This window comes from Corynebacterium macclintockiae, assembly GCF_027570165.1.
In the GTDB taxonomy this organism is placed as follows: domain Bacteria; phylum Actinomycetota; class Actinomycetes; order Mycobacteriales; family Mycobacteriaceae; genus Corynebacterium; species Corynebacterium macclintockiae.
In genome coordinates, this window is record NZ_JAKMUV010000005.1 from 1 (window position 1) to 57671 (window position 57671).

50 protein-coding genes (1 of these 50 running past the window's edge) are annotated in these 57671 nt (G+C 62.5%); 11 read left to right on the top strand and 39 right to left on the bottom strand.

The features are described from left to right. Positions 1-234: 234 nt before the first annotated feature. The 19 genes from L8U58_RS05630 to L8U58_RS05720 form a co-directional block, all read right to left on the bottom strand. Positions 235-525, bottom strand: coding sequence for a YggT family protein (locus L8U58_RS05630; protein WP_034970099.1), 291 nt, complete (start codon positions 523-525; stop codon positions 235-237). A gap of 69 nt (positions 526-594) precedes the next feature. Then, positions 595-1161 (bottom strand): cell division protein SepF, encoded by a 567-nt coding sequence (locus tag L8U58_RS05635; protein WP_034970100.1) that lies wholly within the window; start codon positions 1159-1161, stop codon positions 595-597. 59 nt (positions 1162-1220) lie between these two features. After that, positions 1221-1967: a YggS family pyridoxal phosphate-dependent enzyme gene (locus L8U58_RS05640; RefSeq protein ID WP_269954885.1), complete on the bottom strand. Its 747-nt coding sequence runs from the start codon at positions 1965-1967 to the stop codon at positions 1221-1223. Next, on the bottom strand, positions 1964-2707 hold the full coding sequence (gene pgeF / locus L8U58_RS05645; protein ID WP_034977335.1) for a peptidoglycan editing factor PgeF: 744 nt from the start codon (positions 2705-2707) through the stop codon (positions 1964-1966). Before pgeF ends, L8U58_RS05640 begins: the two co-directional genes overlap by 4 nt. A 27-nt stretch (positions 2708-2734) precedes the next feature. Continuing rightward, entirely contained in the window at positions 2735-4054 is a 1320-nt protein-coding gene (ftsZ, locus tag L8U58_RS05650) for a cell division protein FtsZ (RefSeq protein ID WP_034977333.1), read from the bottom strand. A gap of 158 nt (positions 4055-4212) precedes the next feature. Further along, on the bottom strand, positions 4213-4941 hold the full coding sequence (locus L8U58_RS05655) for a cell division protein FtsQ/DivIB (protein WP_034980661.1): 729 nt from the start codon (positions 4939-4941) through the stop codon (positions 4213-4215). Next, entirely contained in the window at positions 4938-6434 is a 1497-nt protein-coding gene (gene murC, locus L8U58_RS05660; RefSeq protein WP_034980659.1) for a UDP-N-acetylmuramate--L-alanine ligase, read from the bottom strand. Before murC ends, L8U58_RS05655 begins: the two co-directional genes overlap by 4 nt. A gap of 122 nt (positions 6435-6556) precedes the next feature. After that, positions 6557-7672 (bottom strand): undecaprenyldiphospho-muramoylpentapeptide beta-N-acetylglucosaminyltransferase, encoded by a 1116-nt coding sequence (murG, locus tag L8U58_RS05665; RefSeq protein ID WP_043012227.1) that lies wholly within the window; start codon positions 7670-7672, stop codon positions 6557-6559. A gap of 3 nt (positions 7673-7675) precedes the next feature. Beyond that, positions 7676-9307 carry a putative lipid II flippase FtsW gene (gene ftsW / locus L8U58_RS05670; RefSeq protein ID WP_269954886.1) on the bottom strand — a complete coding sequence of 544 codons (1632 nt, stop codon included), beginning with the start codon at positions 9305-9307 and terminating at the stop codon, positions 7676-7678. Between the two features lie 26 nt (positions 9308-9333). Next, positions 9334-10845, bottom strand: coding sequence for a UDP-N-acetylmuramoyl-L-alanine--D-glutamate ligase (gene murD / locus L8U58_RS05675; protein ID WP_420839838.1), 1512 nt, complete (start codon positions 10843-10845; stop codon positions 9334-9336). Positions 10846-10933: 88 nt separating this feature from the next. After that, positions 10934-12034 carry a phospho-N-acetylmuramoyl-pentapeptide-transferase gene (gene mraY / locus L8U58_RS05680; RefSeq protein ID WP_034972088.1) on the bottom strand — a complete coding sequence of 367 codons (1101 nt, stop codon included), beginning with the start codon at positions 12032-12034 and terminating at the stop codon, positions 10934-10936. A 7-nt stretch (positions 12035-12041) separates the two neighbouring features. Next, positions 12042-13556, bottom strand: coding sequence for a UDP-N-acetylmuramoyl-tripeptide--D-alanyl-D-alanine ligase (locus L8U58_RS05685; RefSeq protein WP_269954887.1), 1515 nt, complete (start codon positions 13554-13556; stop codon positions 12042-12044). Continuing rightward, positions 13553-15148 carry a UDP-N-acetylmuramoyl-L-alanyl-D-glutamate--2,6-diaminopimelate ligase gene (locus L8U58_RS05690; RefSeq protein ID WP_269954888.1) on the bottom strand — a complete coding sequence of 532 codons (1596 nt, stop codon included), beginning with the start codon at positions 15146-15148 and terminating at the stop codon, positions 13553-13555. Before L8U58_RS05690 ends, L8U58_RS05685 begins: the two co-directional genes overlap by 4 nt. After that, on the bottom strand, positions 15145-17037 hold the full coding sequence (locus L8U58_RS05695) for a peptidoglycan D,D-transpeptidase FtsI family protein (protein ID WP_269954889.1): 1893 nt from the start codon (positions 17035-17037) through the stop codon (positions 15145-15147). The genes L8U58_RS05690 and L8U58_RS05695 overlap by 4 nt, the downstream gene beginning before the upstream one ends. Positions 17038-17161: 124 nt before the next feature. Then, positions 17162-18106: a cell division protein FtsL gene (ftsL, locus tag L8U58_RS05700; RefSeq protein WP_051894313.1), complete on the bottom strand. Its 945-nt coding sequence runs from the start codon at positions 18104-18106 to the stop codon at positions 17162-17164. Between the two features lie 67 nt (positions 18107-18173). Then, positions 18174-19223, bottom strand: a complete 1050-nt coding sequence (rsmH, locus tag L8U58_RS05705) for a 16S rRNA (cytosine(1402)-N(4))-methyltransferase RsmH (RefSeq protein ID WP_269954890.1) — start codon at positions 19221-19223, stop codon at positions 18174-18176. Between the two features lie 256 nt (positions 19224-19479). Continuing rightward, positions 19480-19911: a division/cell wall cluster transcriptional repressor MraZ gene (gene mraZ / locus L8U58_RS05710; RefSeq protein WP_034970161.1), complete on the bottom strand. Its 432-nt coding sequence runs from the start codon at positions 19909-19911 to the stop codon at positions 19480-19482. Between the two features lie 498 nt (positions 19912-20409). After that, positions 20410-20820: a DUF3040 domain-containing protein gene (locus L8U58_RS05715; protein WP_034977315.1), complete on the bottom strand. Its 411-nt coding sequence runs from the start codon at positions 20818-20820 to the stop codon at positions 20410-20412. 154 nt (positions 20821-20974) lie between these two features. Next, positions 20975-21418, bottom strand: coding sequence for an SAV_6107 family HEPN domain-containing protein (locus L8U58_RS05720; protein ID WP_051891408.1), 444 nt, complete (start codon positions 21416-21418; stop codon positions 20975-20977). Positions 21419-21589: 171 nt separating this feature from the next. Here L8U58_RS05720 and L8U58_RS05725 point away from each other — a divergent pair, with 171 nt between their 5' ends. Then, positions 21590-22183 (top strand): GNAT family N-acetyltransferase, encoded by a 594-nt coding sequence (locus L8U58_RS05725; RefSeq protein WP_269954891.1) that lies wholly within the window; start codon positions 21590-21592, stop codon positions 22181-22183. Here L8U58_RS05725 and metF read toward each other — a convergent pair. Next, positions 22180-23148 (bottom strand): methylenetetrahydrofolate reductase [NAD(P)H], encoded by a 969-nt coding sequence (metF, locus tag L8U58_RS05730; protein WP_269954892.1) that lies wholly within the window; start codon positions 23146-23148, stop codon positions 22180-22182. The genes L8U58_RS05725 and metF overlap by 4 nt on opposite strands. Positions 23149-23286: 138 nt before the next feature. On the opposite strand from metF, the gene L8U58_RS05735 reads away from it, so the two are divergent. From L8U58_RS05735 to L8U58_RS05745, 3 genes are read left to right on the top strand one after another with little or no spacing between them, the layout of a single operon-like run. Continuing rightward, positions 23287-24462, top strand: coding sequence for a polyprenyl synthetase family protein (locus L8U58_RS05735; protein ID WP_269954893.1), 1176 nt, complete (start codon positions 23287-23289; stop codon positions 24460-24462). Further along, on the top strand, positions 24463-26217 hold the full coding sequence (crtI, locus tag L8U58_RS05740; protein WP_269954894.1) for a phytoene desaturase family protein: 1755 nt from the start codon (positions 24463-24465) through the stop codon (positions 26215-26217). Then, positions 26217-27845 carry an alpha-(1->6)-mannopyranosyltransferase A gene (locus L8U58_RS05745; protein ID WP_187401676.1) on the top strand — a complete coding sequence of 543 codons (1629 nt, stop codon included), beginning with the start codon at positions 26217-26219 and terminating at the stop codon, positions 27843-27845. The genes crtI and L8U58_RS05745 overlap by 1 nt, the downstream gene beginning before the upstream one ends. Here L8U58_RS05745 and L8U58_RS05750 read toward each other — a convergent pair. Further along, on the bottom strand, positions 27745-28140 hold the full coding sequence (locus L8U58_RS05750; protein ID WP_269954920.1) for an Rv2175c family DNA-binding protein: 396 nt from the start codon (positions 28138-28140) through the stop codon (positions 27745-27747). The genes L8U58_RS05745 and L8U58_RS05750 overlap by 101 nt on opposite strands. Positions 28141-28409: 269 nt before the next feature. Here L8U58_RS05750 and L8U58_RS05755 point away from each other — a divergent pair, with 269 nt between their 5' ends. Continuing rightward, a complete protein-coding gene (locus tag L8U58_RS05755) occupies positions 28410-30476 on the top strand; it encodes a Stk1 family PASTA domain-containing Ser/Thr kinase (protein WP_043012234.1) in 2067 nt (688 codons plus the stop codon). On the opposite strand, the gene L8U58_RS05760 is transcribed toward L8U58_RS05755, so the two are convergent. The 8 genes from L8U58_RS05760 to L8U58_RS05795 all read right to left on the bottom strand — a co-directional run bounded on the left by L8U58_RS05760 (position 30473) and on the right by L8U58_RS05795 (position 38909). Beyond that, positions 30473-31861, bottom strand: coding sequence for a class II 3-deoxy-7-phosphoheptulonate synthase (locus L8U58_RS05760; protein ID WP_034970203.1), 1389 nt, complete (start codon positions 31859-31861; stop codon positions 30473-30475). The genes L8U58_RS05755 and L8U58_RS05760 overlap by 4 nt on opposite strands. 119 nt (positions 31862-31980) lie before the next feature. Beyond that, a complete protein-coding gene (locus L8U58_RS05765; protein WP_034972073.1) occupies positions 31981-32499 on the bottom strand; it encodes a polyadenylate-specific 3'-exoribonuclease AS in 519 nt (172 codons plus the stop codon). Positions 32500-32530: 31 nt separating this feature from the next. Then, the gene (locus tag L8U58_RS05770) at positions 32531-33697 is read right to left on the bottom strand and encodes an acyltransferase family protein (RefSeq protein ID WP_269954895.1); all 1167 of its coding nucleotides are present in this window, start codon (positions 33695-33697) and stop codon (positions 32531-32533) included. 116 nt (positions 33698-33813) lie between these two features. Next, on the bottom strand, positions 33814-34542 hold the full coding sequence (locus L8U58_RS05775) for a lysophospholipid acyltransferase family protein (RefSeq protein ID WP_034972072.1): 729 nt from the start codon (positions 34540-34542) through the stop codon (positions 33814-33816). 33 nt (positions 34543-34575) lie between these two features. Next, positions 34576-35565 carry an ROK family protein gene (locus tag L8U58_RS05780; RefSeq protein WP_269954896.1) on the bottom strand — a complete coding sequence of 330 codons (990 nt, stop codon included), beginning with the start codon at positions 35563-35565 and terminating at the stop codon, positions 34576-34578. An 89-nt stretch (positions 35566-35654) separates the two neighbouring features. Continuing rightward, the gene (locus L8U58_RS05785) at positions 35655-36842 is read right to left on the bottom strand and encodes a glycosyltransferase family 4 protein (protein ID WP_269954897.1); all 1188 of its coding nucleotides are present in this window, start codon (positions 36840-36842) and stop codon (positions 35655-35657) included. A 34-nt stretch (positions 36843-36876) separates the two neighbouring features. Further along, positions 36877-38055 (bottom strand): NlpC/P60 family protein, encoded by a 1179-nt coding sequence (locus L8U58_RS05790; protein ID WP_269954921.1) that lies wholly within the window; start codon positions 38053-38055, stop codon positions 36877-36879. A 233-nt stretch (positions 38056-38288) separates the two neighbouring features. Continuing rightward, the gene (locus L8U58_RS05795; RefSeq protein ID WP_034972070.1) at positions 38289-38909 is read right to left on the bottom strand and encodes a C40 family peptidase; all 621 of its coding nucleotides are present in this window, start codon (positions 38907-38909) and stop codon (positions 38289-38291) included. 481 nt (positions 38910-39390) lie between these two features. On the opposite strand from L8U58_RS05795, the gene L8U58_RS05800 reads away from it, so the two are divergent. Next, entirely contained in the window at positions 39391-40152 is a 762-nt protein-coding gene (locus L8U58_RS05800; RefSeq protein ID WP_237743875.1) for a 3'-5' exonuclease, read from the top strand. 78 nt (positions 40153-40230) lie between these two features. Here L8U58_RS05800 and qcrB read toward each other — a convergent pair whose 3' ends face one another. From qcrB to ctaE, 4 genes are all read right to left on the bottom strand, one after another. Beyond that, positions 40231-41865, bottom strand: coding sequence for a cytochrome bc1 complex cytochrome b subunit (gene qcrB / locus L8U58_RS05805; protein ID WP_269954898.1), 1635 nt, complete (start codon positions 41863-41865; stop codon positions 40231-40233). Next, a complete protein-coding gene (gene qcrA, locus L8U58_RS05810) occupies positions 41862-43067 on the bottom strand; it encodes a cytochrome bc1 complex Rieske iron-sulfur subunit (protein WP_269954899.1) in 1206 nt (401 codons plus the stop codon). Before qcrA ends, qcrB begins: the two co-directional genes overlap by 4 nt. Then, positions 43064-43963: a cytochrome bc1 complex diheme cytochrome c subunit gene (gene qcrC / locus L8U58_RS05815; protein ID WP_269954900.1), complete on the bottom strand. Its 900-nt coding sequence runs from the start codon at positions 43961-43963 to the stop codon at positions 43064-43066. The genes qcrA and qcrC overlap by 4 nt, the downstream gene beginning before the upstream one ends. Positions 43964-44046: 83 nt before the next feature. Next, positions 44047-44658 (bottom strand): aa3-type cytochrome oxidase subunit III, encoded by a 612-nt coding sequence (gene ctaE / locus L8U58_RS05820; RefSeq protein ID WP_034970235.1) that lies wholly within the window; start codon positions 44656-44658, stop codon positions 44047-44049. 356 nt (positions 44659-45014) lie between these two features. Here ctaE and trpD point away from each other — a divergent pair, with 356 nt between their 5' ends. Then, complete coding sequence (gene trpD / locus L8U58_RS05825) at positions 45015-46118, top strand: anthranilate phosphoribosyltransferase (protein WP_034991850.1); 1104 nt, start codon at positions 45015-45017, stop codon at positions 46116-46118. 106 nt (positions 46119-46224) lie between these two features. On the opposite strand, the gene ctaF is transcribed toward trpD, so the two are convergent. From ctaF to L8U58_RS05840, 3 genes are all read right to left on the bottom strand, one after another. After that, positions 46225-46656 carry an aa3-type cytochrome oxidase subunit IV gene (gene ctaF, locus L8U58_RS05830; protein WP_034970243.1) on the bottom strand — a complete coding sequence of 144 codons (432 nt, stop codon included), beginning with the start codon at positions 46654-46656 and terminating at the stop codon, positions 46225-46227. A 41-nt stretch (positions 46657-46697) separates the two neighbouring features. Beyond that, entirely contained in the window at positions 46698-47807 is a 1110-nt protein-coding gene (gene ctaC / locus L8U58_RS05835; protein ID WP_034977274.1) for an aa3-type cytochrome oxidase subunit II, read from the bottom strand. Between the two features lie 286 nt (positions 47808-48093). Further along, the gene (locus L8U58_RS05840; RefSeq protein WP_034970251.1) at positions 48094-49854 is read right to left on the bottom strand and encodes a pyruvate dehydrogenase; all 1761 of its coding nucleotides are present in this window, start codon (positions 49852-49854) and stop codon (positions 48094-48096) included. A 158-nt stretch (positions 49855-50012) separates the two neighbouring features. Between L8U58_RS05840 and asnB the strand changes: the two genes are divergently transcribed. Further along, positions 50013-51950 carry an asparagine synthase (glutamine-hydrolyzing) gene (gene asnB / locus L8U58_RS05845; protein ID WP_034972062.1) on the top strand — a complete coding sequence of 646 codons (1938 nt, stop codon included), beginning with the start codon at positions 50013-50015 and terminating at the stop codon, positions 51948-51950. 94 nt (positions 51951-52044) lie between these two features. Here the strand turns inward: asnB and L8U58_RS05850 are convergent, their stop codons facing one another. Beyond that, positions 52045-52389 carry a HesB/IscA family protein gene (locus L8U58_RS05850; RefSeq protein ID WP_034970256.1) on the bottom strand — a complete coding sequence of 115 codons (345 nt, stop codon included), beginning with the start codon at positions 52387-52389 and terminating at the stop codon, positions 52045-52047. A 159-nt stretch (positions 52390-52548) separates the two neighbouring features. Between L8U58_RS05850 and L8U58_RS05855 the strand changes: the two genes are divergently transcribed. Together L8U58_RS05855 and L8U58_RS05860 are read left to right on the top strand one after the other, a co-directional pair. Further along, on the top strand, positions 52549-53277 hold the full coding sequence (locus tag L8U58_RS05855) for a DUF3043 domain-containing protein (RefSeq protein WP_034977269.1): 729 nt from the start codon (positions 52549-52551) through the stop codon (positions 53275-53277). 10 nt (positions 53278-53287) lie between these two features. Next, the gene (locus L8U58_RS05860) at positions 53288-54292 is read left to right on the top strand and encodes a nicotinate-nucleotide--dimethylbenzimidazole phosphoribosyltransferase (RefSeq protein WP_034980616.1); all 1005 of its coding nucleotides are present in this window, start codon (positions 53288-53290) and stop codon (positions 54290-54292) included. Here the strand turns inward: L8U58_RS05860 and L8U58_RS05865 are convergent. After that, positions 54259-55422 carry a branched-chain amino acid aminotransferase gene (locus L8U58_RS05865; protein ID WP_051879486.1) on the bottom strand — a complete coding sequence of 388 codons (1164 nt, stop codon included), beginning with the start codon at positions 55420-55422 and terminating at the stop codon, positions 54259-54261. The genes L8U58_RS05860 and L8U58_RS05865 overlap by 34 nt on opposite strands. 223 nt (positions 55423-55645) lie before the next feature. Here L8U58_RS05865 and L8U58_RS05870 point away from each other — a divergent pair, with 223 nt between their 5' ends. Next, on the top strand, positions 55646-57376 hold the full coding sequence (locus L8U58_RS05870) for a leucyl aminopeptidase (RefSeq protein WP_269954901.1): 1731 nt from the start codon (positions 55646-55648) through the stop codon (positions 57374-57376). Positions 57377-57379: 3 nt separating this feature from the next. On the opposite strand, the gene L8U58_RS05875 is transcribed toward L8U58_RS05870, so the two are convergent. Continuing rightward, a protein-coding gene (locus L8U58_RS05875; RefSeq protein WP_269954902.1) for an oxidoreductase crosses the window boundary here: on the bottom strand, positions 57380-57671 show its 3' portion. The gene runs 104 nt beyond the window's last position; 292 of the gene's 396 nt are visible here — the last part of the coding sequence; its start codon lies beyond the right edge, outside the window — the gene reads right to left on this strand; it ends in the stop codon at positions 57380-57382.

Sequence of the window (57671 nt, forward strand, 5' to 3'; positions counted from 1 at the left end):
ACCGAAAGGGGAAAGCCGCCGCCAGCCAAGACCCACATTCTCGACCAGCAGCGGCTTTCGTCACTACACACGACATCTCCGCAGCCTCACTCACTTACCGCGAAGATGCCTTTAATGATAAAGATGTGAACGGACATTCACAAGCTTTTGAGCTATGTCCGTTCTTTACCTCCCCCATTCACTACCCCCTACCCTTTTGTTCCCCAAAAGTACCACCCCATAAAAGGTGGCTCACTAGTGAATAAGTGCTGCAAGTACTCTACTGAGAATTTGCAGTCCGAAGAACAGCACCAGCACCGAAACATCCAGTCCCACTCCCCCGAGCTGGATAGGTGGAATCAGCTTCCTTAGCGCCTTGACCGGCGGATCCGTTACGACAAACAGCGGTTCGGCGAGGATGCTGAACCATCGCTGCGGCCGCCAATTGCGGGAAAAGGACTGAATCATTTCGATGATGATGCGCAGAATCAAAATCAGCACATAAAAGCGAATCAGCCACAGCAGAACAATGAGAATTTCGTTCACTTAAGAGGTCTCTCCCCAACAGAGTTCGGATGTCGGTCTAGGGACGCTTGAAGGGTCTCTCGCAAGGGGCTAGAGCGACTCAGCAATCGCATCCAGCTGATCCTGCGCCAGGGTTACGCCCTTTGGCAGCAGAATGAAGTTACGCACGCCCTTCAGCTTCTTCAGCTGTGCGTCCAGACCACGGCTCAGACCAGCAGCGAAGTCCAGCACGCGCTTGGCCTCACCCTTTTCCATGCCGCTCAAGGAGAATACGACAACCTCGCGAGCCTTCAGGTTATCTACCAGCTCACTGGCCTGCGTGTAGGAGCTCAGGGTGAACGATACGAAAGCCGAGGGCGTCTTTTCCTCCGCCGGCGCTTCAGCGTAGGAGTCAGCGGAAGAAGAGTAGCGAGAACCACGCGAAGAGTAACGATCCTCGCGATCAGAGTACTCGGAGCGACGGTAGCGATCCTCACGGTCGGCGCCCAGACGATCCCGGTCGGCGCGGGAGCGGTAGGAAGGCTCGTGTGCGTCACGGTCAGCCTCGCGATCGCGTTCCCGGGAGCTGTAGCCGTCGCTGTAGTAATCCGTTTCGTAGGATTCCACGGAATCAAAACCGAAGAAGCGCTTGGTCTTGTCCATAAAGTTGTCTGCCATTGCTCTAAAGGAACCTTCCGTTGCTTAATTAATTAGTGTAGTTCTGTTGGCTATGTGCTTTAAAGTACTGGTCGCGCGCCCATAATATCCGTACCGACACGCACCAGCGTGGAGCCTTCCGCGATGGCAATCTCCAGGTCACCGCTCATTCCAGCGGAGTAAACCGGCGCACCGAGAACCCGGTCAGAGATGCGCTCGACGAGCTGTCGCCCGCGAGCGAACACGGCTGCCGGATCGGCCCCTAGTGGCGGCACCGTCATGAGCCCTCGCAGCTCCAAGTTAGCGGCTTCCGCGGCGGTATCGGCCAGCTGGTCGATATCGGCTTCCACCGCCCCGCCACGCTGCGGGTCACCGTCGGCGCTGAACTGTAACAGCACCGGCAAGGCACTATCCCGGTCGCCGCGTTCAAGCGCCAACCCAGCACCTCTGTCCAACGCGTTGAGGAGCTTCAGCGAATCCACGGTGTGCACGGCGGCTGCCCACCGCGCCACGGAATTCGCCTTCTTCGTTTGCACTTGCCCCACCATGTGGAACTGCAGTCCTGTCTCCGCCAGTTGCGCGTGTTTGTCGCGCGCTTCTTGTTCGCGGTTCTCGCCGACGGCGGTGACGCCCAGCCGTGTCAAAACCCTAAGGTCCTCGGCAACGTGGAACTTGGTGATCGGCAGCAGGTCTGCTCCCCCAGCTACCGCGATACGCTGACGCACGCGGGCTAGGTTCCGGGCGATCTCCTGGCCACGCGGCCCGAGGTCTGTCGACCCGCCAGGCAGCTCGTCCGGCGCACGGTGCTCGCTCGTCTGCTCAGTCATGGCATCCACACTACGCCAGCCTGGCGACCCGTCGTCCCCTCCCGGCGATAGGAGAAGAAGCGATCGGAGTTCTCCGGCGCAATGGTACAGCGGGGATCCGCGTCGATGCTGCGCACCCCAAGGGAAAGTAGTTGGCGGGTCAGACCAGCACGGATGTCCAACCCTGTGGTGCCCTGAGCGGTGGTGGTAGCCGAGCCGGGGAGTTTAGCCTCCACGTCAGTCGCCATAGCCTGCGGCACCTCGTAGTTCTCGCCGCTGGCGGCGGCGCCGAGCAGTGCGTGAATATTGCTGGGCACTGCCCCCAGCTCCTCCATGCGGGCAACCGTGCGGCGCACAATTCCATTGCGTGCGCCCATGCGGCCAGCGTGTACCGCGGCCACCACGCCCGCATCCTCATCGGACAGCAAAACCGGAACGCAGTCGGCGGTGAGGACGATCAGGGCTGTGCCCCGCATGGTGGTGACGAGGGCGTCAGTAGCCTCAATCACCGCAGATTCGCCAGACGTGAGGTGGTCGGCGGTGACCTCCGTGACGTTCGGCGAGTGGATCTGCTCCATGAACACCAGGCGCTCCACGCCCAACCCCAAAACATCGGCCAGACGCTGGCGGTTATGAGCCACAGCAGCCGGGTCGTCGCCCACATGGTCGCCCAAGTTGAACGACGCATAGGGGCCGGTGGAAGCCCCACCGTTGCGGTCGGTGAATACCTTGCGCACCCGCGGGTGCTGGTCCTGGGTCACGGATAGCTCCTAACTGGCGGAGGGACTTTAATTGAAGTCCGGCAGATCCAGGTCGTCCTCATCCTCCGACAGATCCACACCGGCGTGGGTGGGGTTCTGCGGCTCCTGCGCCGCGGAGGTAAACAGGCCACCGGACTGGGTGGACTGGGTGGACGGAGCCTGCTGCGGGACGGTACCGCGACGCTGCGCGAAGCTGGTCTGCGCACCTGCCTGCGGGGTGGCCGGGTCAATGGTTGCCTGCGGCTCCGGCTGTGCCGGGGAAGCCTGACCAGCCTGCGGAGCCTCCTGGCCGCCGAATAGGTTCGTCGGCTGGGCAGCGCCGGCTGCAGCTCCAGCGGTTGCGTTGGCAGCCTCCGGCGCGCGGTGTGCACCGGCGCGCTCGTTGACGGACGAGGCGGACGGGGAATCATCGAAGCCGGTGGCGATGACGGTCACGCGGACTTCGTCGCCCAACTGATCGTCGATGATGGTGCCGAAGATCAGGTTGACGTCTTCGTCGGCCTTCTCCTCCACCAGATCAGCAGCCTGGGAGACCTCCAACAGGCCCAGGTCGGAGCCGCCGGCGAAGGACAGCAGCACGCCCTTCGCGCCTTCCATAGTGCTTTCCAGCAGCGGGGAGTTGATGGCTGCCTGGGTGGCCTTGACGGCGCGCTGGTCGCCGCGGGCGGTGCCGATACCCATCAGGGCGGAGCCCGCGTCGGTCATAACGGAGCGCACGTCGGCGAAGTCCACGTTGATCACACCGGGGGTAGTGATCAGCTTGGTGATGCCCTCCACACCGCTGAGCAGCACGTCGTCGGCCTTGCGGAAAGCCTCCATCATGGACAGCTGCTCTTCGGACATCTTCAGCAGCGAATCGTTGGGGATAACGATCAGCGTGTCGCACACCTCGCGCAGGGCCTCGATGCCCTCCATGGCCTGCTTGCTACGGCGGCGACCCTCAAAGCCGAAAGGACGGGTAACCACGCCGACGGTCAGAGCATTCTGCTTCTTGGCGATGTTCGCAACGACCGGGGCGGCGCCGGTACCGGTGCCGCCACCCTCGCCAGCGGTGACGAAGACCATGTCAGCGCCGGCCAGGATCTCCTCGATCTGATCCTTGTGATCCTCGGCGGACTTGCGACCCACCTCGGGGTTAGCACCTGCACCCAGGCCACGGGTTTCTTCGCGGCCGATATCCAGCTTGATGTCCGCATCAGTGAGCATCAGTGCCTGCGCGTCGGTGTTGATCGCGATGAACTCCACGCCCTGCAGCTTCTCGTCGATCATGCGGTTGACGGCGTTCACTCCGCCGCCGCCGACGCCGACCACCTTGATCTCGGCGAGGTGGTTTCCAGGATTCGTCATGTGCGTTTTTCCGCCTTCCTAAAGTTTTCGTGCTTTGAGATTTACCGGTTTGCTGTTGCCGTCCATCTTCCTAGCCGTCAAGCATTTAGCGGCGCACATTTTTGGTGGCGTGTCGTATCCTTAAAGTTCAACTTAAAGCTTAAGCTGGGGTTTCGCCCCTATTTCACGGTGGGCATTGCGGGGTTGGAGACGTTCCAATTCCCCTCGCGCCCCAGCACAATACGGGTCGCTTCCGCCTTCTCGTCGGCCCTCTCGGAAGATCCCCAATACACGGCCTGATTAGGGAAAAACAGCTTGATGCTATCCGCCGATTCGGCTTCGATTCCCTCCAGCTTGCCCCGCAGATCATCGGACAGCGCAGTGATCACCTGCGTCACCGATTGAATAGCTCGCGCATCATCAGCCTTAGTTTTCTTGAACTCCAAAGCACCCTCGGGCTTCACACCCGTCAGGAAAATCTGACCATTCTCGTCCACCACGTGTGGCGTGTCCCCGTCCATGACATAGCCGATCGCTTTGTGCTCCGTGACGTCGATGGTCACCGTCGTAGGCCAGGAACGCTTCACCGTCACCTTCTCGACCCACGGCACCTTGGATACGCTCTGCGCCGCACCAGCAATGTCCAGTCGCAGCATGTTATCGCCCGCGTTGATGGTGCTCGCTGTGCGGATGGCCTCCGCATCTGCGTTGGTGGTGCCCTGCACGTCGATCTGCGAAACCCTCAGAATCGGCGCCGCATACACCACCACGCCCAGCAACACGACCAGGGCTACCAGCCCGGCGACCAGCCACTGCAGCCGCTTCCTACGGGGGTTGCGCCCCTTGTCAGCGCTGCGTTTGTTGGTGGTGCTGCGCTTGTTGCTCTTTATTCTTGACGCCCCGCTCATCCGCGGTCACCACTTTCCAGCTGCAACAAGATCTCGTCGGCCAGCATCGTCACGGTCCCCGCGCCGATGGTCAACACCATGTCGCCGGGCTGCGCCAGGTTGGCGACAACCCCGGCCACAGCGGAGAAGTCGGGCTCGAAGACCCACTCGGTAGCACTGTCGATCTTGTTGCCGATAATGCGGGAATCCACGCCCTCGACGGGCTCTTCGCGGGCCCCGAAGATATCCAGCAGAACCACCTGATCGGCCAGCGACAGCGCCTCGGCAAACTCGGCAGCAAAGCTAATCGTGCGGGAGTACAGGTGCGGCTGGAATATGGCGACGATGCGCCCGCCTCGGGCCTGCACGCGCTGGCGTGCTGCGGACAGCACAGCCGCGACCTCGGTCGGGTGGTGGGCGTAGTCGTCGTAGACCTCGACCTCCCGGCGGGTGCCGTGGTACTCGAAGCGTCGACGTACTCCGTCGAAACCGCCAATGCCCTCGATGACCTTTTCCACGTCCGCGCCCAGCAGCACGCTACCTAGCGCCGCGGCCGTGGCGTTAAGCACCATATGCGTACCTGGGATGGCTACGCGCAGGGAATACGTACCGGCACCCTGTCCTACGGCCTGGTTCACGGCCTCAGTCAGGCGCAGGGTGGAAACGGTGCCCTCGGCGGTGACCTCCGTGCTATCGATGATGGCTGCTGGGGGCACGGAAGAGTGGGCGTCACACCCCTCGGCAGTGCCATAACCAACAACGGTGAACGGCTGGGCCTCGCCGCGCGCCGCGGCGGCCACAAGCCCCTCCGCAAGAGCAGCGGAACCCGGATCGTCCAGGCAGGCCACCAGATAACCACCGGGAACGATGCAGTGGGCGAACTTCTCGAAGACCTCTCGGTAGGCCGCCTCCGTCTTGAAGTAATCCAGGTGGTCGGGCTCGATGTTCGTGACCACAGCGACCTCGGGCGAGTAGGACAGGAAGGAGCCGTCGGACTCGTCGGCCTCGGCGACGAAGATCTCGCCGGTGCCGTGGTGGGCATTCGTGCCCGCTCGGTTCAGCTGGCCGCCGATCGCGAACGACGGATCCTGGTGCGCAGCCTGCAGTGCCGCGACGGCCATCGAAGTGGTCGAGGTCTTGCCGTGGGTACCGGCCAGCAGGAATGCGCGCCGGTTCTGCATCAACAGCGCCAGAACGTCGGAGCGGCGAATCACTGGAATGCCTGCCTCGCGAGCCGCGACAAGCTCCGGGTTGTCCTGCGGAATCGCAGCGAAGGAGGTCACGACCACCGACGGCAGCTCCCCCGACAGGCGCAGGTTATCCGCGGAGTGCCCCACCTGGATCGCCGCTCCGGCAGTTCGCAACGCCATGACGCTGCGCGATTCCTTCATGTCGGAACCGCTGACCTTGTAGCCGCGGTCCAGCAGAATGCGGGCAATGCCGGACATTCCGGCACCGCCGATACCCACCATGTGCACGCGGGTGAGGTCCGTGGTCTGGGGCTGCTCGCTCATCGGGGAAGTAGGTGCCTTTCTAGAGGACGGAGGGGGTAGGTGCTAGCACGAGTGCTCGGGCTCGGTCTTGGGCTCGGTCTTGGGCTCGGTATTGGGCTCGGTATTGGGCTCGGACAGCTCAGCTATTCGGATTCTGCTGCGGCGATGATCTTGTCGGCGATCTTTTGCGCTGCATCGCGGTGGCCAGCTGCCAGGGTGGCTAGGCTGGCGGCCTGCCAGCGGGTCTCATCGCGCAACAGTGGAATGACTTCCTGCGCCACGCGGTGCTCGGTCAGCTCCGCGTCCTTGATGATCACACCGCCACCAGCGTGAGTAATGGGACGCACGTTGAGTTCCTGCTCTCCATTGCCGTGCGGCAGCGGCACGTAGATACCGGGAAGGCCCACCGCGGAAACCTCGGCGACGGTCATCGCGCCGGATCGGCAGAGGATCGCATCCGCGGCCGCCAGCGCCAGATCCATCCGCTCGATGTACGGAACCGCTACGTACGGGGGTGTGCCTTCCTGCACTTCCTGCGGGAGCTCCACCTGGTTCTTCTTGCCATAGGCGTGCAGTACTCCGATGTTGGCATCCTGCAGTGTCTTGGCTGCATTCACCACGGCCTCGTTGATGCTGCGCGCGCCCTGGGAACCACCGGTGACCAACAGCAGTGGCGCGTCGGGGTCCACACCGAAGAATTCGCGGGCCTCGCTGCGCAGGGCGGCGCGATCCAGGTTCAGTACCGCGTCGCGCACCGGAATTCCGACAACCTCGGCTTCCAGGCCCGAATCTTCAACAGCCGCCAGCCCTGTTCCGCCCAGCTTCACGCCCAGCTTGTTGGCAACGCCCGCCCGGGCGTTGGCCTCGTGGACAAAGAACGGGATCTTCAGGGCGCGTGCGGCCAGGTAGGCCGGGGCGGAAACGTAGCCGCCGAAGCCGATGACCACATCCGCCTCTACCTCACGCAGTACCCGCTTGGTGGCCTTCAGGGCCTTCCCCAGTCGCATCGGCAACGTGATCAGGTCTTTGTTTACCTTGCGCGGAACCGGCACCGGTGGGATCAGCTCCAGATCAAAACCACGTGCTGGGACGAGTGTGCTCTCCAACCCGCGGGTCGTGCCCAGGGCGGTGATGCGCGCGTCTGGGCGCTGCGCACGAACCGCCTCTGCCACGGCCATAGCTGGTTCAATGTGGCCGGCGGTGCCGCCGCCGGCCACGACGACTGATAGCTTCCGGTCGGCTTGTGGCTGCGAGGTCAAGGGCTAGCGCCTCCTGTGTCGATCGTCGATAGTTCTGCGGGTTTTGCGGGCTCGTCTCTGCCCCGCATCGTCCGCCCGCTGACGGCTCCGCGGGATGGGCTTGGGCGTTGCCGTCGGGGGAAGATTCTGCCTTCGTACCCCATCGTAGCCACGCAGGCGCGACTCGCCGCCGACCCGGCGGATAGACTCCTCCACCCGGTCGCGTTCGCGGCGCACGTCTTGGCTGCCCCGGCTACCTCCCGGCTGTGGTCGGGTCACCGGCGTGCCATAGCTATAGGCGGTCTCGCGCCGCTGCGTACGGCGCTGCTCGCCTGCCTTGTAGCCCTGCGGTTCCGGCAGCAACAGAATGCGGTCGATCAATGGGCGACCTTCGTGTTGCATCGAGGACACTGTCTCCGGCTCATTGCGCGCACAGTTGCACAACAGCCCCATGGAAAGCAGGGTGATGATTGCCGAGGAACCACCGGCGGAGATGAGGGGCAGCTGAATACCCGTCACCGGCAGCAGGCCCACGACGTAGCCCATGTTGAAGAACGCCTGAACGGAGATACCGATCGTCAGGGTGGCCGCCAACAGCCGCAGGAATGGATCCGCCTGGGCCATCGCAGTGCGAATGCCGAACCAGCCAAGCATGCCGAAAAGGATTACGACGAATACGGCGCCGAACATGCCCAGCTCTTCGCCAACGATGGCGAAGATAAAGTCGTTCTTCGCCTCGGGAAGGTAGAACCACTTCGCGCGGGACTGCCCTAGCCCTGCGCCGAACAGCCCACCATCGGACAGGGAAAGGATTCCCTGGTGCGACTGGTAAGCCGCGCCCTGGGTAGTGGTTTCACCGAAGTTCAGAGTCAGGGCGTCTTTCCACGTCGTAATGCGGGCACCACGGAAGCTTGCCTGCGTAATCGCAAAAGCGCCAAACAGGCCGACCACAGCCAGCAGCGCGAAGAAAACCTTGCGATCCACGCCGGCAAAGAACATCAGCGCGGCGACAACGATGCCGACGGAGAACATCATGCCCAGGTCCTTCTGGGCCATCACGAGGATCAGAATCACAGCGCTGACCGCGATGAATGCGCCGAGCCCGGTGTTGAGCCTCTGCGTGACCCGCGCGCGGTAGGACACTGTCGCAGCGCCCCACACGGCCAGGGCCATCTTTGCCACCTCGGAAGGCTGCACACCGATCGGGCCGATGCGGATCCACGAGTTCGAGCCAACCTCATCCGCACCGACACCCACGCCGGGGATCAGCACCGCGAGCAGCATTCCCACCGCGATCACCAACAGCCACGGGGAGTACTTCCTAATCGTCTGCGGCCGCATCCGCAGTGCGAACCACATGACAATCAAGCCGATGAACACCACAACGGCTTGCTTGATGAACTCGCTGAACACGCTCGCGCCGCTGGCGTAGGAGGTCACCATCGACGACGACAGAACCATCACCAGACCAAGTCCGGTGAGGCACACCGTAACTCCCAGCAGAACCTTGTAGTTCAACTGTGGGGTGGCCATTTGTGCAGCGAACTTGCGTTGCAGCGAGCCCAATCCCCGCTCGTCCCGCTCCTCGGTCGTCTGGGGCTCCTCTGCCCCGGGAATGCTCTGTCGTCGTTTCGAACTGGATTCCGGTAAAGCCATGATGTTTCCGTTACCCCCTTTCCTCTTTAGGCATCGGATTCGGCTTCAGCATATGCCACCGCATACTGGGCGAATAGGTCGCCACGCTGGCTCATGCCGGTGTACATGTCTAGTGATGCCGCCGCGGGCGCTAGAACCACACTATCGCCCGGTTCTGCCAGCTCATGGGCGGCGCGCGCGACGGCACGCATCGCTTCTTCTGGATCGGTGGCGTCAATAACAGTGACCGGAAGATCGGGCAGCTGGCGCGACACCTCCGCGACGAGCTCCGCCCGATCCACGCCGAGGGCCACCACTGCCTTCAGACCACCGCCGATCGCGCGGATCAGCCCATCGACCGCCGCGCCCTTCAATTGCCCGCCGGCCACCCAGATCACGTTGCGTTGGCCGCGCAGGGCGGCCTCTGCGGCGTGCGGGTTCGTTGCCTTGGAGTTGTCGATCCAGGTCACGCCACCGTGGTCCAGCACCACCTGCCCTCGGTGCGCTTGCACTTGGAATCCGGCCAGCGCACTGGCAATCGCTTCGGGAGCCACGCCCAGCGCCCGGGCCATCGCCGCACTCGCTGCGGCATCGGCCAAGCCAGCCGGTCCGGGTGGGCTAATCCCCTGCGCCGGGGCCAGATCCACAATCTGGTTCGGTTCGCCGTCGCTGCCGTAGATGACCTCGACCAGTCGCCCATCGCGCACGCCGGTGGCGCGCTCAAGGGTCGTTGTTGTTTTTTCTAGTGACGCCACCTCCTCCGGATCGTGAATCGTGTAGGCACTGCGCGCTGCCACGTGGCGGGCGCGTGCGGTGGCCAGCACGTCGGCGTCATCCGCAGCTAGAACAGGCCACTCGGCGGTCAAGGCCTGCGCCTTGTCGGCACGGTAGTTTTCGTAGCTTCCGTGCCAATCCAAGTGATCCTCGGCGAGGTTCAGAATGCAGCCGACAGAGGGTGCAAACATGGGCGCCCAGTGCAGCTGGAAGCTGGAGACCTCCGCGACGAAAATGTCCGCGCGGGGTTCGCCACGGTGCTGTGCCGCCAGGGCTGCCGAGGGGGCGATACCGATGTTCCCGACCGCCAAGGCTGAGCGTCCGTCGGCCACCAGCATGGAGGTCAGCATGGCGGTGGTCGTGGTCTTTCCGTTCGTGCCGGTGATGGCCAGCCAGGTGCGGGGCTCGCCGAAGGCTCCGGCTTGGTCGGCCAGCCAGGCCGCGGCGATGTCGCCGATCACGGGGATGTCCAGCTCGGCGGCGCGGACCAGCAGCGGTGACTCTGGCTTCCAGCCGGGAGAGGTAATGACCAACTGGGGTGCCAAGTGGCCGAGGCTATCGACGGCATCAGCGACCCCCAGCAGGCGCAGCTCGGTCTCGCCGCCGTCGGCGATGTGGCTCAGAGCCTGGGTATTGTCGTCGGCCACCACGACCGTGCGGGCGCCCAGGGCGCACAGCATGGAGATCACGCCCCGTCCGGCCACGCCTGCACCCGCGACCAGAACTGTCTGGGTACGCATGGTGTGTAGGGCGTCTGTGGGCTGGAGTGCGTGTGTGGCTTCCACGGCTTTAGGTCCTTAGGTAGAGCAATTCGGGTGGTTCAATTGTGTGAGTTCGGGTCTCGTTCATTCGAGGGAAGACCGCCAGCCATCGCTACCAGCTAGCGCTGCTGAGCCATTCGGTATAGAACAGTCCCAGACCGGACATTGCGGCAACGCCGGCGAGCAGCCAGAAGCGAATAACGACAGTCGTTTCCGCCCAGCCCTTGTTCTCGAAGTGGTGGTGGATTGGCGCCATGCGGAACACGCGCTTGCCGGTGGTCTTAAAGGAGACCACCTGGATGACGACGGAAGCTGCCTCGATGACGAAGATGATTCCGATCAGGATCATCAGCAGCTCGGTCTGAGTCGTGATGGACAAGCCCGCCACCAGGCCGCCGAGGGCCAAGGAACCGGTATCACCCATGAAGATCTTCGCCGGGGCCGCGTTCCACCACAGGAAGCCTAGGCAGGCGCCCAGGCCAGCAGACGCCAACATGGACAGGTCCAGCGGATCGCGGACGGCGTAGCACGCGGCCTCGGCGCTGACGGAGCAAGAATTACGGAACTGCCAGAAAGTGATCAGCACGTAGGTACCCATGACCAGGGCGGTCACTCCACCGGCAAGGCCATCCAAGCCGTCGGTCAAGTTCACCGCGTTCGACCATGCGGAAATCACCAGGTAGATGAACACCAGGAAGATGATCGTGCCGATGACGGCCGGCCCGATGGCGATGTCGAAGGTGGCCATGTCGCGGATTGCCGACAGGTGGGTGGAACCCGGGGTAAGGCCACGGGAATTCGGGAATTGCAGGATCAGCAGGCCGAAAATGATTGCGGTGGCCAGCTGGCCGACCAGCTTCGCCTTCGCATTGAGGCCCAAGTTCCGGCCTTTAACCAGCTTGATGTAGTCGTCGGCAAAGCCCAGGCCGCCCAGGGCCAGTGTCAGCCCCAGCACCAGCCAGCCGCTCACGCCCGGCCCTGCGCCGGTGGTCATCAGCCCCACCAACACGGCCACCAGGTAGCCGAAGACAATTCCGGCGAGCACAGCGATGCCGCCCATTGTCGGGGTGCCGCGCTTCTTAAAGTGCGACTTCGGCCCTTCCTCACGAATCTCCTGGCCCAAGCCCTCGGCGGAGAACCAGCGGATCAGTACCGGTGTCAGCCCAATGGACACGACAAAGGCAACCGCACCCGCGATAAAGATTTGCAACATGGGTCTTTTAAACTCCTTGGTCCTCGCCGATCAGCAGCCCCTCTGCCACGGCCCATAGCCCGTCCGAATACGATGCCTTGATCAGCACCACATCCTGCGGGTTCAAACTCATATCCAGATAGTTCACGGCACCGTCAATGTTCTCGACGATGTGCGTATCCACGCCGCTTTCCCGGGCCTCGGTGGCCAACGCGTGCTGGTTCACCCCGTTGCCCACGATCACCGCGTGGTCAATCCGCCGCTGTGCCAGCACCCGACCGAGCTCCTCGTGTTCCTCGCTCGCGTCCTCGCCCAGCTCACCCATCTGTCCCAGCACTGCCCAGCTTTCGGCGCCACGGCGCCCCTTGGCGGTGTACGCCAGGGCATCGATTCCCGCGCGCATCGATTCCGGGTTGGCGTTGTAGGAATCGTTGATGATGGTCACCCCATCGGAAGCGCGGGTGCGCACGTCCATGCGGTTCACGCTGGCGGCGACGTGAGAACTCAGCGAGGCCGCCACCGTGGCGGCGTCAATACCCAACTCGATCCCGACCGCCGCGGCGGCGAGGGCGTTGGATACCTGGTGGGCACCAAACACCGACAGCTCCACCCGCACCGGTTCGCCCTTCGGGTGGTGCAGCATAAAGCTGGCGCGGGCGACGGCATCCAGCTGAATATCGCTGGCGTAGTAGTCCGCCGGCACGCCAGCGGCACCCGTCGCGCCTTCGGTGGAGAAGCGCACGACGCGGGCGGAGGTGCGCTTGTCCATCGCTGCGACCTTATCGTCGTCAGCATTCAGCACGGCCAGGCCACCGTCGGCAGCCTGCGGTAGTGCCTCAACCAGCTCGCCCTTCGCCTGAGCGATGGCCTGGCGGGAGCCGAACTCCCCCAGGTGCGCACTACCGACATTCAGCACCACGCCCACCCGCGGCGGGGTGACGGTCGTCAGGTGCTGGATGTGGCCGACCCCGCGGGCAGACATTTCGCTGACCAGGAAGCGGGTATCGCGGCCAGCGCGCAGCGCGGTGTACGGCAGGCCGATCTCATTGTTGAAGCTGCCCGGGGGCGCCACGGTCTCCCCTGCCTCCCGCAGCACAGCGCCGATCAGGTCCTTCGTGGAGGTCTTTCCGGCCGAACCAGTCACACCGACGACCGCCATGCCCTCTTCGGCGGCTAGTACGTCGGTGTTGTAGCGCGCCAGCTTGTCGACGGCGGCCAGCACTGCGGCACCGTGACCTTCCGCATCGAACTCGAAGGCAGTCGCGTTGGAGGTCTGCTCGTTGGTCAGCACTGGCTCCGCTAGCAGGGCGGGCTGGTCGACCTTTCGGCCCACTACCAGCAGGGCGGCGCCGTTCTGCAGTGCGGAGTCGGCGAAGTCGTGGCCGTCAGCGCGGGCTCCGGGCAGGGCCATGAAGATCGAGCCCGGGGTGATCTTGCGCGAGTCGAACTCTACCGGGCCGGTCACCACGGTCTGTGGGTTCGCCCCGTTAATCAGCGCCCCGCCCGTCACCTCGGCGATCTGTGCGTTCGTTAGTTCAATCATCGCTGCTCACTGCCTTCATGGTTTCTTCCTGCCGCGACCTGCTTCTGCAACGCTGCCGCCAATACCTCTACATCGTCGAATGGGTGCATGGTGCCGGCCACGAGCTGGCCTTTCTCATGCCCCTTGCCCGCCACCACGATCGCGTCGCCAGGCTGAGCCCAGTTCACCGCCGCGGCGATGGCCTGCGCTCGGTCTGGCACGATCTCGCACACGGTGTCCGGGTTTTGTTGTTCTTTCTTTGTGACGCCCTCACGCGCCCCCGCGTAAATGGCCTCCCTGATCGTTGCAGGGTCCTCGTCACGGGGGTTGTCATCCGTCACGAACACGGCATCGGCCAGTTCACCGGCGATCCGTCCCATGATCGGGCGTTTGTCGTGGTCTCGGTTGCCACCGGCGCCCAGTACGATGCCGATGCGGGAGTTCGGATCCGGGAGGTAATCGTGCAGGCTGCTCAGTACCGCCTGGACGGCTCCCGGCTTGTGCGCGTAGTCGACCATGGCCAGGAAGTCCTGGCCTTCCTCGACCAGCTGCATACGGCCGGGAACCTGCACGTCGGCAAGCGCCTTGACCGCCGGGCTGTCGGCACCCAGGACTTCGCCGGTAACGGCTTCGATGCATGCCAGGGCGACCAGGCTGTTCGCCTGGTTGAACGCTCCGGCCATGCCGATGCTGTAGTCGAGTTCCCGCGGGGCAGCACCCCCGGCGATCGTCAGCCGAATGTGCTGGCGGCCGCTGGGCGTGACCTCGGTGGAAGCAATGGACCACGTCGGCGCGTCTCCTGGTTCCTCGCTTCCCTGCGGGTACAGCGCCACGGTCGGCGAGTATTCCCGCGCGATATCGCGCATCCGAACACCCCATTCGTCCTCGCAGCAGATCACTGCCGTGCCCGGCTGCTGGCCGTCTTCAGCACGTTCGAACAGCAGCGCCTTGGCCTGGAAGTAGTCCTCCATCGTCGGGTGAAAGTCCAGGTGGTCTTGGCTCAAGTTCGTAAAAGCCGCCACGTCGAAGTGGATCCCGCGCACGCGCCCGAGCTCCAGCGCGTGGCTGGAGACCTCCATCACCAGATGCGTCGCACCCTCGGCCACCATACGTGCGAGCAAAGCCTGCAGCGTGGGGGCCTCCGGGGTGGTCAGGGACGTCGGAATCGGGTTACCGTTAATACGGGTACCGGTGGTGCCGATAAGCCCCACCTTCTTCCCGGAATCCAGCAGCGCCTTTTCCACCAGGTAGCTGGTAGTGGTCTTGCCCGATGTGCCGGTGATGCCGATGGTCTTTAGCTGGCGTGCCGGGTGGCCGTAGATCTCTGCAGCCACCGGCCCCATCCATTCGCGAACGTCGTCGACGACGATGCACGGTAGCGGCGTAGGGGCGTCATCAATAATGCGCTGTCCTGCGGCATCAGTAAGTACCGCAGCAGCCTGGCTATCCGCGGCGAAGGTCGCACCGTGCGCCTTCGCGCCGGGAACAGCGCAGAACAAGCCGCCGGGCTCCACGTCCTGGGACCCGATCGCGGCCATGGAAACCTCCACGCCCTGCCACGGGCCGGTGAGGGTTCCCCCGCAGATCTCGGCTAGACGTTCCAAAGATGTCATCTGTTTGCCTCCAGCATCAGCTTCGGCCCTGCCTTTTCAGACAGCGGCACATTGTAATGGTCGAGCATCCACGACATGATGTCGTGGAACAGAGGCGCCGCCGTGCCGCCCGCACCACCATCCGTGCCGCGCTGCGGGTTATCCAGCATGATCCCCACCACGAAGCGTGGCTTATCGGAAGGGGCGATACCTGCAAAGGTAATCCAATACGAGGAGTTTGAATAGGCGCCCGTTTTCGGGTCGATCTGCTGCGCGGTACCCGTCTTGCCGGAGACCTGGTAGCCCTTGATCGCCGCCGGGGCGCCCGATCCCTGCTGCACGCCTGTCTCGTCCGACTGGGTCACAGCCCGAAACATGTCCACCGTGGTGCGGGCGGTTTCGGGCGATACGACCTGGGTTTCCTTCGCCGGCTCTGCCCCTAGCTCTGTGCCGTCGGCGCGGGTGATTTTCTTGATCAGCCTTGGCTCTACGCGCACGCCGTCGTTCGCCATGGCCTGGTAGATGCTGCTCATCTGCAGCAGACTCATGGACATACCCTGGCCAATCGGCAGGTTGGCGAACGTGCCACCAGACCACTGATTGCGCTCCGGCATGTAGCCCGCCACCTCGTAGGGCAGGCCGACGCCCGCAGCCTGGCCAATGCCAAACTTGCGGAAGTAGTCGTACATCTTGTCCTCACCTAAGCGCTGAGCGAGCATCAGGGTGCCGACGTTAGAGGACTTACCGAACACACCAGTGGTGGTGTAGGGAACCTCGCCGTGGTCCCATGCATCCTTCACGGTCACGCCTGCCATGTTGATGGTGCCGGGTACCTTCAGGACTTCGTCGGGGGTGGTCTTCCCCTCTTGGATGGCAGCGGCAGCGGTCATGATCTTGGCCACGGAACCGGGCTCGAAGGAATCCGCGGTGGCTCGATCGCCGAAGACCTTCTTGCGCTTCAGCTGCTTTTCGATGTCCCCGTTCGGGTCGATGGTGTCGCTGGAACCCATGGCGATGATCTCCCCGGTCTTGGAATCCAGGACGACGGCAGAGGCGGACTTGGCGCCGGATTTCTCGCGGGCCTGCTGCAGCGCTTGCTGCACATAGGTCTGCGCATCCAGGTCGATGGTCAGCTGGTAGGAATCGCCGTTGACGGCCGGATGCACATCGCGGGTGGATCCTGGGATCAGGTAGCCGTCGCCTGCAATATCCACAGTGCGGGAGCCGTTGATGCCCTGCAGTCGAGCATCTTGCGACAGTTCCAGGCCAAACTGTCCCTGGTTATCTGTACTGATCTTGCCAATCATGTTCTGGCCGACGGCGCCATTGGGATATTGGCGCAGGTCTTGGCGCTCGGCAGTGATCTCCGGGAACTCCTCGGCCACTTTCTCGGCAATGTCCGGGTCGACGTTGCGGACCAGCACCTCGTAGTCGTTGTTGCTGGTCAGCTTGTCACGGATATCGTCTTCTTCGATGTCGTCGCCCTCTTTATTGATCATCTCGGGAAGGCGCTTGACGATATCTTCGATGCGCTGCTTGGGCTCCGGCACACCTTCGGGGTCTAGTTCATGACGCTCCTGCATGAACTTCTCGAGCTTCTTCGGGTGCACCGACAGGCTGCGCGCGTCCATGGTGTACGCAAGAGTCTGGCCGTTGCGATCCGTGATTCCTCCGCGCAGAGCGGGCTCGGTAATGACGGAGGTTCGCTGCAGCTGGGCCTGGGTAGCCAGCGTCGGGCTGGCTACCAGTTGCACCCACGCCAGGCGCAGAACGAGGGACAGGGACGTCAGGAAAACGACGAGGAGGACAAGGCGAACTCGCTTGCTAAATCGAGCGCCGGAGGTATCGAGGATCAACCACGAGTTAGCGTCCACCGTCCGCGCGGAACGGCGATCGTTAGTTTTCGACACGTGGTTGTCCTCCTTTCAATTCACTCTTGGCTATTGTCCCCACAAATACGAAAACAAGCCGGGGTTCGCCCCGGCGTGTCTGAAGTTTTCGTTGTGCTCGGGATCCTGACTGGGGCTTGCCGTATTACCTAGCCGGCGCCGGTGCCGGAGGTGCTGCGGGAACCGGAGCGGCCGGAGCCTGTCCAGCCGGTGCCGGAGCTGGGGCTGGTGCCGCCGGCGCTGGAGCCGGAGCAGGTGCAGCACCTGGGCGACCAGCCGGAGCACCGGCCTGACCGCCGGAGTACGGCAGGCCACCGGAGTTCTGTGCATTCCCCGGAGCGCTTGCGTTGACGTCCGGCGCACGGTCACCGGCTACGACCGGGTTATTCGGGTGCAGCCCCTCGACGCGGTTGGTCTTTTCCGGATCACTAGTAGCGCCCCGTCGCTTGGCGTTGCCGTTGACATCCACGACTTCCTTGCCGCCCTCAGCCTCGGCCGGGCGACGCTCCTTAATCTTTCCGCCCTGGTCCTCCAGGATGCCTGCCTGCTTGGGCGACACCATGCCCATCTCGCTAGCTTCCTTCGCAATATTTGCGGAGGACTTCGCGTTAGCTACATCGCGGTTGAGGCTTTCGATCTGGTTTTCCAGGGTGGTGCTACGCTTCTGCGCTTCGGCAATCTGGAAGGACTGCTTCGTCGTCACACCGGACAGGGCCATCACGGAGATCACACCCACGACGAAAACCGCAACCGCGAATACGATACGACGGGTGAGCTGCGGGTTGCCGCGTTCCAGGGCGATAATGCGACGTCCGCGAACCGACACCTGCTGGCGCGAGCCCGTACGGCTACCACCGAAGCGACGGCTGTGGTCGCTGCGACCGATACGTCCAATACGCTCAGTGCTGTCGGTACGGTTCGGACGATCGGCACGCGTGCCGCTCCAGTCGCTGCGGTTGCGGCGAGTGGGCTCGGTCAGCCCCTCGGCAAAACGAGAAGCAGAGCGGGAGGTAGAGCGTTCCGGGCGGGTACCGGTGGCGGCGCGGTCGTTGTGTGGGCGGCGAGTGCGGATGGTGCCTGGTGCGGTCATGTTTTCCTTCCGAAGTTTCGGAGGTCCGGGTTTGTTTCTATCAGTGCGGTGTAGGTGTTTTGCTTAGCTAACTGGGCGTGTCCAGGGGAAATGTTGTTTTCCCTCTGTCGCTGACCCTGCTGAAGGCTCTGACTCTGACGGGGGCTGCGCGGGAGTTTCTTTCGATCTCCGCGTCACTGGCCTTCTCTGCGCCGCGAGTACGGAGTTCGAATTCGGCCTCCATGCCAGGGAGCTCCATCGGCAGCCCCGCCGGAGTCTTTGATGTGCTGAGCTGCACCAATGCCTTCTTGACGATCTTGTCTTCCAGCGATTGGTAGCTCATGAACACACCCATCGCGCCGACGTGCATCCAGCGCGAAATCTCCGGAATCAGGTTCTCCAGCGATTCCAGCTCGGCGTTTACTTCGATTCGTAACGCCTGGAAGGTTCGCTTTGCCGGGTGACCACCAGAGCGGCGAGAAGCCGCTGGGATGGTGGCGTAGAGCAATTCGACCAAACGGCCAGAGTTCTCGAACGGCTGCTTGTCACGTTCGCGCACAACAGCACTAGCGATCTTCCCGGCAAACCTCTCGTCCCCGTAGGTCTTGAGAATGCGTGCGATCTCGCCGTGGCTGTAGGTATTCAGGATCTCCGCTGCAGTCAGCGGGCTGCTGGGATCCATGCGCATATCCAGCGGGGCGTCCACCGCGTAGGCGAAGCCACGTTCCGGCTGGTCCAGCTGCATGGAGGACACCCCGAGGTCGAACAGGAATCCGGAGATCCCGTGTTCCCGCATGCTCTCGGGAAGCACGCCCTGACCCATCAGATCTTCGAGCGCTTCAGTAACTCCGTCGAAGCGAGTCTGGTAGGACACGAAGCGGTCGCCATAGCCAGCCAGCCGCTCGTTCGCCTCCGCCAGCGCATTGGGGTCGCGATCCAATCCGACGACGATTGCGTGGGGAAAGGCGTCCAGAAAAGCTTCGCTGTGACCACCGGCGCCGAGGGTTCCATCGACGATGACGGGGCGCTCGGGCGCGTTATCGCTGTTCACGCCCTGCCCTACCAGTTCGACCATTCGGTCGCGCATGACAGGTACGTGGCCGTGCTGCGCGTCGCTATTCGCTGCGTCCTGCGTCAATGTTTCCCTCCTTTCCAATGGCGTTGCTTCTGGGAATATCCAGGTTTATCTGGGGTGCTATGTAGTTCATGTGTCACATAGATACGTATGTGACTCAAAAGTTAAAAGAGTGCGAACAGGGCCTCACCTGCGTGGGTGCGGGCTTGACATCGGGGAAGTACGTCAAGATTCCGCGTCGTCCACGCAGGTAAGGGCCTGCGCACACTCTGTTGTTCACTATGAAGTTGTCAGGTTCATTACCGCTGGTCGCTACTTCCTAGAGGAAGGAAGCCAGCACCTCGTCGTCGCCGTCCGAGAAGTCCTCTTCATGCTCCGCGCTGTAGCTCTCCCAACTCTCGGCGTCCCAGATCTCTATGAAGTCGACGTTGCCGATAACAACGCACTCCTTTTGCAGCCCCGCATAGTTCCTATGCAGTGCCGAGACCGAGATCCTGCCCTGCGAATCCAGCGCTTGCTCGTCAGCACTGGCAGCCAGGTTGCGGACAAACGCACGCGCCTTCGGGTTCGTGCGCGAAGCTTCGGCGGCCTTCTTGGCGCGAACCAGAAACTCCGCTTTGGGATATACAGCCAGGCTGCGATCCTGCCCCTTGACAACCATGAGGCCGTCCGTGAGCTCTTCCCGAAACTTCGCCGGAAGGGTCAAGCGCCCCTTGTCGTCGAGCTTCGGCGTAAAGGTGCCGAAAAACATGTCATCGGCCCCTTTCTTCTGAAGTTCCTCGCGTTCCTTGCTGCCGTACCGTTTTGCGCGCGAGCCGGTTTGTAGCTCCGACCAGCGGTTTCCCTATGAAGTTAGCGATCGTTGGCAGTTTTGCGCTCCAACGATCCCCACTTTACCCCACTTCCCCCCACAAACTCCACAACACGAAGTCTTTTGCATGTCTTTTCTTTATTTTCTTCACAACAGCAACGCTCAGTCCGGCGGTGCCTCGCCTGTTTATCTTAATGACGCCACCGCCTCCCCACCCAACACCCCAGCCATCGCTTAGCCATTCCCCCAGCCAGTAAGCAATTATTCTCCTCTCATTAACACTTACCCGCCCTCCACACCCACCCGTCAACCAACAGAGTGGGGTGAAGTGGGGGAAGAATACGTACAGGTGGTGAATGCGTCCACCATTCGACACAAAGAAAACCACCGCCCCTTGATGCAAGGAACGGTGGTTTGTCCGGTTTTAGTTGTCGTTGGTTATCGCTCGAAGCGGCGACGGAAGCTATCTTCCATCTTGTCCCCTAGACCCCCAGAACCCCTACCTCCGGAAGCTCGCCGAGCTGCGCTCTTCGCCGACTTTCCAGACTTGGAGCGCTTGATGGCAGCTGCCTCGTGATCCTCATTCGGCTGAAACGCCAGCAGTCCCCCGCCAAACATAATGAGGAATCCAAGTACGCTCAGCGCCACAAACCACAGCGACAGCTGAGCGGCGGCAATTCCACCAACCATCACCGTCAGCCCCAGAACGATGAGCGCAACGGAACGAATGTTGAAGTTCAACGTCCGGTTATCGCTGGTGGAAGCCTGCTTCGCCAGGCGCGGATCTTCAGCGATCAGCGCCTGCTCGATCTCCGCGAGCATCCTCTGCTCCTGCTCCGATAGAGCCATCGCGACCTCCCATTTCTTTGCGGCTACTTTTGACAACGCTCGGCACTGAGAAATAGTTCCATCCCGCGCGCTTCACCCGCAGTTTCACTTCACCCACCCTACATCAGCCAGCGGTTTTCAAACAACGATTAGGCTCTTCAACAATTAAACAGACCTAAGCAACCTTCGGCAGGTAGTCGACGGCACTGCGGGCAACGTCCACCAACTCACAAGCGTCGCGATAGATCGTCCCGCGAGAATCGGGCGCGATCCCCTGGCTAAGTCCCAACCCCGCCCGGCTAGCTACCCGCGCATGCTTTTCAAAGACCTCTGACCACTCGTCCAAATCTGGACGCAGCACCCGGAGCTTCGCCCAGGCACTCCCGCTAGGGCGACGCTTACGCGATGCCATCTCCCATTCAATCAGCGCCCCGGCGGCTCGCAACCCTGCCCGGTAGGCGTAAACAATTGCCTCTGATTCCCTGAGCTCCGCACGCGAAAGCTCCAACTGGCGCTCCGCATCATCCAAGAAGCCGCGCGGGCTCACGGTGCGCCGCACGCGCCCCATCCGCCCTACCTGCCGTGTTTGATCTACTTGCCGTGCTTGATCTACTTGCATTGGCCTTTCCTTCCTCATTGGGCAGCCCCCTTCTTCGGCCTTGTTGTTTTCAGTCATCACCATAGGAGGCACCCCGGACAAGCTCTCGATACTCCCCAGCACTTATTCGAACACATGTTTTAATTCGCTATATAGACCTAAGCCCTCCCCACAGATGGCACTATGGAGGCCATGCGCGTATCCGTCCTCCCCGCCAACAACCGTCAATTCATCGCGCGCCTCGACGAGCTCATCGATATTCACCTCGCAGCGATGAGCTATCCCCAGGAAGCCCACCCCCAGCGCAAATCGTTGTGGTTTTACAATGCCTCCCAGCCCGACTTCACCTGCAGCATGGCACTACTGCACCAGGCGGACTCCACCCCGAACCCAGATGACAGCCGCCAGCGCTGCGTGGGAATCGGCTTTACCTTCCGCGGCTCCCCCAGTACCTGGTGGTACCGCCAAGTCGCGCGGGGACTAGCGCTCGCCGGACACCCGCGCGCGGATATCTCCCGCATTCTCCACGCCTACGCAGAGCTTTCCGAGATACATGTTCTGCCACCGGCGCAGGGTGAGGGCGTCGGTACCAAAATCCTGAACAACCTGCTGCAGCGAACACCACAGAACACAGTGATGCTCTCCACGCCAGAGGTGGAGGGCGAGGCGAACGCAGCCTGGCAGCTTTATCGCAAGGCTGGTTTCACCGATGTACTGCGGAACTTCAAGTTCCCCGCAGACCCCCGCCCGTTCGGCATTCTGCAGTGGACGCGGGCCGGACTCTAGCGCACCATGTCGTGACCAAGCCCCGGCCCCCACGCCGGCGCCATTCCCAGGTTGTGCAAGACCTCCTGGGTGGCTCGCACGTTATTCATCGTCATAAAGTGCAGGTCGGGCACACCTTCGGCGATCAGGCGCTCGGCCATCTCGGTCGTCACTTCAATACCGACCTCGCGGATAGCGTCGCGGTTGGCCACCTCGTCGCCAGCTGCGGCATCCAACAGGCGCTTCTCCAGCTGCGGCGGCAGCGCTGCTCCCGCCAGCTCCATCTGGCGGCGCACGCTACGCAACGACGTGATCGGCATCAGCCCCGGAATGATCGGCTTCTGGCCGTGCTCCGGATCAGCCTTGGCCAGGCGATCCCGCAGCCGCAGGTAGTGGTCCACATCGAAGAACATCTGGGTAATGGAGTACTGCGCCCCGGCGCGCAGCTTCGCCAGGGTGTACTCCGTATCCATCTCCAGCGACCCGGTGCGGTAGTGGCCTTCGGGAAAGCTGGCAATGCCGATATCGAAGTCATCGCATTCCGGCATGTCGCGGATCATGTCGATCAACTCGCTGGCGTAGTTCAGGCCGCCGGGCGTGGCCACCCACTCGGCGTTCGGATCACCCGGCGGGTCGCCGCGCAGCGCAAGAAGGTTCGTCAGCCCCAGGGAGGCGTAGGTTCGCAGCATCTCCTTCAGCTCTTCCTTGGTGTGCTGCACCAACGTCATGTGCACCAGGGTGGTCAGCGGCTTGGTCCCTAGTCGCTCCGCCACTCGCAGGGTTCGTTCGCGAGTGCTACCGCCGGCGCCGTAGGTCACGGAGGCAAAGCTCACCCCGAGGTCGTGGAAGGCTTCGGCGGCGTTCCACAGTCGTTCCTCGGCGGCATCGTCGCGCGGCGGCATGAATTCAACAGAGAAGGGTACGCGCCCCGGCGTGAAGAGGGATAGGGACTGGGATACGGCAACCTGCCTGCGGATACTAGCCATACCCAAACATCATATAGACAGAGCTGTCCATTTCAAGGTTTTCGGATTTTCCACCGCGTTTCCCTGCATGCAACCCACCCCCACACGCCATAGCTCTATTCTTCGCCCACGGCCCTCAACCCCTTAGAATAGGGAGCCATGAGTACCGATGAGCAGGCATCCCACCCTTGGAACCTCGAGTCCCCACTGTCCGCTGTTCCCGCCGCCGTCGATACGCAGCTGCAAAAGTATCTGCAGCAATCCCAACAGGAGTTCTCTCACATCAACCCCCTCGTTGACGGCGCCATCGCGGTTCTACGCGACTTCATCGTTAACGGCGGCAAGCGCGTGCGCCCGACCTTCGCCTGGGCAGGTATCCGCGCGGCACTCGAAGGCGGCGGCGGGTCGCTGGATGCTCTTTGTGGGATTGGTATGGACGCCCCGTCCTCCGCCCCCGCAGAACTCAGCGCACACTCGACAGCAGTGCTTAACGCTCTATCGTCCTTCGAGTTCATCCAGGCCTGCGCCCTGATCCACGATGACATCATCGACCGCTCCGATACCCGGCGCGGCTTCCCCACCGCCCACCGCACTTTCGAGTCCCGCCACCGCGAACGCGGCTGGCTGGGTTCCTCCCAACACTATGGGGTCAGCCAGGCGATTCTCATCGGCGACTTGGCTTTCGCCTGGGCGGATGACCTTTACAACGGTTCGGGGCTCAGCATCAACGCGCTGCACCGTGCCCGCCCGGCCTGGCGCGCCATGCGCACCGAGGTCATCGCGGGGCAGATCCTGGACATTGCCGTCGAGGCGAACGGCAGCGAGGACGTCGCAGATTCCTTTGCCGTGATCAAGTACAAGACGGCCTCTTACACTGTCGCGCGCCCCCTGCACATCGGCGCTGCACTGGCAGGCGCGGGCGAGCGCACCGTCAACATGCTGCGGAACGTCGGGCAGGATATCGGCGAGGCCTTCCAGCTGCGCGACGATCAGCTGGGCGTGTTCGGCGACCCGGAGGTCACCGGCAAGCCGTCCGGCGATGACCTGCGCACGGGCAAGCGCACCACGCTCATCAACGAAGCCCTGCGTCGGGGCGACGCCGCCCAGGCGACCGCCCTGCGCAAGGGGCTGGGCAAGGGCGAGGAATCCACAGAGGCTGACATCGAACGCCTGCGCGACATCATCCACGACACGGGCGCACAGGCCGAGGTGGAGAAACTGATCGAGGCGCGCACGCAACGGGCGATCGAGTCTCTGCGCGCGGGCGGTTTGGGCGCAGACATCACCACGGAACTCACTCAGCTGGCGGAAAAACTAACGCACCGGAGGTTTTAAATGAAGCTATCTACCCGCTCTGCCGACGGTCGCCGTCACCTGAGCCTGCCGAGCCCCTTGGTGCCCATGACGCGCCCCACGCTACGCCGTCGCCTGCCCGGCAATGGCGAGCGCGTGGTCGTGATCGGCGCGGGGCTGGCTGGCCTCTCCGCCGCATTGCGCCTGCGTTCCGCGGGACGTGATGTGACCGTCATCGAGGCCGCCAGCGAGGTTGGCGGCCGCTGCCGTAGCGAGGTGCTGACCAGTGCCCATGGCGACTTCGTTGCCGACACAGGCGCCACGGTGCTGACCATGCCGGGACTGGTCGAGTCGGCAGTTGCTTCCGTCGGCTTCGACCTGCGCGCCGATTCGGCGGTGCAGCAGCTGGGATTGGATCGCCCGTGGGCTCCCCGGCGCCTGGCGCCGGCCTACCACGCGCAATTCGCCAGTGGCCAGCACATAGAGGTCTTAGCTGACCGCGACGCTATGGTCGCGGAGATTCGCCGCTTCGCTTCCGCCAAGGGGCTGGATAGCGCGGCGACGGACAAGCTGGTGGTCGGTTACCTCACCCACCGCCAGTGGTCGCAGGACGTGTTCAGCGCTAGCTTCGAGAACTTCCTGGCCGCGGACTTTGACGGGGCGCTGGACTTGCTGTCCACGCCCGCTGCGGCGTCCGACCTCAGCCACCTTGGCTCCCTCGGCGCCTTCGGCAGCCTCGGCAAGACCGCCGCCCGGCACCTGCCCGACCCAGACCTCCAGCGACTGTTTACATTCCAGGCACTTTACGCGGGCGTGGCGCCGAAGGACGCACGTGCGGTGTACACCGTTATTTCCCACATGGATACGACCATGGGCGTGTTCTACCCGGGCTTCTCTATGAGCGAGGTGCCGGAGGTCATGGCCGCGGCGCTGCGGGCTGCCGGTGGACGCATCATTACCTCCGACGCAGTTGAGCGCGTGGATTTCTCTGAGGACCTCATCACCGGAGTGCACACCCGCTCGGGCGAACACATCGCCTGCGACGCTGTCGTGGCAACACCCGACCTGCCGGTGGTGGGCAGCTTGTTGACGCGCTCCGGTCGCGCCAGCTCGCTGGTTTCCCGTTCCTTCGCCCGCCGCATGTGGCGCAAGGTTGCGCCGCTGCGCTGGTCGCCCTCGGCCGTAGTCATTCACGGCACCATTCCGACCGGCGTATCCGGTGTGTGGGAATCCCAGCGCCACCACACCATCAGCTTTGGAGAGGCCTGGGACGATACCTTCCGCGAGATCACGGCTACCCGCGGGCGCGGCAGCCTCATGAGCGACCCCTCGCTGCTGCTGACCCGCCCGGCGCGGACGGTTCCGGAACGCGTTGCCGGAAGCGATGATGTGCAGCCGGGCGGCACTGCCTATGAGCCGTTGAGCATTCTTGCGCCCGCCCCCAACCTGCGCTCGGCGGATATCGATTGGGACAACGTAACGGCCCCCTACGTCCAAGAGCTCCTGGGTGTGCTGGAACAGCGTGGGTACACCGGCATTGCAGAACACTTCTGTGCCGCCAAGGTGGAAACCCCAGCAACGTGGCACAGTGACCACAGCTTCGGTGCCGGCACCCCCTTCGCCCTGGCACATTCTTTCACCCAAACCGGGCCATTCCGTCCCCGCAACGCCCGGGCGTTCGGGGTGGATAACCTGGTGCTCGCCGGATCGTCGACGACCCCCGGCGTCGGCGTGCCGACCGTGATTCTTTCCGGAGCGCTTGCCGCCCGGCGCATCACCGGCGGTGGTGTGTTGTGATGGCCGCGGAGGGCTTTCTAAACAAGGCCCGATCCCGCCTGCAGGCGATCAGCTATAGCCGTGCCGTGTGGTTGGGGCTTATCGGCAGTGTCTTGTTGACGCTGACTTCCCATTGCGTCGGCGCTGTCCGTTCCCGCGGAGGAATCATGCAGGAGCTAGGTCTAAGCTCCTTCACTTTCGGCCATGCCGCTGGAATGCTGACGGTCGTGATGTGGCTGGCACTTCTGGCGATGATCCTCAGCTGGATCGTCATCGGCAGGCACGTTGTTGTTCACGGTCAGCCCCTTCGCCGGTCTGCGGTTGCGGCCTGGATTGGGCCACTTGTTTTGGCTGGCCCTTTGATGTCCCGGGACATTTACTCCTACCTAATGCAGGGAACCCTGGCCCGCGATGGATTCAACGCTTACGAGGTTGGCGCTGCCGCCAACCCCGGCCCCCTGCTTTTCGAGGTCAGCGCCGATTGGCGAAACACGACCACACCCTATGGCCCACTGCACATGGGTCTCGGCAAGGCAATCACGTCCATCACCGGCGATAGCATTACTTCCGGCATCCTTGCCTTCAAGCTTCTTTCCATCGCATCGGTGCTGGTCATGGCTTGGGCAGTGGCTAGGTTGGCATCCCACTTGGGGGTCCGCCCGGATGTGGCGGTATGGCTTGGGGTTTTCAACCCCCTGAGCGTGCTGCACCTGGTCGGCGGAATGCACACCGAAAACCTGATGATGGCTTTGATCCTGTTGGGCTGCCTGTGCGCCGTGCGGGTTCAACCGGTAGCTGGCGGCCTGGCGGCTGCGGCGCTGATCGGCGCAGCGGCTGCGCTGAAAGCCACGGCGTTTATCGCCCTTCCCTTCACTGTGTGGATCATGGTGGCGCGCGTGGCAGGCCCACTTCCGCCTAGTGAAGGTAAGCGCCGGTGGCTGCAGCTCCGCGATACCTGGCGTCGCTTCGGCGCCCTGGTGTGGACGGGTCTGGCAAGTGCTGCGACCTGCGTTGGAGTCCTGGCCCTCATCACCGTTGCCACCAACCAAACCTGGGGCTGGGTCACGGAGGTCACGGGCAACTCGAAGGTCATCAATCCCCTCGCCCTGCCATCGTTCATTGCATCTTCTTTGGAACCACCGCTTTCGCGCTTCAACGACGATCTGACCTTCAACGTGTTGGTGGAGGCAATCCGCCCCGTCAGCAGCGCCCTCATGCTGCTGGGTCTGGTGGTCGCGTGGTGGCTGTTCCGCCACGACGTGCGCACCGCCTTCGCCGGCATGGCTGTGGCCTACGCCGTTACGTGCGTGCTCAATACAGTGACACTTCCCTGGTACTACACCGCGCCCCTGGCGCTAGTTGCACTAGCCAACCAGTCGCCGAGGTTGATCTACCTGACCAGCGTGTTCTGCATGTGGGTGGCTTTCATGTTCGACGGTGGCGGCAACAACCGCCTCTACGCCCTGTGGTGGGTTATCGCCATCGCTGCGGTATTCGCCTGGGTAGCCCACGCCTGCCTGGACTACTCCCCCACACTGCCCTGGCGGACTACAAAATCGCCATCGCCTGAGCCCTGCGCATCACCTCGCGGGCAAGGTGCCCGTGCAGGGCATCCACCGGTCGCCCCGGCAGAGAATCATCTTCAGTAAACAGGTAATCCAGAATCTCCGTATCGGAATACCCGCCATCGCTCAGCAAAGCGATGGCTCCGGGAACAAACCGGTTTAGCTGTCCATCGTCATCCAAGAATCGGCTGGGTACGTACCGCACGCCGTCGACCACTACGGCCAGCAGCTGCTTCTTGCCCAGCATGTCCATCACCCGGGTGACCACCAGGTTCATCCGTTCTGCAATGTCGGGGAGGGGCAAGACCTCTTCGCCTGCGGGAACCCCGCCCACTGCCTCGTCGAGGATCTTTCCCTGGCTTGCGTCCGCGGACTGCATGGATGCGTCGTGGTTGTTTGCGTGCTTGTTTTGGTTGCTCACGGTGGCCACTGTAGCGCGTGGGCGTCAAGAAGAGTCAATAGCATTCGGCAACATTCAGCAACATTCGGCAACGATCGACCGGAAACAAATAGGGGCGCGCGTAACTCTAAACGTATAATGACACGAGTACCACTAGAATAATTGCGCAACATTGCATACCAATTCTCCCAAGATAACCCTGTAGAAGAACCCAAACGACCGCAAAGAAACCGAGGCTGAGAATAGACGTGAGCGAGCTTTACCCGGGAGACCTGCTAGAGGGGCGCTACCGCATCGGCGCCCAAATCGCCCGCGGTGGCATGTCCACCGTCTACGCAGCGATCGATACCCGCCTGGATCGCGAAGTCGCCGTCAAGGTGATGGATCCCGCGCTCGCCCAAGAACCAGCCTTCCGCACCCGCTTCGAACGCGAAGCGCGCGCCGTGGCGAAGCTTAGCGACCCGACCCTGGTTAACGTTTTTGACCAGGGTGTAGACGAAGACTACGTGTTTCTGGTCATGGAGCTGGTCGAGGGTGGATCGCTGCGCGAACTCCTCAAGGAACGCGGCCCCATGCCACCCCACGCGGCCGTTGCGGTGATGAAGCCGGTGCTGGGCGCGCTGGCTCTGGCTCATTCGAAGGGAATGATTCACCGCGATATCAAACCCGACAACGTACTGATCAGCGACGACCACCGCGTGAAGCTAGCGGATTTTGGGTTGGTGCGTGCAATCAACACCGCCATGGGTGAGCAGTCGGAAACGACCACTGCCGTCAATGGGCAGGTCATCGGCACCGTCGGCTACCTCTCCCCTGAACAGGTTCGCGGTGAGAACCTGACGCAGGCCAGCGACGTGTACTCCGCGGGCATCCTACTGTTTGAGCTTCTGACCGGCCGCACCCCGTTTAAGGGCGGCACCGCCGTGGAAACGGCAATGGCTCGCATCAATCGACCCGTGCCGGCACCGAGCACCCTGATGCCTGATGTGCCGCCGGAGATCGACGAACTGGTACTTCGAGCCTGCCACCGCGACCCCCGCCAGCGCTTCCAGGACGGCACCGAGTTCCTGGATGCGGTCGAGCGCACCGCCGAGGAGCTGGATATCCCGGAGTTCCAGGTTCCCGCGCCCACCGATTCTGCCGTTCGCAGCGCGCTGGCGGGTACGGACTTTGGCGAGCGCACGCCCTGGAACGACGAATCCATGTCGACCCGCGCCGTTACGCTGCCAGAGCAGGATCATGCGCAACCCGGTGCTCGCTACAGCGCCCGTCCAGACTCCCGTCACACGACCGAGACTCGCTACGACCAGCCCGGTCGTCCGGGCTACGCCGAGCGCCCGGACGCCATGTCTCCGCGCCCGGGACCCCCGGCACACCCGGCGCACCCGGCGTATCCGGCGCATCCACCGCGCGCGGCGCGGCCCGTTCGCAAGCTCACCAACAAATCCCCCCTGGCAACGGTCATCTGGATCCTGGTGCTCCTCGCACTGGTCGTCGGGATTGCACTAGGCGGATGGTGGTTTACCTCTGGCCGCTACGGCGAGATTCCCACCGTCCTGGGCATGGATAAAGCCACCGCGCAGGCGACGATTGAGGAAGCCGGGTTCAGCTCCACGTTGGACGAGCGCTACGACAACGACGCGGAGAAGAACACGGTGATGGGTACCGATCCCGCGAAGGGGCACCGCGCCGTCCGGGGCTCCGAGGTCGCCGTGCTGCTGTCGCTAGGCAAGCCGACGGTGCCTGATCCAGGAAAGAATTCGAGCCTGCAGTACTACACCAAAAAATTGTCCGACCGCACCCTCAAGGTGAAGAAAGGCGACGACGTCTACTCCGAGGACGTAGCAAAAGGGCACGTCGCGGAGGTAAAGCCCGCCGCTGGATCCGAGGTGCGGACCGGATCGACCATCGTGGTGCACATGAGCAAGGGCAAACCGCCGGTCACCGTGCCGGACGTGCAGGGGCTTTCTATGGATGACGCCCGTAAGGCTCTGCGCGATGCAGGGTTGAACCCGGTCGATGGCGATCCCGTGGAGGACTCCTCCGAGAAATCCGGGCACGTAGCGGAACAGTCGCCCAAGGCGGGCGAGCAGGTGGATCCGGAAAAGAACAAGGACGTGGAAATCCGCGAATCCACGTCCCAGCGCGTGCCGTGGGTATTCGGCCTGACTGCCGAAAGGGCGAAGGAAAAGCTGGAGGATTCCGGCTTTGAGGTCAAGATCAAGGGGAACCCCCAGGGCTTCGTTATCAGCCAGTCCCCCGGGCCCGGTTCCCGCAGCCACCGAGGGGCCACGGTCACCCTGACCACAATCTAGTTGCGCAGCATCTCCGCCACGAGGAACGCCAGCTCCAGCGACTGCTGGGTGTTCAGGCGCGGGTCGACGGTGGTGGCGTAGCGCTCCGGCAGGTCCAGATCCGAGATGGACTGGCCGCCGCCGACGACCTCGGTGACGTCCTCACCGGTCAGCTCCACATGGATACCGCCCGGGTGCGAGCCAATCTTGCGGTGCACCTCGAAGAAGCCCTGCACCTCGTCGATGATGCGATCGAAGTCGCGGGTCTTGTAGCCGTTGCTGGAGGTGTAGGTGTTGCCGTGCATCGGATCGCACTGCCAGATGACCTTGTGCCCGGTCGCCTCCACGGCTTCCACGATGGGAGGCAGAACCGTGCGGATCTTGTCGTAGCCCATGCGGGTGATCAGAGTCAGTCGGCCCGGCTTGTTATCCGGATCCAGCTGGCGGACGTAAGCGACGGCCTCCTCCGGCGTGGTGGTCGGGCCGATCTTCACGCCCACCGGGTTGGCGATCAGGGAGGCGAAGCGGATGTGCGCGTCATCGATCCCGCGGGTGCGCTCACCGATCCACACCTGGTGTGCGGACAGGTTGTACAGTGCGTCGTTGCCCTCTTCGTCATGAGCCAGGCGCAGCATTGCGCGCTCGTAGTCCATGACCAGGGCCTCGTGGGAGGCAAAAATGTCGGCAGAACGCAGGGTTTCCGAAGTCACGCCGCAGGCGGACATGAACTCCAGGCCGCGGTCGATCTCCGTCGCCAGGGCCTCGTAGCGGGCACCTGCTGGGGAGGTTGCGACGAACTCGCGATTCCACTCGTGCAGCTTGTAAAGATCCGCCGTGCCGGAGTTCGTCAGGGCACGCACCAGGTTCATCGCCGCCGAGGAGTTAGCGTAGGCGCGCACCATGCGGGATGGGTCGTGGGCGCGGGCCTCCTCCGTGGCCTCTACGCCGTTAACCAGGTCACCGCGGTAGTTCAGCAAACCATTAGAGTCGCGGTCCGCGGAGCGTGGCTTGGCGTACTGGCCGGCGATACGGCCCATCTTCACCACGGGAGTGGAGGCACCGTAGGTCAGCACAACCGCCATCTGCAGCAGGGTCTTAACGTTGCCCCGCAGGTGCGGTTCGGTGTTGGTCTCAAAGGTCTCGGCACAATCGCCACCCTGCAGCAGGAATGCCTTACCCAAGGCGACGTCTGCCAGCTGCTTCTTCAGCTTCTTAATCTCGGGCGCCACTACAATCGGCGGTACGGATTCCAGGATCTTCCGCACCCGTCCGGCGTGCTCCGGATCCCAGCTGGGCTGTTGCTTCGCGTCGCGGGACAGCGCATCTTCTAATTTCTCCGCAATCTTCGCAGGAAGCGGAGGCAGATCGGGCAGTTCGTCTAGCGGTGCATCAATTGTCCAAGCCATAGAGAAAGCATACTGTACCGGGACAGCGCTGTCGGCATTCAGGCCTTTTTCAGGCTGTGCGGTAGCCGACCCCCGCAGATGGGGGTGACGCTGCGGTTAACGGCGGTTAACGTTGGCGGTCAACGTAGCCCGCGCAGCGCTTCCATGGAAAGGCGATACTTCACGGCGTTGAAACGGGCGTCCGCAAGAGCATCGTGAGCGTTGCTCGGGCTTTCGGGCAACCGCGGTCGACCGGCCATCTCCCACAGCTGCTTCAGCTCGTGGGTGAAGCGTGGCAAGTCGGCGGGCAAGCCCGTCATGTCGCCCCACAGTTGCGCCAGAGCCACATGATCGTACGCCCCGACCCAGGCCCACAGTTCGGGGCGCTCCACGGGCTTTCCGCGGGCCTTCGTTGCCCGCTCGGGCACTAGGAACTCATGCAGTTTGGTGCGGATCGTCGCCCTATCCATCCACGCTTTATCGGAACGCGGCGGCAGTTGCGGTAGCACGTTCTTCTGCACCCACTGCCCCGCCCGGTGCGCGTTGAATTCTGTGGAGACCGCGTAGAACTCCCGGCCGTCTTCGGCCACCACGCCGATGGAGATCAGATCGATCGTGGTGCCGTCCTCGATGAATTCAGTGTCGTAGAAGTAGCGCACGGTAATCCAGTCTAGAGCCCCTCACCCACGGCTAGGCCGACAGGGTTCGTTCGCCCCCGGACTTAACGCTGTAGCGGGGTTGTTGCTCTTTTTCTTTGGGACGCCGCGGTGGCGGCGGGAACAGCACCCACCGCAAGTAAGGCGTTTTCCCGATGGCATAGCCCACGGCAGAGGCGACCACGCACGCACCAATGGCCCACCACAGCTGGCCGGCCAGGGTGCCAAGGAAGGACAGCGACTCCGGGTGCGCTTCCGCCAAGGAGACTGCGGCTCCGCCCAGCAGGAACAGACCCAGCGGGTGGAAGACGTAGACCTGCAGCGTGTTGCGACCGACGAAGAGGAATACGCGGCGCACGTAGGGAATGGCGCAGATCCAGACAGCCACAACGATGGCGAAAGGCAGCGCGGCCAGCGAGCGCAGCAGATCCGTGCCCAGGGTGATGGCGGCAACGGTAGGCGTCCAATCGCTAAAGACGGTCTTCGACAGACCACGCATCAGGTATTCAGAGCCGAAGAACATCGCGGCACTGCCCACCACGACCCACGGGCGGAAGGCCACGCTGGCCAGTCGGAAGAAGATGTCCCGGTAGTGCAGCCCGATGAAGAACATCGGCACGAATGTCAGTACGTGGCGGAAGAAGATGTCCTCGCCGCCGCCCAGGAAGGCACCGATGATCAGTGGGAGGCAGGAAATCAGGGTTGCCAGCCACGGCGGCTGCTTGCGCAGAAGCCAGGCGAAGATGTTGTAGAGCATCAACGCGTACAGAAACCACAGGCCCACGTTGCCGAACAGCATGGCCTTGATAAGGGCGCGCATCGAGTATTCCCCGTCGATGCTCATGCGGGTCAGCGCGTGGAAGGGGTTAAACACCAGGTATGGCACCAGCAGGAACCACAGGCGACGGTAGAACAGGTCGCCGAAGGATCGTTCCAAAATGCGGTGGGAAAACAAGCCGGAGACCAGGAAGAACAGCGGCATACGCAGCGGGTCGAGGAAGCTGGAGAGTTCACCCAGGGTCGTATCCTCTCCCCCTGGGATTCCAGTGACCACGTGCATAATGCACACGCCGATAATGGACAGCCCCTTGGCGGCGTCTGCCCAGTCAACTCTTTGCTTCACAGCTAGCGCCTGCGCCCGGTGCGGATCCTTCCGCTCGGCCGCCCTGGCTAGGGAAGGCTCCTCATCTGTTTTCGCCATAATTCTTACTAGAAGATCAGTTTTCTACCCGCTACGTCAACCTTCGAAGCGATCGGGGCGTGTCGGAAAAGGCCTGGGTAAAACCCGGGTAGTGCTCGGGTAGCGACTGATCAGCCCTAGTTACGGGGCTCCGATCCCGGCGGGTAGCCCTTGCCTTCCTCCAGGGATTTCTTCACATCCGCGGCATAGAAATCCTTCACATACTCCTGACCGGAAAGCTCGTGCAGGGCTTCCATGATCGCGTCGGTCAGCGCCCTGGCCTGGGCGTAGTCGTCGCCCGCATCACGGAAATCTTCGGGATCGATCGGGTCACCGACATACACGCCGCAGCGCGCCGGACGGGGGATCCACGTGCCGATGGGGTTTGCCTTATTCGTGTTGATCATCGCCACCGGGTACACCTTCACCCCAGATTCCAGGGCGATGCGGGCCAGTCCGGTCTTGCCACGGTACAGGCGCCCGTCCGGCGAGCGGGTTCCTTCTGGATACATGCCCAACAGGTCGCCGCGCTCCAGCACCTTCAGTGCGGTTGCCAAGGCCGCGTTCTGGGATTCCTTGTCCTGGCGGTCAATCGGCACCTGGCCGACGGAGGTGAAGAAGAACTTCTGAATGCCACCGACCAGGCCGGGGGTGGTGAAGTACTCCTTCTTGGCCAGGAACGTCAGCTGTCGTTTGGATACCAGCGGCAGGTAAAAGGAGTCCATCACTGCCAGGTGGTTGGAGGCCAGGAGGCCCTCGCCCTCCTTGGGAAGCTTTTCCAGCCCCTTGGTGAACGGGCGGTTATATACACGCAGCCACGGGCCGATCAGGATGTACTTAAAGAACCAATACGCCTTGTTCTGCATGCTTTAAACCTACCGTTACTCTATTTTCCCTCTTTAGGCGGCGCTTCCTAGGTGCTTGCGCGCCAGTAGTGCCACGCCGATCATACCGGCATCGCCACCCAACTGCGCAGTTTTCACCCGCGCGACTGGTCGGTGACCAGCCCCGACAATGTCGTAGTTCAGCATGGATTCGGCCTGGTCCAGGAACAGATCCGCGTCTGCGCTGACTCCCCCGCCGATGACAATCAGCTCCGGATCCAGCACGTCCTGTACCAGCGACAGACCCCGGCCGAGCCACAGTCCTATGTCCTCTACGGCGGCACGCGCCAGCTGGTCGCCTTCGCGGGCAAGGCGCACTACCGCCCGGCCAGAGATCTCCTCCGGGTGCTGTGCGAACTCGCGAGTAATGGCGGAATCCGGGAACTCTCCCGTCGCAATCAGATCCTGTGCCGTCAGCGCCAGCGCCGAACCGGAACAATAGCGTTCCAAGCATCCCTGCTTTCCGCAGGGGCAGGCCCGCCCGCCGGGCATGACGGTCAGGTGCCCGAACTCCGGGGCGGTTCCGAATGCCCCGCGGTAGATTTCGCCATCGACCATCACTGCCCCGCCGATGCCTGTGCCCAGCGCAAAGAGCACCCACGTGCCCGCTCCCTGCGCAGCTCCCAGGTGGTACTCCCCCAACGCGGCGGAGTTCGCATCGTGCTCCAGCTCCACCGGCAGCCCCAGGCGTGTGCTCAGCCGCTGGGTCACCTTGGTGTTCCTCCACGGCAGGTGCGGGGCGAAGCGCACCGTATCACGCTGCGAGTTAATGAACCCGGCGACTGCCAAGCCGACCGCCCCGATCCCCTCGTTGCGGCGCTGCAGGCAGCCCACGGCGTGTACCAGCGCAGCTTCCAAGGCGTGCACGTTGGATGGGGTGGGCAGCTTTTCAATGTCCAGAATCTTCCCGTCGGCGTCCACCACGGCAGCGCGCAGGTTGGTACCGCCGATGTCCACGCCTACGGTCAAGCTCCCAGTCACGCGACGATCCACCCTTCCGAACATTCTTTCTGTACCGATTAACCCCCTCATTCTAGCCAGCCCGGCGCCCCATAAAAATCGTGCGGAACGTCCCCCACCGCCCAGTCGGCGTTCTAAGCGAAGCTATGGCGCGGCGGAACCCCACCCTCACCTGCCATTACCGCACGGCACTGATACCCCAGGACCTGCCAGGTCCAACGTTCATTCACGTGCTTCCTAGCTGCGGTCGCCAGGCGCTGGCGCGTAGGGGCGTCACCAAGTAACACAGAGATACGACCGGCAACGTCGTCCAGGTCCCGCGAGTCCACGACCACGCCCGTTCGACCGTCCATCACGGTCTCCGGGGCGCCGCCGCCATTCCCCGCGATCGTGGCCACGCCGGCGGCCTGCGCCTCGAGGAACACAATGCCTAGCCCCTCCACCGACAAGCCGCCCAGCTGAGTGCGCACCGGCAGCGCGAAAACATCGCCGACGGTGAAGTGCCCCGGTAGCTCTTCTGCCTCAACGGCACCGGTAAAGGTCGTATTCTTTGTGACGCCCAACCGCCGCGCCAGTTCCTCCAACTTCGCGCGGTACGTACCGGGTCCGACGATCAGCAGATGCGCATCCGGATGCTCGCGCAAAATGGCGGACATGGCCTTGACCAGCGTGTCCTGACCCTTGCGCGGAACCAACCGGGAAACCGCGACGATAACCTTCTTGTCCTCCAGCCCATAGCGGGCGCGCAGTGCGTCACGGACGGCCGGATTCGGGTGGAACACGTCGGTATCCACGCCACCGGGCATGGGCTCCCAAGCCACGGAGGGGCCAAAGGCGCTGGCCATGCGGTTGCGGGCGTAGTGCGAGACATAGGTAAGGCAGTCCACCGTCCGGCCGATCCGACCCAGCACCTGGCGGGTGCCGGGGAACATCGACCAGCCGACCTCGTGGCCGTGGGTGGAAGCGACAATGCGGCGTGCGCCCGCGGCACGGGCAGCTGAGGCCATAAGTGCCAGTGGAGCGGCAGCGCCGAACCAGACAGTGTGGATCTCGTGTTCGCGGATCAGCTGCTGCATCCGCTGGACAGTGGCGGGAGTGGGCAACATGACCTTGCGGGGCCAACGGACGACCGTGTAATCCTGCTGAGAGTCGAACTCCCGAGCGTTGGTGGCATGCTGCGTGGACGCGAACACGACCACGTTGTTGGGGTCCAGTGTGGTGAGGTAGTCACGAACGTACGTCTGAATCCCGCCGAAGGTAGGCGGAAAGTCATTGGTGACAACGAGGACGCGCGGGTGGCGGTGCTGGACTTCGCTAGGCATACGATAAATGATATCGGCGCCAGTTCTACTTCTACTAGTAGCGGGCAGCACCCTGGACAGGCATGGAGTTCAGCGGAACCACCTGGACGGGGATGCCGTAGTCGGGAGCGTGGACCACCTTGCCGTCGCCGATGTACATGCCAACGTGGGTCACGCCCGGGTAGTAGCCGACGATATCGCCCGGCTGCAGGTCATTGATAGACACGGACTGCCCACCGGCAATCTGTGCGGAGGAGGTACGCGGGATCGTCTTACCCTGCTGCTGGTATGCCCAGTACATCAGTCCAGAACAATCGAAGGCACTGGGGCCGGTAGCGCCCCAAGAGTACGGAGAACCGATCTTGGATAGCGCTGCGGCAACCACACCGGTTGCGTTGACTGGCGCGCCGGAATCACCCTTACCCTTCAGGCCGCCGAGGAACGCCTCTACGTCGACGTCGATCGGGCCGTTGCGGTCGGCCCAGCGTCGGCGATCCTCCGGGCTGAGGCCGTCGACGACCTTCATGACCTTGTCTTTGAGCTTATCGAGCTGCTTGTTACGGTCCTCCAGGTCCGACTTGCGGTCGTTGAGGGTGCGCAGCTGGAAATCGGCGGTTGCCTTAGAGCGGCTGGCCTTGTTCTTCTCCTTAGCCGCATCCTTCAGCTTGCGGGTCAGGTTGTCGACAGCATCGGTGCGTTGGTTGCCGATCGTGGCCAGGTAAGAGGAGCGCTCGACGGCAGCCTGTGGCCCCTGGGAGCCGACGAAAGCGGATACCGGGTCAACGGTCGCGCCGCGGTACATAGCCTGGGAAACTCCGGTGACGTTCGCACGGGAGGACTTCACGTCAACGGCGAGCTTATCCGCGCGCTTCTTGGCATCATCAGCGGTCTTGTTAGCCCGCCCCAGGTTGCCCTCGGCCTGCTTGATGTCGATCTTCAGCTGCTCGACCTCGTCCGAGGTCTCGGAGGCAAGATTGGAGATCTTCTTCACGTGGTTCAGCAGCCCGTCGACGTCCTTCGGAATAGGAGCGTCGAGCAGACGGCGAACCTCTTCAGCCTTCTTGTCGCCCTTGTCGCCTTGATTCTGCGCCTCTTGCTGGTTGTTGCGAACATCCTGCGGGTCAGCGCCGGCTTGCGGGACACTGGCGCCCACTGCGAGGGACAGAAGAGCTGCGGTAGCGGCCTTGGTAAGCGCGCGGGAACCGACGAAGCGATCGCGAGAAGAGGAAAACATCACGTTCACGACTGGACTTTCTTTAATTCTGAAGGAGTAATGGCCACTGGACGGGCCAACGGCGTAGATCACCGTTTGGTAACGGTAGATATTCTGCCACATAAAAGGGCAAAAGTGGGACTCATACCCAAACGGCACAAGCCCCACCTTTTCACATATTTACCAGCTGTAACTTAAGCCCCAGAAGCACCTTCCAGGCTATCGACAAACTGGGGTGGCGTCACTAAAAAAACTTAGAAACGAACCGCGTTGTAGACCGGCATCATGTGCAGGTTATCGATGCGCACCGGGTTGCCGGAGTTCAGCGCGTGGACGATCTTGCCACCACCGATGTAGATGGCAACGTGAGAAGCGCCACCGTAGTAGGAGATCACGTCGCCCGGCTGCAGAGCGCTCAGGGAAACCTTCTTGCCTGCGGCAGCCTGCGCGGAAGAGGTGCGCGGGATGTTCTTGCCAACCTGGCGGTGCGCCCAAGAGGTCAGGCCGGAGCAGTCGAAAGCGTTCGGGCCAGCAGCACCCCAGGAGTACGGAGCGCCGATCTTGGACTTAGCGATGTCAGCAATACGCTGGCCGATGGAGGAGCTGGCCGGCTTCGGCGCCGAGGCCGGCTTAGCTGCCGGTGCACCCTTTGCGGCCGGAGCCTTGTCACCGGTGGTCAGGTTAGCCTGCTTGAAGTAAGGCTTGATGGCCGGCAGCATGTGGTCCGGAATCTCGACGGTTACGCCGGACGGCTTGTGGGTGACCGGAGCAGCCTGGGCTGCAGCGGGGTTCAGTACAGCGGCGCCCACACCGACGGCGGCGATCATTGCTGCGTTGCGGGATGCGTTGTTCTTCTTCAGGCTGTGCTTGCCCATATTGATCCTCAATTACCTTTCAGTCCGTTGTCTGGGGATGTATCCCCTCGCCCGGTAGCTATTGCCGCTACCGCGGTGCGGTGAGTGTTCTGTTGTAGTTCAACCCTTGGCGATCCAAGTTCCTTGTTTGGGCTCACCGCTAAGGTCTCGAAAAGATTACGAAATGGTTGCAAGCAATGTCTAGCTAATCGCCAAATTTTCTTGATTTCCGTCGTTTACGTGCGATTGTTATCAATCCGATACTTTACGAACCTTCAACACGAGCGTGAAAGTTATCAAAGCTTTATAATTCGCTGACCTGGGATTTCTTTCCGCCACCCAGAAGAGCCATACACCCCCTTCCCCTTACCCTACTCTCAGGAATCATTTTATGTGACCTTCGTCACACAACACGTTTTTTGGCCTATTTTTGGACGCCCCTCCGCCCCAACAAGGTGACGAATCAACCCACCTATCGCGCTCCCCGCTAGACTGATTCTTCGTGTCTCCTTCCCCTCTAGAGCAGAACTCACCGCTGCAGAGCCCACCCCAGCACCACTCCCACCAACACGCTCTGCCTCAGCGCAGCTTGCCCCAGCAGCCCCGCACACCGGAACACGCAGATCCGGGAAGGCTGCGCGTGGATCTGCAGCGCACCCTCTCAGACTGCATCGTCATCGACTTGGAAACTACGGGATTGCGCCCACAACAGGCCCGCATCATCGAGATTGCCGCGCTACGGGTTGCAGACGGCGAGATCACAGATCGCTTCGCCACCCTCCTCAACCCCCACCAGGACGTACCAGAGGAAGTCACAGACCTCACCGGCATTTCGGCCGGCCTACTCGCCGATCAGCCGACGTTTGCGGAGGTTCTGCCCGATCTCATGCACTTCCTGCGCCCCAACTCCCCCACGGGTGCAACTCTCCCCGCCCATGCAGCCACGCCACGCCTTGTCGGCCATAATGTGTCCTTCGACTTCTCCTTTATCCAACACGAGATTCTGCGGGCACAGCTGGCGCCGCAGACTCAACACAGGGACACAGGCATGGAACCAACCGACATAGATTCTGTGCCTCCTTATACTCCCCGCCTAGTGTGCACCGCGGAAGCCTCCCGTGCGTTGATCCCCCGAGAGTCCGTTGGACGGTATCGATTGGGGAACGTGGCGTCATACCTAAAAGTCCCCCACCGCCCGCTACATCGTGCAATGAACGATGCCCTGGCGACCTATGGCGTGCTGCGCGCCTTGACTGAGCAATAAAAATCCCGCCCACCTTGGAAGGTGGACGGGATCTCTACGAGCCTTTGTGAGAGCAGTTGAGTTAGCTCTTAACGAGGGTTACTTGTCGAGCTCCTCGTGGCGACGACGGTTCTCCTCGTTCAGACGCTCGAACATTTCCTTCTGCTCGGCGTGGTTTTCCTTCTCGATACGCTCTGCCTTCTCGGCAATCTCCGGGGAATCCGGGGAGAAGAATCCACCGCGACCCGGGTGGCCAGCGGCGCCCAGCTCGTTCATGGTCTTCGGAACGTAAGCGCCCTGGTACTCCAGCGGGATCGGGTGGCCGTGCTCGTCGACCGGACCCAGCGGCTGGTGGACCTCGATGAAGCCACCGGAAGGCAGCTGGCGAATCGTACCGGTCTCGATACCGTGCTCCAGAACCTCACGGTCGGAGCGCTGCAGGGAGACGCACAGGTGGTACGTGATGAAGTACGCGATCGGCGGCAGCAACACCAGGCCAATGCGACCCAGCCACGTCATCAGGTTCAGGGAGATCGTGAAGTGCATGGCCAGCAGGTCGTTACCACCCGAGATGGTGAGCAGTACGTAGAAGACCAGAGCCATCACGCCGATAGCGGTGCGGACCGGAACGTCGCGCGGGCGCTGCAGCAGGTTGTGGTGGGCGTCATCGCCCGTCATCTTCTGCTCGATCCACGGGTAGGTGAACAGCAGGACAACCAGCAGACCCAGCAGCAGTGCTACCCAGAACACAGCCGGGATGGTGTAGTTACCCAGGTAGAGCTCCCAGGCAGGCATGACACGTGCAGCACCGTCAGTCCACAGCATGTAGATATCCGGCTGGGAACCAGCGGAAACCTGCGACGGGTTGTACGGGCCCAGGTTCCAGATTGCGTTGATCTGGAACAGGCCGGCCAGCAGAGCGACAACACCGAAGGTGATCAGGCCGAAGGAAGCGGCCTTCAGACCGAACACCGGCAGAATACGAACGCCGACAACGTTGTTCTCGGTACGACCCGGTCCAGGGAACTGGGTGTGCTTCTGGTACCAAACCAGTGCCAGGTGAGCAGCGATCAGAGCCAGCAGGATGCCCGGGATCAGCAGAACGTGGGCAATGTACAGGCGAGGAATGATGATCTCACCCGGGAAGTCGCCAGCGAACATGATCCAGTGCAGCCAGGTACCGATGATCGGCAGGCCAACCATGATGGCAGACATAATGCGCAGACCGACACCGGACAGCAGGTCGTCCGGCAGGGAGTAGCCCATGAAGCCCTCGGCCACGGACAGCAGCAGCAGGACACAACCGATTACCCAGTTGGCCTCACGCGGCTTGCGGAACGCACCCGTGAAGAAGATGCGCAGCATGTGCACCATGATCGACACGGCGAACAGCAGCGCAGCCCAGTGGTGGACCTGGCGGATAAACAGGCCACCGCGAACCTCAAAGGAGAGGTTCAGAGCAGTCTTGTAAGCGGCGGACATTTCCACGCCGTTGAGCGGTGCGTAGGCGCCGTCGTAGATCACCTTCGACATGGAGGGATCGAAGAACAGCGTCAGGTAGACACCGGACAGGATCAGAATAATAAAGGAGTACAGCGCGATCTCACCGAGCATGAAAGACCAGTGAGTCGGGAATACCTTGTTGATTTGCGGGCGGATCAGGCCGGAGGCAGTGTACCGCTCGTCGATGTTGTTGGCCGCTTTAGCAGCGCGGCTCTGTTGCTTAGTGGTCATGAACGACGCTCCCAGAATGCCGGGCCGACAGGCTCGATGAAGTTACGGTCGGCGTACATGTATCCCTCTTCGTCGACCGAGATCGACAGCTCCGGCAGTGCGCGGGCTGCCGGTCCGAAGATCGGCTTACCGTGCTGCAGTGCATCGAACTGAGACTGGTGGCACGGGCAGAGGATGCGGTTAGTTTGCTGCTCATACAGGGACGTAGGGCAACCAATGTGGGTACAGATCTTCGAGTAAGCGAAGTAGTCACCGTAGTGGAAGTCCTCCTGGCCCTCGCGCAGGATTGCCTTCTCGGCATCTGCGGAACGCAGGCGAATCAGCATCACGGCGTTACGCGGGCCGTGGATGGAGTGCATGTGCTCCTCGTAGACGTCGCGGTTCTTGTCGAACTTGTCGCCGTCGTTGACCATATCCTCGGTCATGGGGAACACGGTCTCCATCGAGGCCGGATCCAGGTCCTCCGGACGCATGCGGATCAGTCGGGAAACACCCTGGGTGCTGTAGTGCCCATCGTGCTCCTCGGCGATCGCGCCGGTGTCGCGGCCCAGGTAGACCTTCTCGCCCTGCTCCGCCAGCGTCCAGCCGGTGGTCCACAGGGTACCGTCGCCCTGGATGCCCATTGCCTTGGCCTTCCAGGGGTTCTTAACAATGCCGCCCAGTGGCAGAGCGATCGTCAGACCAGCCAGGACAGCACCGGTGCCGACCAGACCAGCGATAACCGGACGACGACCCAGAGTCGAGGTCTTCCAGGAATCGTTCAGCAGAGCGACCAGCGTACGGCGGTCAACCTCCTCGGACGGACCATCGTGACGGGTCTGTACCGAGATCTCTTCCGGAACGAAGTTCTTGGTGTACGCAACGATGGCAGCACCCAGCAGGGTGATGCTCAGGCCGGAGGTGAGGCCCAGCAGCGGAGTGTAGATGGAGTAGAGCCAAACACCATCCTCAGCCAGGTGCTTGTACTCCCACGGCCAGAACAGGTAGATACCGATGAAAGCGATCGCGAACAGTACCGACAGGGCCAGCATGATGGTGACCTTGCGGCTCGCGCGCTTCTCAGCGGGATCGTTGGCGATCGGGAAGCGCTCCTTACGGTAGGCAACCGTCACACCGTCGAGCTCAGTACCCAGACGGGCTAGCTCGTCATCATTCATCTTCGACAGCTCGTCGTGGCTGTACTTCTTGGCGTTCTCACTCATGACCGCGATCCAATCCACATAGCGAAGGCAACGAGAACCACGATGCCAGCAAACCACATCAGCATGCCCTCAGTCACCGGGCCGATGCCACCCAGTCCGAAGCCACCCGGGTTGGGGGTCTCCTTGGCGGACTTGATGAAGGCGATGATGTCCTTCTTCTCGTCAGCAGTCAGCTGGCGATCGGAGAACTTCGGCATGTTCTGCGGGCCGGTCAGCATAGCTTGGTAAATCTCCTGCTCGTTAGCCGGAGCCAGAGCTGGTGCGTACTTACCACTCGACAGTGCGCCACCCTTACCGGTGAAGTTGTGGCAGGATGCACAGTTCAGGCGGAACAGGTCAGAACCACGGGCTACGTCGGCCGGGTCGATCTTGCCGTCCTTGTTGTTGGAGCCACGCAGGGACTCCATCGCGATCTCACCGTTGGAGTCGCGGACGATGCCCGGGCCGCCACCGTTGGCGTTAACGTAAGCTGCAAGCGCCAAAGCCTGCTGCTCGGAGTAGCGCGGCGGCTTACGCTTGGCCTGCGCCTCGTTACGCAGCATCGGCATGCGGCCGGAGTGTACCTGGAAGTACACAGCGCCCTCACCGACACCGATCAGGGAAGGACCGCGGTCCTTCACGCCCTGCAGGTTTGCACCGTGGCAGGTAATACATGCAACTTCGTAAAGTTCCTTACCCTGCTCGGCCAGATCCTCGGAGCTCTGCTCAGCTACGGCATTCTGGGTATCAGGGGTCAATGCGTTGGCCAGGAAGCCCGCACCGGTGAGTGCGAACAACAAAGCCAACGCGCCGGCGAAGGCCTTACGGACCTTCCGGCGGCGGCGTGCCTTGGCGGCACCGCCCTTCGAACCACTGGGGGCCTGCCCCGTGGTTGCGTTGGTGGAGTTGATATCCATCTTGTTCCCTTATTTGTTAGTCAATGGAATTGCGATGGGCTGTAGGCCGACTCTCTTCAGAAGGAAGAACCGGCCTGGCCGGCCTACTGAATGAAGTAAATCGTGATCCACAGGCCGATCCACACCACGTCCACGAAGTGCCAGTAGTAAGACACAACGACGGCGGCGGTGGCCTGTGCCGGGGTGAACTTCGACTTCGCGGTCCTCAACAGAACCACAACGAAGGCCAGAACACCGGCGAGCACGTGCGCGCCGTGGAAGCCTGTCGTGATGTAGAAGACCGATCCGTAGACGGAGCCACCGATCGTGGTTCCGTGCTCAACCAAGTGGATGTACTCGTAGATCTGGCCAACCAGGAAGATCGTTCCCAGAAGCGCCGAAAGTGCATACCACTTGCGGAGTGCGAAGACGTCACCCCTCTCCGCTGCGAATACGCCCCACTGAGCAGTGAACGAAGAACTGATCAGAATGACCGTAATTGCTGCCGCGAACGGCACGTTCAGCTCCGTGGGCTCGGACGGCCAATTGCCGCCAGAGTTGGCCTTGGACACGAAGTACATCGCGAACAGGCCAGCGAAAAACATCAATTCCTGAGACAGGAACACAATCGTGCCGACACTGACCATATTGGGTCGGTTCAGTGTCGCAACACGATGTGGTGCTGCCATACCTGGGTTTTCAACTGCGCTCGTCACGCCTAACAGTATGGCCGTTTGAAGCCCGATAGTCGATTCACTCGAGCGGTTTTCTGGAAGGAATCTGTAAATCCGCAGGTGAAACCTTGGATAGGCCTGAAAGTCCACCCCGTTAGGGGTTAGCGGGAACTTTTCCATGCACCCATCCGACGGCCTATCATAACGACAGGTCAATACACACTTTCGTCAAGAGCAGACACGCTCGCTACCCTCTGATGGGGCTAACCCTGGCCTCCCCCGGCACCCCCAACGGGAACCGCCTGATCACCCGCCAAAAGCTCCCCGCACTCCCCTCGAGCCTAATAGACTGGTTAGTACGCTTAGAATCTTCTAACCAGAGAGGTACCCCAATAGCAATGTCCCCCGCTACCCCACAGCCCGCACAACCGGGCGGATTGTCCCCCGAACAGCTGCCTCCCAGCTACTTCACCTGGCCCGGCGTGTTGGGGCGCTTGGGTAACGGACAGGAGCTCAGTGAATCGCAGGTGCGCTGGGCCATGAACGAGATCATGGACGGCAAAGCCACCGAAGCACAGATCGCAGCGTTTATCTTCGGCATCCGAGTCCGGGGCATCACCGCTGCGGAACTCGCTGCCGCCGCGGAGACGATGACTAGTTTCGCCACCCCCGTGGACTTCAGCGATGTTCCCAACTGCGTGGACATCGTCGGTACCGGCGGCGACGGCCACCACACCGTCAACATCTCCACGATGGCCTCCTTCGTTGTCAGCGCTGCCGGCGTTCCGGTGGTTAAGCACGGCAACCGCGCTGCCAGCTCCAAGTGCGGCGGCGCAGACATGCTGGAGGCTCTGGGGCTCGACATCGAGCGCTCCCCCGAGGCCATCCGCGAGGACGCTCACACCACCGGCTTTGCGTTCATGTTCGCCAAGACCTACCACCCCGCCATGCGCTTCGCCGGCCCCGTTCGCAGCCAGTTGGGCGCGCCCACCATCTTCAACCTGCTGGGACCCATGACGAACCCGGCCTACCCCAAGTACGGCCTCATTGGCTGCGCCTTCAAGGAGTTCATGCCCATCATGGGCGGTGCCTTCGCCCATCGTGGTAGTCGCGTACTCGTGGTGCGCGGCATGGACGGAATGGACGAAATCTCTGTCTGCACGCCCACTGAGGTTGTAACTGTGGACGCCCGCGGCCGCACCGGTGAGGAAATCATTAACCCTCGCAGCGTCGGCCTCGACTTCTATGAGGACGGCAGCCTCGCGGGCGGCGACGCGAACTACAACGCGGACGTTGCTGTGCGCCTCATGAAGGGCGAGATCGAGGGGGCGATCAAGGATGCTGTCTTGATTAACGCGGCTGGCGCCCTGACAGCCGTCCAGGGCTGGGAGGAGGAAGGTTTCCAGGCGGCCCTCGCCGCCCAGGTAGAGGTCGCCCGTGAGGCTCTGGAATCCGGTGCCGCCTTGCGCCAGATGGAAAGGATTGTTGGGCGTGAGTTTTAGTCGGCGCGCCTGAAGGGGCGTCGATAAGAAAGACAAAAAGAACTCCCCCTCCCGCAGCAACCAGAGTGGTTAGCGGGAGGGGGAGCTTTTAGTGAAGTGTGAAGTTTTAGTGCTTCTCCGGCGGCAGGCCGTACTGCAGGTTCAGCATCGTGGTTGCCCAGATCAGCATGGCTGCGCCGAAGACGACCAGCCACAGGTGCCACCAAGCCAGGCCGGCGCCCATCACGACGATGGAGACGGTCATCCAGAAAGGCCAGATGGAGCTTGCGGAGAAGAAGCCCAGCACGCCAGCGCCGTCCTCGATCTCCGCCTCTTCCCAGTCATCCGGACCGATGTCGGTCTTGTTGGCGGTCAGGTGGAGGTAACCGCCGAGCATGAAGGCCAGCAGGGTGGCCATGACCAGGCCGGTGCCACCAGCCCACTCAACGCCCATGACGTTGCCCGTATCTTTCACGGAGGAGGTGACGATGAAGTAGAACACCGTGACCACAACGAAGAAGGTGCCGATACCGTAGAAAAGCTTTGCACCAGAGTTCATTTGCTTATCTCTCTTCCTTACTTAGCCTTGCGCCCCGCTTCTTACGCGGCGTTGTGGTCCTTGTAGTTCTCGTTCGGGGTACGAGTACCGGTGCGGTTGGACTCGAACGGGTGGGTGGAGGTTGCGTACGGCTCCTCGCCGATGGACTTCAGAGCCTCGGAGTTCGGGGCATCCGGGTTGTCCTGGCGGAACTTCATGTACTGCTCGAACTTCTCCGGGGAAACAACGCGCAGCTCGAAGTTCATCATTGCGTGGTAGGTACCGCACATCTCAGCACAGCGGCCAACGAATGCGCCTTCCTTGTCGATGGACTCGACCTGGAAGCGACGCTCAGAGCGGTTAGCCTCCGGGTGCGGGAAGGCATCGCGCTTGAACAGGAACTCCGGGATCCAGAAGGAGTGAACAACGTCGGCGGAAGCCAGGTTGAACTCGATCGGAGTGCCGGAAGGAACAACCAGAACCGGGATCTCCTGGGTGGTGCCCAGGGTCTCGATCTTGTTGAACTTCAGGAAGCTGTAGTCATCCTTGGCGCGACCGTGGATCGGGCCCGGAACCTGGTGGCCGTGCTCGTCGAGCTTCTCGGCCGGCTTCTTGGAATCCTCGGCGCGAGCCTGAGCTTCCTTGTCGGTGCCGTTGTACTCCTTGCCACCGTTCAGCTCTGCAGCAACCTTCTCGTAACCGAACTTCCAGTTCCACTGGTATGCGGTGACGTCAACGGTAACCTTCGGATCCTTGTCCAGAGCCGTTGCGCGATCCTGTGCCTGCACGTTGAAGAAGAACAGGCCACAAACGATCAGAACCGGCAGGGTGGTCAGCACCAGCTCCAGCGGAACGTTGTAGCCGGTCTGGCGCGGGAACTCGTCCTCGCCGCGCTTCGCAGCCTTCTTCGCGCTAGAGCGACCCATGTTCACGAACAACAGAACCCACATGATGATGCCGATGATCCAGGCGACGACCCAGACCCACACCCAGAGGTTGCCCATTTCCTTGGACTCGGGGGTAATGCCCTTCGGCCAGCCCATACGAAGCAGTTCGAAGAACTTGTTATCCGGCGGGGCGACAGTACAGCCAGTCAGCACCAGGCCAGCAAGACCCAGTACACCGGCGAGGCCAATACGGCGAGTCATACCGTGCTTATTTCGCTGTTCCACGCGAGTTTGCCTTCCTCATTCACACGTCACTTGAGTTCCAGATCCTCCGCACCTAACGTGCGCCTGCAGTTCGCGCGCGATAGGTAGACCTAGAACCACTTCACTTAAAGAACCTTAGACCATTGACAGGACAATGCCACCATCACGAAACGTGATATTCCCTTTTCGGGGTTGGCAACCGCCCCGATTGCCCCCACACGGGTTAGGCGGGAGCCCGCGCAGCGCGAGACTCCCGCCTAAGAATCGGCTTAAAGGGCGTGTCTTTCAGGCGCCCGTGGTGTTCGGTTTAGAGCTTGTTGATCTCGATCACTCCGGCTCCACCGATGTTGCGCAGGTTGGCGCGGGCAAGGTTCACCATGCGGCCAACGCCACCCTCAAACACGGTGCGGGTCGCGGAGCGAGAGAAGCCCATCATCATTTCCCACGTGATGTTCGGCGGCAGGCTCAGGGCGTTCGGGTCGGTCACAACATCGACCAGCACCGGACCGTCATAAGCCAGCGCCTCCTTGATGCCGCTTTCGACGTCCTGCGGATCCTCGATACGGATCGTCTTAATGCCGATAGCGTCACCGATCTTGGCGAAGTTCACGTGCTCGTGATCCGTCTCGTGCTCCGGTAGGCCGGCAACCATCATCTCCAGCTTCACCATGCCCAACGAGGAGTTGTTAAAGACCATGATCTTGACCGGCAGGTCATGCAGCTTCGCCGTCAGCAGTTCACCCATGAGCATGCCCAGGCCACCGTCGCCGGAGAAGGAAATCACCTGGCGGTTTCGGTCTGCAGCCTGCGCGCCCAGTGCCTGCGGCAGCGCGTTGGCCATGGTCCCGTGACGGAAAGAGCCGATCTCCTCGCGCTTGCCGTTCGGAGTGATGTAGCGGGCGGCCCACACGTTGCACATACCGGTATCGACTGTGAAGATCGCATCCTCGGCCGCCAGACGGTCGATGGTGTCCGCCACGTATTCAGGGTGGATTGGCTTAGACTTGCCAGCCTTCTTTGTGTAGGCATCCACCACGTGGTTCAGCGCGCGGGCGTGGTTGCGTAGCTGCTTATCCAGGAAGCTACGGTCGGTCTTTTCCTCGATGTGCGGCAGGATCGTATCGATAACCGCGCCGACGTCACCGACGACCGGGTAGTTGATCGTGGTGCGGCGCCCAATGTGGGAGCCGTCGATGTCGACCTGTGCCACGTTGCCGGTGGGCAGGAAGTCGTTGTACGGGAAGTCGGTACCCAGCAGGATCAGCAGGTCGGCATCGTACATAGCCTCGCGCGCCGCGCCGTACCCCAGCAGGCCGGACATACCGACGTCGAACGGATTGTCGTACTGAATGTGCATCTTGCCGCCGAAAGCGTGGCCGATCGGGGACTTGATCTTCTCTGCCAGCTTGAGCACTTGTTCACGAGAATTTTTGACGCCCTCACCGCAGAACAAAGTGACGGTCTTAGCATCGTTGATGGCCTTGGCCAGGCGGGCTGCTTCCTCGGCATCCGGGTACATCACGGGGCGGCCCTTGGCGTACACCGAGTCAATGAAGCCCTCCTCCTCGATCGCCTGGGAAGATACGTCACCCGGGATAACCAGCACGCTCACGCCGTTGCCAGCCAGAGTGGACTGGATAGCGTTGTGCAGAACCTTCGGCCCCTGGGCGGCAGAGTTAACCATCTCGCAGTAGCCGGAGCACTCCTGGAAGATCTGCTCCGGGTGGGTTTCCTGGAAGAACTGAGTGCCGATCTGCACGCTGGGGATGTGCGAGGCGATGGCCAGGACCTTCGCGCCGTTGCGGTGCGAATCGTAGAGTCCCTGGATCAGGTGGGTGTTACCCGGGCCACACGATGCGGCGCATACGGCAAGCTCGCCGGTGACGAGGGATTCGGCTCCGGCGGCAAACGCCGCAGCTTCCTCGTTGCGCACGTGAATCCATTCAATGGAGGACTGGCGAACCTCGTCGACGACTGGGTTAAGGCTATCGCCCACCAGCCCGAAGATTCGTTTAACGCCCTGCTTTTCGAGAGTCTTTACCAGCTGTGATGCGAAGTTTTTTGCCATGTACCCGAGGCTACGCGTACCGCACCCCCAGCGCACTGATCGCTGGATATTCTCACAGAAGTCAAATTATGTAACGCATATCACTAAACGACTAAACGGTTGATTCCCCGCCGTGGCAACTAGCCCACCTCTACCCCACCCGCGTAAAGTCGGAACGCATGTGTGGATTGCTTGGAATCATTGCGGCTAATGGTGCCGCAGAGAACTTCGTTGATGCCGTGGAAAATGCGCTGCCCTGCATGCACCACCGTGGCCCAGACGATAGCGGCACGTGGCACGACCAGGATGTTGTGTTCGGCTTCAACCGCCTCTCCATTATCGACCTGGAGCACTCCCACCAGCCATTGCAGTGGGGCCCCGAGGATGAACCGAACCGCTACGCCCTGACATTCAACGGCGAGATCTACAACTACGTCGAGCTGCGCGAAGAGCTCAAAGCGGCCGGCTACTCCTTTAATACCGAGGGCGACGGCGAGCCCATCGTCGTTGGTTTCCACCACTGGGGCGCCGATGTGGTGAACCACCTGCGTGGCATGTTCGGCTTTGCCGTGTGGGATTCAAAGGAAAAGAAGCTCTTCCTGGCCCGCGACCAGTTCGGCATCAAGCCGATGTACATCGCCACCACCGAGGCGGGCACCGTCTTTGCGTCGGAAAAGAAGTGCATCCTGTCTATGGCCGAGGACCTGGGTCTGAACCTGGATCTGGATATCCGCGCGGTGGCGCACTACACCGACCTGCAGTATGTCCCAGAGCCGGAAAGCTTGCACAAGCACATCCGTCGCCTGGAATCCGGCAGCTATGGCTTTGTCACCCCGGGCGGAAAGGTCGAGGAGACCCGCTGGTTCGAGCCTCGCTTCCCCGTGAAGAAGGTCGCTGCTGGCGACGAGGAAGCCGTGTTCCAGCGCATCGCCGATGCCCTGGAGGATTCCGTGGCCAAGCACATGCGCGCAGACGTCACGGTCGGCTCCTTCCTCTCCGGCGGCATTGATTCCACCGCCATTGCAGCACTGGCCAAGCGCCACAACCCGGATCTGCTGACTTTCACCACCGGTTTCGAGCGGGAGGGCTACTCCGAGGTCGACGTCGCCGCGGAATCCGCCGCCGCCATCGGCGCCGAGCACATCGTCAAGGTGGTCAGCCCCGAGGAGTACGCCGAGGCGATTCCGAAGATCATCTGGTACCTGGACGATCCGGTGGCCGACCCTTCCCTGGTTCCGCTGTACTTCGTGGCGCAGGAGGCCCGCAAGCACGTGAAGGTTGTGCTCTCCGGCGAGGGCGCCGATGAGCTCTTCGGCGGCTACACCATCTACAAAGAGCCGCTGAGCCTGGCGCCTTTCGACAAGATCCCCTCCCCGCTGAAGCGCGTGCTGGCCAGCGTGGGCAACGCACTTCCCGAAGGCATGCGTGGCAAGTCCCTACTCCAGCGCGGCACCATGCCGATGGAGGATCGCTACTATGGCAACGCCCGTTCCTTTAACTACCAGCAGCTGGAACGCGTCCTGCGCGAGATCCGCCCCGAGTGGGATCACCGCGAAGTCACCGCACCGATCTACGCGAAGTCCAAGGACATGGACCCGGTTGCCCGGATGCAGCACCTGGATCTGTTCACCTGGATGCGCGGCGACATTCTGGTCAAGGCCGACAAGATCAACATGGCAAACTCCCTGGAGCTGCGCGTGCCGTTCCTGGATAAGGTCGTCTTCGAGGTGGCGGAATCCCTCCCCCACGAGCTCAAGATTTCCCACGGCACGACCAAGTACGCGCTGCGCAAGGCGATGGAGCGCATCGTGCCCCCGCACGTGCTGCACCGCAAGAAGCTGGGCTTCCCGGTTCCGATGCGCCACTGGCTGGCCGGCGATGAGCTCTACGGCTGGGCCAAGGAGAACATCGAGGCCTCGCAGACCGACCACATCTTCAACAAGGCAGAGGTCCTGAAGATGCTGGACGAACACCGCGTGGCGATGAATACCGGCTCCGGCCCGGACCACTCCCGCCGACTGTGGACCGTCATCGCCTTCATGGTCTGGCACGGCATCTTCGTCGAAGATCGCATCGATCCGCAGATCGACCAGCGCCAGTACCCGGTCAACCTGTAAAGCCCCAAAAACGCCCCCAAGGGAGTTCATCCCTAGGGGGCGTCAGTAATTAAAAGGGCTAGAGCCGCTGGCGCTGCTTAGCCACTGGCACTGCTTAGCTGAAGGAATCGCCACAAGCGCAAGAACCCGAAGCATTCGGGTTATCGATGGTGAAGCCCTGGGACTCGATGGTGTCCGCGAAGTCGATCTTCGCGCCCATCAGGTACGGGGAGGACATGCGGTCCACGACCAGCTTCACGCCCTCGTACTCGTCCACCAGATCGCCATCCAGGGAACGATCATCGAAAAACAGCTGGTAACGCAGGCCTGCGCAACCACCCGGCTGCACGGCGATGCGCAGGGAAAGATCGTCGCGGCCTTCCTGTGCCAGCAGGGCACTGGCCTTCTGCTGAGCGGCCTCGGTCAGCTCCACACCGGTGACCTTCTCTGGAGCAGTCATGTTGGTCCTCCTCAATAAACGACCGAATCTTAGAATTGGCTTTGCTCACAAGTTACGCCTCATTGTTCCACAACGCCACTGCCGTCTCGTGTTATTCCCAGCAATCAAAAATTGGGTTTTGTTCCCCTGCCCTCCTGCTCTAGCCTGTTACATGTGAAAATGCCATGGAAGAAGCAGGAAAAGGCCGCCGACCCGGCCGAGGATCAGGTCTCGCCACAGGATGCCGATACGACGACTGAGGTAGACAGCGACGCAGACGGTGGCGTCACCAACGACAAGACCTCCAAGGCATTTACGCCGAAGAAGGGCAAGGCCACCCCGAAGCGCAACGAACAAGAGCGCAAGCACGGCGTCCGCCGCAGCGCCTACACCGCACCCCAAACCCCGGGCGAGGCTCGTAAGCAGCGCAAGGAACTCAAGGCTTCCATGTCCAAGGAAGAATACAAGGCCATGAAGCAGCGCCAGAAGGACGAGGCGAACCGCGAACGCCGCCGGGCCAACCAGCGCATGATGGCCGGCGACGAGGACTACCTGATGGATCGCGATAAGGGCGAGGTCAAGCGTTTCGTCCGCGACTGGGTCGATTCCCACCGCTACATGATGAACTTCTTCCTGCCGCTGGCTCTGCTGGTGATCGTCATCATGATCTTCGGCATGTCCAACCCGAGCGTGGCCAACCTAGCCTCCATCGTGATGATGTTCGTGTTCCTGATCATGATCGGCGAGGGTCTGTGGCTGGGCCGCCGAATCAATGGCCTGGTCAACGAGCGTTTCCCGAACAACCAGCACGGCAAGTTCAGCCTGGGCATGTACGCGTTCACCCGCGCGACGATGATCCGCCGCCTGCGCACCCCGGCACCGCAGAAGCAGATCGGCGACAGCGTATAGTCTTGTCCCCATGGCACCTTCGACTTCCGCCCCTACCTTCCCACCCATCGTCCCGCCGGACGAGGCCGCGCGCAGCCGCGCTACAGAGCTTCGTTCGAGCGCGCCCACCAGCGCGGGAATCCCGGCTGGTTCCATGGGGACGTTGGAGGATGTAGCCGCGTGGATCGCCGCCTGCCAGGGAGCCGCCCCCGCCCAGCCGCTGGATGCGGCACGTCTGATTATCGTCGCCGGTGAGCACGGGGTGGCCACGGCGCACCCGGAGGTTTCTGCCCTGCCCGCCGACTTCACCGCGCAGGTCCGCCAGGAACTGGCCCGCGCACAGGCCCCTGTTGTGGATGCCTGTCGGGCCGCGCGGGTTTCTCTTTCTATTGTGGACGCCACATTGGGCAAGCCCTCCGCCCCCATCGATACCGCAGACGCTCTGACCCCGGAAGAGTACGACAAGCACCTGGCGCGCGGCATGCGATTCGCCGACGAAGAGGCGGACAAGGGCACAGCAGTGCTGCTGCTGGGGGATTTAGGCCGCGGGCTGAGCACCGTCGCCGCCGCGGTGATTGGCAGCGTGTGCAGCGTGGAGCCGGTGAAGATCATCGGCCGGGGCTCCGGCATCGGCGACGAAGCGTGGAAAACGAAGGTGTCCGTCATCCGCGATGCCATGTTCCGCGTGCGCGACGACAAGGCGGTGGCCTCGCGTGTGCTGCAGCAGATCGGTTCTGCGGATCTGGTGGTGATGGCGGGGATTCTGGCGCAGTCCGCGGTGCGCCGCACGCCGGTGATTTTCGACGGCGTGGGGGCAGCCGCGGCGGCGCTGTGCGCGCAGATGCTGGCGCCGGGAGCGGCTGCGTGGTGGTTGGCTGCGTCCGCGGGGACGGAGCCGGCGACCCAGACCGCGCTCACTGCGCTGGGGCTGGATCCACTGTTGGATCTGCGCCTCGGCACCGGCCAAGGGCTCGGTGCCGTGCTGGCGCTGCCGATGGTTCGCTACGCGGTGGCAGCCTGCTCCACCAGCGTGTAGAGCCAGCCGTGCTCATCGGCAACGCGGCCGTTCTGAATGCCGGTTAGCTGCTCGCGCAGGCGCATGGTCACCGGGCCGGTCTTTCCACCGTTGACCTGGAATTCACCAGTTTCGTCCTTGACGGTGCCGACTGGGGTGACCACAGCGGCGGTGCCACAGGCGAAGGCCTCGGTCATGGCTCCGGACTTCGCGGCTTCCTTCCACTCGTCGGTGGAGATGCGGCGCTCCTCCACCTTGTAGCCCAGGTTGCGCGCCAGTTCCAGCAGCGACAGGCGGGTGATGCCCGGCAGCAGCGAACCGGACAGCTCCGGGGTGACCAGCGTAACGCCGGTCTCCTCAGTGCCGAAGACGAACGCCAGGTTCATACCACCCATTTCCTCGATGTACTTGTGCTCGGTCGCGTCGAGCCAGACAACCTGGTCGCAGCCTTCCTTCTGCGCAGCTGCCTGGGCTGCCAGGGAGGCCGCGTAGTTGCCCGCGAACTTCGCCGCGCCGGTGCCGCCGGGAGCCGCGCGGGTGTATTCGGTGGATAGCCACACGCTCACCGGGTTGATGCCGCCGGAGAAGTAGGCGCCGGCCGGGGAGGCGATCACAAAGTAGGTGTAGCTGCTTGCCGGGTGCACGCCCAGACCGATTTCGCGGGAGATCATGAAGGGGCGCAGGTACAGAGACTCCTCGCCGCCGCCCTGCGGAACCCAGCGCTGGTCGATGTCCACGATCTGGCTCAGGGACTCCAGGAACAGCTCCTCCGGCAGCTCCGGCATCGCCATGCGGACAGCGGAGGCCTGGAAGCGGCGGGCGTTCTGTTCCGGGCGGAAGGTGACGATTTTGCCGTCTTCACCGCGGTATGCCTTCAGGCCTTCGAAGATCGCCTGACCGTAGTGAAACACGCTGGAGGCTGGATCCATCTGCACCTGCTGGTAAGGCTCCACGCGGGCGTTGTGCCAGCCCTTGTCCTTCGTCCAGTCGATGGCGACCATGTGGTCGGTGAAGTGGTTTCCGAAGCCCGGCGCGGCCAGGATGTCGGCGATCTGCTGGTCGGTCGCCGGGTTCTCGTTGCGAGTCACGGTGAACTCCACCGCAGAGCCGGATTGATTCGTCTGTGGGTTAGATTCTGGGGTGCTTGTCATACGCCCCAGCGTACTCTGCCGCCTACTGCTCAGTGTGACGGGTTTAACATTCTTTTGGAAAACTTCTGCAATTCCCCACTTCCCTAAGTCCATACCCTGGGAGAATGCCGGGCAGCCCGAATCGCCGTTCGCCGGGCAATCGATTCTGGGTAGAGTAAACAGCAGCGAATTAAGACTCTTAACAGAACTAATGCAGAACTAATAAGGAGTATTCGACCCCATCATGACCGCCAATTCTTCGACTCCCCAGTTCGCTTCCTTCGGCGCCGACATCGCCGGCCTACCTTCCCGCGGATACATCCCGCAGATGTCGCTGGTGCACACCGAGTCCGCGCTCGAATCCACTTCTACGGAGACCCCGTCGGTCATCGATACGCTGGTCATACCGGTCTTCGAGGGTGAAGCTGGGCTGGAACTCACTGGTGCTCCTATTGACGCCCTCACGTCTGAACAGCAGTTGGAAATGTGGAAGCTGCTGATCTCCGTCGGCGCGAAAGGCACGGCGGGAGAGGTCACAGTGGTACCTAATCTGCCAGTGAGTTCGCGCAGCGACGTCGTCTCCACCGGAAACCTGTCCGCGAAGGTGCAGGAATCCACCCAGGATCCGGAGACCGCCGACGGTGTCGTCGACGCGGGCGCTGGATCGCGCGGCCCGGAGAAGATCCTGGCAATCGGTATGGGGCCGGCCGATGAGGTGTCCGCTGAGGACGTCCGAGTGGCCGCCGGCGTGGCGTCCAGAAACATTAAAAAGCCCATCCGCGACAACAGCGACGACAAGGGCGAGAATACGGGGCGCGGCGCGCGTGTGGTGAGCGCCCTGGGTCTGCTGGGTGCCGAGGCAGCGCTGGTGGGGCACGCGCTGGGTGCATATGAATACCGTGGGCTGAAGACCTCCGAGGCAGCGCCCGCGATCGAGTCCATCGAGGTGCTGACGGGTGAGGATCCGGCGGACACGCTGGAACACTCCCTGGCTACGGTGCGGGCGGTGGCGCTGGCGCGCGACCTGGTGAACACTCCGTCGAACGTGCTGTACCCCGAAAGCTACGCGGCGATCATTGCCGAGGCGGCGAAGCACACGGACATTGAGGTCGAGGTGCTGGACGAGGCCGCGCTGGAAGAGCAGGGCTTCGGTGGCATTCTGGGCGTGGGACAGGGATCCGCGCGCGGGCCGCGCCTGGTGCGCCTGGACTACAACCCGGACAAGACGGCCAACGACTCTCCGCGAGTAGCTCTGGTGGGCAAGGGAATTACTTTCGATACCGGCGGAATTTCCCTGAAGCCGCCGGCGAAGATGTGGAACATGATTTCCGACATGGGCGGCTCCGCGGCCGTTGTCGCCGCCGTGATCGCCGCCGCCGAGCTGAACATTCCGGTGCACGTCACCGCCACTGTTCCGCTGGCGGAGAACATGCCGGGCGGGGAGGCTACCCGACCGGGCGATGTGCTGCGCCACTACGGCGGCACCACCACCGAGGTGTGGAATACAGACGCCGAGGGACGCCTGGTGCTGGCCGACGCGATCGTGCGCGCGTGCGAGGATAAGCCGGATTACCTGATCGAGACCGCTACCCTGACCGGCGCGCAGCTGGTGGCACTGGGCGACCGCACGCCGGGCATCATGGGTTCGATGGATTTCCGCGACCGCGTGGCGATGATTTCCCAGCGCGTGGGCGATGCCGGCTGGCCGATGCCTCTGCCCGCGGAGCTGGGCGAGGCGCTGCAGTCCGATGTGGCGGATATCAAGAACATTTCGGCCTCCCGCTGGGGTGGCATGTCCGTGGCGGGGCACTACCTTAAGAAGTTTGTGGCCGAGGGCGTGCAGTGGGTGCACATCGATGTGGCCGGGCCAGCCTACAACGACGGCGCGCCGCATGGGTACACCCCGAAGCGGGCGACGGGCTCGCCAGTGCGCACCATCATCGCGGCGCTGGAGGATATTGCGCTGAAGGGCTAGCGGCTAGCCCTCTTGCTCGGTGCGGCGCTGCTCGAATTGTGCGCGCCGTTCGCGCTGCTCGAGGCGCTTCTTGATCAGCCGGTCGCGTTCAATGCGGTCGCGCATGCGCTGCGGGTAGCCGGTCTCCTCCGCAAAGTACAGCGGAATCCCCACCGTGTGGGCTACCTTGTCGATGCCTTTCGGCCCGCCGATGCGGCGGCGCGTCCACTCCCCTTCGCTGTCGACCAGCACTACGGACATTTCGTTGACGATGGTTTCCGGCTCCACGAACCCCTCGACTCCGGTGCGGGTGCCT

Coding starts and splice junctions, on each gene's coding strand:
- L8U58_RS05635 (WP_034970100.1), bottom strand. CDS start 1,161: ATGGCAGACAACTTTATGGACAAGACCAAGCGCTTCTTCGGTTTTGAT.
- L8U58_RS05640 (WP_269954885.1), bottom strand. CDS start 1,967: ATGACTGAGCAGACGAGCGAGCACCGTGCGCCGGACGAGCTGCCTGGC.
- ftsZ (WP_034977333.1), bottom strand. CDS start 4,054: ATGACGAATCCTGGAAACCACCTCGCCGAGATCAAGGTGGTCGGCGTC.
- L8U58_RS05655 (WP_034980661.1), bottom strand. CDS start 4,941: ATGAGCGGGGCGTCAAGAATAAAGAGCAACAAGCGCAGCACCACCAAC.
- murC (WP_034980659.1), bottom strand. CDS start 6,434: ATGAGCGAGCAGCCCCAGACCACGGACCTCACCCGCGTGCACATGGTG.
- ftsW (WP_269954886.1), bottom strand. CDS start 9,307: ATGGCTTTACCGGAATCCAGTTCGAAACGACGACAGAGCATTCCCGGG.
- mraY (WP_034972088.1), bottom strand. CDS start 12,034: ATGTTGCAAATCTTTATCGCGGGTGCGGTTGCCTTTGTCGTGTCCATT.
- L8U58_RS05685 (WP_269954887.1), bottom strand. CDS start 13,556: ATGATTGAACTAACGAACGCACAGATCGCCGAGGTGACGGGCGGGGCG.
- L8U58_RS05690 (WP_269954888.1), bottom strand. CDS start 15,148: ATGACATCTTTGGAACGTCTAGCCGAGATCTGCGGGGGAACCCTCACC.
- ftsL (WP_051894313.1), bottom strand. CDS start 18,106: ATGACCGCACCAGGCACCATCCGCACTCGCCGCCCACACAACGACCGC.
- mraZ (WP_034970161.1), bottom strand. CDS start 19,911: ATGTTTTTCGGCACCTTTACGCCGAAGCTCGACGACAAGGGGCGCTTG.
- L8U58_RS05715 (WP_034977315.1), bottom strand. CDS start 20,820: ATGGCTCTATCGGAGCAGGAGCAGAGGATGCTCGCGGAGATCGAGCAG.
- L8U58_RS05720 (WP_051891408.1), bottom strand. CDS start 21,418: ATGCAAGTAGATCAAGCACGGCAAGTAGATCAAACACGGCAGGTAGGG.
- L8U58_RS05725 (WP_269954891.1), top strand. CDS start 21,590: ATGCGCGTATCCGTCCTCCCCGCCAACAACCGTCAATTCATCGCGCGC.
- metF (WP_269954892.1), bottom strand. CDS start 23,148: ATGGCTAGTATCCGCAGGCAGGTTGCCGTATCCCAGTCCCTATCCCTC.
- L8U58_RS05735 (WP_269954893.1), top strand. CDS start 23,287: ATGAGTACCGATGAGCAGGCATCCCACCCTTGGAACCTCGAGTCCCCA.
- crtI (WP_269954894.1), top strand. CDS start 24,463: ATGAAGCTATCTACCCGCTCTGCCGACGGTCGCCGTCACCTGAGCCTG.
- L8U58_RS05745 (WP_187401676.1), top strand. CDS start 26,217: ATGGCCGCGGAGGGCTTTCTAAACAAGGCCCGATCCCGCCTGCAGGCG.
- L8U58_RS05750 (WP_269954920.1), bottom strand. CDS start 28,140: ATGCAGTCCGCGGACGCAAGCCAGGGAAAGATCCTCGACGAGGCAGTG.
- L8U58_RS05760 (WP_034970203.1), bottom strand. CDS start 31,861: ATGGCTTGGACAATTGATGCACCGCTAGACGAACTGCCCGATCTGCCT.
- L8U58_RS05770 (WP_269954895.1), bottom strand. CDS start 33,697: ATGGCGAAAACAGATGAGGAGCCTTCCCTAGCCAGGGCGGCCGAGCGG.
- L8U58_RS05775 (WP_034972072.1), bottom strand. CDS start 34,542: ATGCAGAACAAGGCGTATTGGTTCTTTAAGTACATCCTGATCGGCCCG.
- L8U58_RS05780 (WP_269954896.1), bottom strand. CDS start 35,565: ATGTTCGGAAGGGTGGATCGTCGCGTGACTGGGAGCTTGACCGTAGGC.
- L8U58_RS05785 (WP_269954897.1), bottom strand. CDS start 36,842: ATGCCTAGCGAAGTCCAGCACCGCCACCCGCGCGTCCTCGTTGTCACC.
- L8U58_RS05790 (WP_269954921.1), bottom strand. CDS start 38,055: ATGTTTTCCTCTTCTCGCGATCGCTTCGTCGGTTCCCGCGCGCTTACC.
- L8U58_RS05795 (WP_034972070.1), bottom strand. CDS start 38,909: ATGGGCAAGCACAGCCTGAAGAAGAACAACGCATCCCGCAACGCAGCA.
- qcrB (WP_269954898.1), bottom strand. CDS start 41,865: ATGACCACTAAGCAACAGAGCCGCGCTGCTAAAGCGGCCAACAACATC.
- qcrA (WP_269954899.1), bottom strand. CDS start 43,067: ATGAGTGAGAACGCCAAGAAGTACAGCCACGACGAGCTGTCGAAGATG.
- qcrC (WP_269954900.1), bottom strand. CDS start 43,963: ATGGATATCAACTCCACCAACGCAACCACGGGGCAGGCCCCCAGTGGT.
- trpD (WP_034991850.1), top strand. CDS start 45,015: ATGTCCCCCGCTACCCCACAGCCCGCACAACCGGGCGGATTGTCCCCC.
- ctaF (WP_034970243.1), bottom strand. CDS start 46,656: ATGAACTCTGGTGCAAAGCTTTTCTACGGTATCGGCACCTTCTTCGTT.
- L8U58_RS05840 (WP_034970251.1), bottom strand. CDS start 49,854: ATGGCAAAAAACTTCGCATCACAGCTGGTAAAGACTCTCGAAAAGCAG.
- asnB (WP_034972062.1), top strand. CDS start 50,013: ATGTGTGGATTGCTTGGAATCATTGCGGCTAATGGTGCCGCAGAGAAC.
- L8U58_RS05850 (WP_034970256.1), bottom strand. CDS start 52,389: ATGACTGCTCCAGAGAAGGTCACCGGTGTGGAGCTGACCGAGGCCGCT.
- L8U58_RS05855 (WP_034977269.1), top strand. CDS start 52,549: ATGCCATGGAAGAAGCAGGAAAAGGCCGCCGACCCGGCCGAGGATCAG.
- L8U58_RS05860 (WP_034980616.1), top strand. CDS start 53,288: ATGGCACCTTCGACTTCCGCCCCTACCTTCCCACCCATCGTCCCGCCG.
- L8U58_RS05865 (WP_051879486.1), bottom strand. CDS start 55,422: ATGACAAGCACCCCAGAATCTAACCCACAGACGAATCAATCCGGCTCT.
- L8U58_RS05870 (WP_269954901.1), top strand. CDS start 55,646: ATGACCGCCAATTCTTCGACTCCCCAGTTCGCTTCCTTCGGCGCCGAC.